The organism is Kitasatospora arboriphila, assembly GCF_039528095.1.
GTDB lineage: Bacteria > Actinomycetota > Actinomycetes > Streptomycetales > Streptomycetaceae > Kitasatospora > Kitasatospora arboriphila.
The window spans coordinates 1-56,951 of record NZ_BAAALD010000011.1 but is presented as its reverse complement, the minus strand read 5'-3'; the positions used below and the strand labels follow the sequence as shown (position 1 = coordinate 56,951).

Genomic DNA, 56,951 nt, shown 5'->3' with positions numbered 1-56,951 from the left:
CGCGGCCTGAGGAAGTCCGCCCTGGTGACCCGGCCCGACGAGTCACTGCCGTTGGAGGAGCAGATCGCCCGGCTGACGGGGCGCCTGGACGATTTCCTCACGAAGGTGCTCGCGAGCTGACCGGGGCCCGTCCGGACCTCCGTGGCCGCCGGGCGTCACCAGCCGCCCTCGAACAGCGCGAGCAGTGCCGGGGCGGCGTCCGAGGCGGTGGCCGTGTTGGCCACGGCCACCACGGAGACGAGCAGTGCCGAGCAGCAGGCCAGCAACCCGAAGGCCGCCGGCAGACGCCGCCCGCGCCGGTCGTCCGCGCGGGTGGCGGCGAACCGGCGCCACGCCACCGCGGCGAGGACGGCCAGCAGCACCGCCACGCAGCCGGCGATCACGGCCATCGCCAGGTGGTACCGGGAGAAGTCGTCCACCATCACCCCGAGCGCGGGCACACATCCGGCAGCCGGGGGATCCGCCAGCTGCTCGCGGACCTGGCCGAGCGCACCGGCCAGCTCCGGGTCACGGGAGCCGTTCAGCAGCGGGAGCAGGGAGGCGAACGGCGCCACCGCGCCCTGGATGTTGGCCATCACCAGCAGCGCGGAGGCCGCCGCCAGCACCGTGGCCGCCACGGCACCCGCACCCGAGGTGATGCGTCCCGCGCGCCCGTTCCCGGGGGCCGTGCCGCGCGCACAGGCCCGCCACAGCCTGACCGCGAGCACGGCCAGGACCGCCAGCAGCGCCGCCGCGACCACGGCCTTGACCACGTGGTAGCGGAACCAGTACTCCACCACCTGCTCCAGGCGCGGCGGCAGCTCCGGCGCGCCGGAGCGCCAGTACCCGGTGAAGGCCTCGCCGAACGCCACGGCCAGTGCGCCCCGGTCGGCGTACCCCGTTCCCGTCGAGGTCCCCGCCAGGAGCCGCGGCGCGACGACGAACGCCACGGCCAGTGTCACCACAGCACCGCCGAACAGTGCGACCGTCCGCCCGGACACCGGCACCGCCCTCGGCGCGACCACAGGACTGCTCATGGAACTCCCTTCCCCGGTCATCACCAGCAGGGACGCCGCACCCCGCCCAGGGGTTCGCCCGGCCGGGCGCCGGCCCTGCTGCGCCGCGTCGGGCACCGCTAAGGCCGGGTGGAGGCGTGCCTCATGCCCCGGGGATCAGCGGTATTCGCAGAGGTAGGCGGTCTCGCCGTCGACCTTGAGGTCGAAGGCGCTGTTGCCCGGGACGTCGAACCGGGTGCCGGCGGCGAAGGTCTCCCAGCCGTCGGCGCCGGGCAGCTTCACGGTCAGGGCGCCGCTGATCACGTGCATGGTCTCCGGGGCGGCGGTGTCGAACCTGTACTCGCCCGGGGCCATGACACCGATGGTCGCCGGCCCGTGCTCCTGCTTGAAGGCGATCGACTTGACGGTGCCGTCGAAGTACTCGTTGACCGTGAACATGGGCATCCCCCTCGGGGAACGGGCGGGAACGAGCGGGCCGCTCGCCGCGTGCTGGGTGTCGGCACGGGAAAGCTACAGGTGGCGCCGTCGGGGCCGTCGATCCGTCTCGCCCCGCGGAACAGGTGCGCGCAGGTGTGATCCGCTCGCGACCACGGCTCAGGTGTAGGCCGCCGTGTCCCGCACCTCACCGAACCGGGGAAAGATCCTCTCCACCGTGAAGTCGTGCTCGTCGGCGGCGAAGCCGGACATCGCGTCGGCGACGAACTCCAGCTCGTAGCCGTGGTCGCTCGCGGCCCGGGCCGTGGACTCGACCCCCATCGTGGTGACCAGCCCGGCGAGCACCAGCGTGTCCACGCCCCGCTCGCGCAACCGCTCGTGCAGGTCGGTGCCGTGGAACGCACCGACGGTGCGTTTGACGACCTCGATGTCGCCGGGCCGGACCAGACCGTCGGCGAAGCCGCTGCCCGGCGGCTGCTCGGGGGTGTTCGGCCGCTCGACCCGGACCAGTACCACCGGGCGGCCGCCCGCCCTGAACGCCTCGGCCAAGCGGCGGCAGCGCGTCAGCACCTCGTCGCCGGAGTGCGGGGCGAGGGGCAGGGCGATGATGCGTGGCATCAGGTCGACGAGGATCAGCGCAGAGGTCACGGAGTCGATCGTAGGCCAGGACCCGAGGCCGCCCTCCGTCGGCGGTACCAACGGGCGGGCGTTCCGGGCTCGTTCGTCCGGCCGTTCGTCCGACTGCCCGTCAGGTGTCCGTCAGGTGCCGTCCGCTGCTCCGGCTGCCGCTCCGGCCGCCGAACAACTCGGCTGCGGTCGGCGGTACGCCGCGACTAGCCTGGCGGCCTCTACGGACCACAGGAGGTCACGGTGCTGGTCATGCCCGGGCGGCGGACGTCGACGATGGAGCTGCTGGCCGTCGAGGCGGCCGGTCGTGGGATGGAGGTCCGGGCGGCTGAGGACCTCGGCCCGGTGCCCGGTCCGGCGCATTGGTACGGCGGGCCGCTCGCGGGTGCGCGGCTGGCGGGCCGGCTCGGGTTCGCACTGCTCGAACCGGTGGACGACTGGCTCGCCGAGCTGCCGGAGGAGTTCACCGGCCGGGACGTCCGCTCGGCGACCGTCGCGGACGCGCGGGCGCTGGAACGGCCGACGTTCGTCAAGCCGCCGCGCGACAAGTCCTTCCCGGCGGCCGTCTACGCCGACGGCTCCCGGCTGCCCGCGGACCTGGACCCGGCGACGCCGGTGCTGCTCTCCGAGGTGGTGACCTTCGCGGCCGAGTACCGGCTGTTCCTGCTGGACGGGCGGATCGCCGCGGCGAGCCGGTACGCGGTGTTCGGCCGGCTCGACCCGCACCCGCTGCACACGGACGCGACGGACCGCGCCGACCGGGCCACCGCCGGGGAGATCGCCGAGTTCGTCGACCGGCTGGTGGCCGCGGCCGGGCAGAGCCTGCCGAGCGCCGTCGTCCTGGACGTCGGGCAGCTGCTCGACCCCTACCGCCCGGGCCACCGCTGGGCCGTGGTGGAGGCCAACATGGCCTGGTTCTCCCACGCCTACGCCGCCGATCCGGCCCGGGTGCTGGACGTGGTGCTGCGGGCGGCGGGGCCGCGTGAGCGGGTACGGCCGGACGATCTGGCGTTCGTCCGGCACTGATCCGGTCCGAGTGACGACGGGGTGCCGGCCACCCGGGCGCCGCCCCTCCGCCCCGCCGCCCAGCCGGGACGGTGGGACGGTGGGTCAGACGACGGCGAGCCGGTCCACCAGCAGGTCCACCCTCCGTTCGGCGTCCTCCGGCAGCAGCCGGCCGGCCCGGGTCAGGGTCGCGATGCCGTGCAGCGACGCCCAGAACACCTCGGTGAACAGCCCCGGCTGGACGCCGTCCCCGGCGACCTCGCCCAGGGTCTCCATCAGCGCGGCGAAGGCGTCCTTCAGCGGCGCCGGGGTGTCCTCCTGCGCGTACGCCAGACCGCCGTCGAGCTGGAACAGGGCGTCGTAGACCGCCGGGTTGCGCTCGGCGAAGGCGAGGTAGGCACGGGCGAGGGCGGCGACCCGCTGCCAGGCGGGTGCCGCGGCCTCGGTGCCGAGCTCCAGCAGCACGGTGACCGGTGTGCCGGGCGGGTCCGGGGCCCGTCCGGCCGTGGGGGCGGCCCATGCTGCGGGGGCGGCGAAGGTGACGAGGGCGAGCGCGAGGGCTGCGGGCGTACGCACGGGTGCGGTCTCCCCGGCAGGGGTGGCCTGATCGTGCGGCCGCCCGCACCGCGCGGACGTCGATCCCCCTCCCGACGGCCCAAATTAGGATCATCGCGCCGGGCAGGGCGAGCCGCTTCGCTCGTCGGGGGCCACTGTGCACTCGTCCGGGTGACGGTGCGTCAGTCTTTCGGCCCAGTGCGGCGTCAGCCCAGGTGGTGGCCCGTCACCCCGCCGTTGTCGCGGCGGTCCAGGGCGCGCTGCAGGGCGTCGGCGGCGGAGCGCGGGGTCTGCTCGGCGCGCCGGCGGCGGCGCGGAGCGGGGGCGACGGGGGTGGCGGGGGCGTGGCGGTCTGCGGTGTGGGGCATACCGGCTCCTTGGTGCGTGCGCCAGCTGCAGGGCGCGAAGAACGGGGAGGGTGGGTACGCCGGGCAGGGATCGCCTGCCGGTACGCGTACGGGCCGCACGGGCCGTCACCCTGGGCTTGCAGGGGTGGCTCACCGTATGGCCCTTCCACGGTACGACGGCCGGCCGTGGATGTCTGCACGAATAGTTGGATTTCCTAGTATCTGAGACGCGGGCGCCTGCCGACGGCCCGTCCGGGGCCCGGAAAACGCCCGGGCCCGGACCGCCGTGGCGGTCCGGGCCCAGGTCAGCGGCCTGAGGGAGGCTCAGCCGAGGTTCACCGCACGGGCGAACTTGGCGCCGATCTCGGCGGCGATGGCGTTCAGCACGTCCTGCGAGATCTCGCTGTCGACGGTGATCGAGGCGAGCGCGCCGGAGCCGTCCCGGGCGACCTGCATGCCGGCGATGTTGATGCCGGCGTCGCCGAGGATGCGGCCGAGGGTGCCGACCACGCCGGGGCGGTCCTCGTAGGTGAAGAAGGCCATGTGGTCGGTGAGCGCCACGTCCACGTCGAAGCCGTCGACGCCGACGATCTTCTGGGTCTGCTTCGGGCCGGAGAGCGTGCCCGAGATCGCCACCTCCTCGCCGTTGGCGAGGGTGCCGCGGACGGTGATGACGTTGCGGTGCTCGGGCGACTCGCTGGAGGTCGTCAGCCGGACCTCGACGCCGCGCTCCTGGGCGAACAGCGGGGCGTTGACGTAGGACACCGTCTCGGCCACCACGTCCTCGAACACGCCCTTCAGCGCGGAGAGTTCGAGCACCTTGACGTCGTGCTGGGTGATCTCGCCGCGGACCTCGACGTCGAGGCGGACGGCGACCTCGCCGGCCAGCGCGGTGAAGATCCGGCCGAGCTTCTCGGCGAGCGGCAGGCCCGGGCGGACGTCCTCGGCGATGACACCGCCCTGGACGTTGACCGCGTCCGGCACCAGCTCGCCGGCGAGCGCGAGGCGCACCGACCGGGCGACGGCGATGCCGGCCTTCTCCTGGGCCTCGTCGGTGGAGGCGCCCAGGTGCGGGGTGGCCACCACGTTGTCGAAGGCGAACAGCGGCGAGTCGGTGCACGGCTCCTTGGCGTACACGTCCAGGCCGGCGCCGGCCACCCGGCCGTCGCGCAGGGCGCTGGCGAGCGCGGCCTCGTCGACGATGCCGCCGCGGGCGGCGTTGACGATGCGCACGGTCGGCTTGACCTTGTGCAGCGCCTCGTCGCCGATCAGGCCGATGGTCTCCGGGGTCTTGGGGAGGTGGACGGTGATGAAGTCCGAGACCTCCAGCAGCTCCTCCAGGGAGACCAGCTTGACGCCCATCTGGGCCGCGCGGGCGGCCTGGATGTAGGGGTCGTAGGCGACGATCTTCATGCCGAAGGCGGACATCCGCTGGGCGACCAGCACGCCGATCCGGCCGAGGCCGACCACGCCGAGCACCTTCTCGGAGAGCTCGACGCCGGTGTACTTGTTGCGCTTCCACTCGCCCTGCTTGAGCGCGGCGTTGGCCGGCGCGATGTTGCGGGCGACGGAGATCAGCAGGCCGCAGGCGAGCTCGGCGGCGGTGACGATGTTGGAGGTCGGCGCGTTGACGACCATCACGCCGGCCTTGGTGGCGGCGGAGACGTCCACGTTGTCCAGGCCGACGCCGGCGCGGGCGACGACCTTGAGCTTCTTGGCGGCGGCCAGCGCCTCGGCGTCCACCTTGGTGGCGGAGCGGATGAGGATCGCGTCCACGTCGGCGATCGCGGTCAGCAGCTCGGTGCGGTCCGCGCCGTTGCACTGGCGGATCTCGAAGTCCGGGCCCAGGGCGTCGACGGTGGCGGGAGACAGCTCTTCGGCGATGAGTACTACGGATTTGCTCACGACAGTGTGTCCTTAACTGTCCGGTTCGCCCCGGCACGAAGGTGGCGTGACCAGCGGGGGAAGGTGGCATGCCGCGTAGCTAGACGCACGACGCTGTGGGCCTGACGCGCACTCGGAAGTGTATCGGCGGGCTTCGGGACGGGCTGCTCCCGTCCGGAGAAATCACCCGGACGGGAACAGCCGACTTGTACAAGGGGGATGACCCCCCGGAGGTGCTTACGCCTCCTCGTCGACCCAGCTCATCAGCTTGCGCAGCTTCTTGCCGGTGGTCTCCAGCAGGTGGTCGGCGTCGGCGTTCTTGTACTCGTTGTACTTCGGCAGACCGGCCTTGTACTCGGCGATCCAGGTGTTGGCGAAGGTGCCGTCCTGGATCTCCTCCAGGACCTTCTTCATCTCGGCCTTGGTGTCGGCGGTGATGATGCGGGGGCCGGTGACGTAGTCGCCCCACTCGGCGGTCTCGGAGACCGACCAGCGCATCTTCTCCAGGCCGCCCTCGTACATCAGGTCGACGATGAGCTTCAGCTCGTGCAGGCACTCGAAGTAGGCGATCTCCGGCTGGTAGCCGGCCTCGACCAGGGTCTCGAAACCGGCCTTGACCAGGGCGGCGGTGCCACCGCAGAGGACGGCCTGCTCACCGAACAGGTCGGTCTCGGTCTCCTCGGTGAAGGTGGTCTTGATGACGCCGGCCTTGGTGCCGCCGATGCCCTTGGCGTACGACAGGGCCAGCGCGAAGCCGTTGCCGGTGGCGTCCTGCTCGACGGCCACGATGCACGGGACGCCGCGGCCCTCCTCGTACTGGCGGCGGACCAGGTGGCCCGGGCCCTTCGGGGCGACCATGCAGACGTCGACGTCCGCCGGGGGCTTGATGAAGCCGAAGCGGATGTTCAGGCCGTGGCCGAAGAACAGGGCGTCGCCCGCCTTCAGGTTCGGCGCGATGGACTCCTCGTAGACGTCGGCCTGGATCGGGTCCGGCACCAGGATCATGATGACGTCCGCCTCGGCGGCGGCCTCGGCCGGGGTCACCACGCGCAGGCCGGCCTCCTCGGCGACGGCCTTGGACTTGGAGCCCTCCTTCAGGCCGACGCGGACGTCCACGCCCGAGTCGCGCAGGGACAGCGCGTGGGCGTGGCCCTGGCTGCCGTAGCCGATGACCGCGACCTTGCGGCCCTGGATGATGGACAGGTCGGCGTCGTCTTCGTAGAACAGCTCGGCCACGGGGGCACATCTCCTTGCAGTGATGGTGATGCCGGGTGGTGCGGTCTCCACCGTAGGTGACCCGGCGGGGGTTCGGGGGCGGTGCTTCAGGGGGTGAGACGGCGCGCCCGCGCGGCGCGCCGGTGCCGCTACGCGCTGCGGTCGAGGGCGCGCAGCGAGCGGTCGGTGATCGATCGGGCGCCCCGCCCGATCGCCACCAGGCCGGACTGCACGAGCTCCTTGATGCCGTACGGCTCCAGCATGCGCAGCATGGCCTCCAGCTTGTCGGAGCTGCCGGTGGCCTCGATGGTCACGGCGTCCGGCGAGACGTCGACGGTCTTGGCGCGGAAGAGCTGGACGATCTCGACGATCTGCGAGCGGGACTCGGCGTCGGCGCGGACCTTGACCAGGACCAGCTCGCGCTGGACGGCCTGGCTCTGGTCGAGCTCGACGATCTTTATCACGTTGACCAGCTTGTTGAGCTGCTTCGTCACCTGCTCCAGCGGCAGGTCCTCGACGTTGACGACGATCGTCATCCGGGAGATGTCCGGGTGCTCGGTCGGGCCGACGGCGAGGGAGTCGATGTTGAAGCCCCGGCGGGAGAACAGCGAGGCGATCCGGGCGAGCACGCCCGGCTTGTTCTCGACCAGGACGGAGAGGGTGTGCTTGGACATGGCGGTCATGGGCTCTCTATCGGTTGGTCGGGGCCGTCAGTCGAGGTCGTCGCCGAAGTCGGGCCGGACGCCCTTGGCGAACTGGATCTCGTCGTTGCTGGTGCCGGCGGCCACCATCGGCCACACCATGGCGTCCTGGTGGACGATGAAGTCGATGACGACCGGGCGGTCGTTGATCTCCATCGCCTGCTCGATGACGGCGTCCAGGTCCTCCGGGCGCTCGCAGCGCAGGCCGACGCAGCCCATCGCCTCGGAGAGCAGCACGAAGTCGGGGATCCGGGTGCCGTTGGCCGGCGGCTCCTTGCCGTCGTGCTCCGGGCCGGAGTGCAGCACGGTGTTGGAGTAGCGCTGGTTGTAGAAGAGCGTCTGCCACTGGCGGACCATGCCGAGCGAGCCGTTGTTGATGACCGCGACCTTGATCGGGATGTTGTTCAGGGCGCAGGTGACGAGCTCCTGATTGGTCATCTGGAAGCAGCCGTCGCCGTCGATCGCCCAGACGGCGGTGTCGGGCTTGCCGGCCTTGGCGCCCATGGCGGCCGGGACGGCGTAGCCCATGGTGCCCGCGCCGCCGGAGTTGAGCCAGGTGGCCGGCTTCTCGAAGCGGATGAACTGGCTGGCCCACATCTGGTGCTGGCCGACGCCCGCGGCGTAGATGGCGTCCGGTCCGACCAGCTGGCCGATCCGCTCGATGACCTGCTGGGGCGACAGCTCGCCGGCGGGGGCGGGCTCGTAGCCCAGCGGGTAGGTGCGCTTCCACTCGTCGAGCTTGGCCCACCAGTCGGCGTAGTCGCCCTTGTGGCCGGCGTCGTACTCGGCCTGGACGGCGACGATGAGGTCGGCGATGACCTCGCGGGCGTCCCCGACGATCGGGACGTCGGCGGGCCGGTTCTTGCCGATCTCGGCCGGGTCGATGTCGGCGTGGACGACCTTGGCGTAGGGGGCGAAGCTGTCCAGCTTGCCGGTGACGCGGTCGTCGAAGCGGGCGCCGAGGGTGAAGAGCAGGTCGGCCTTCTGCAGGGCGGTGACGGCCGGGACGGAGCCGTGCATGCCGGGCATGCCGAGGTGCTGCGGGTGGCTGTCGGGGAAGACGCCGATCGCCATCAGGGTGGTGACGACCGGGGCGCCGGTCAGCTCGGCGAGGATCCGCAGCTCGGCGCTGGCCTGCGCCTTGAGCACGCCGCCGCCGACGTAGAGCACCGGGCGCTTGGCGTTCACCAGCATCTTCGCGGCCTCGCGGATCTGCTTGGCGTGCGGCTTGGTGACCGGGCGGTAGCCGGGCAGCGAGGTCTCGACCGGCCAGCGGAAGACCGTGGTGGCCTGCAGGGCGTCCTTGGCGACGTCGACCAGGACGGGGCCGGGGCGGCCGGTGGCGGCGATGTGGAAGGCCTCGGCGATCACGCGGGGGATCTCGGCCGGGTCGGTCACCAGGAAGTTGTGCTTGGTGATCGGCATGGTGATGCCGCAGATGTCCGCCTCCTGGAAGGCGTCCGTGCCGATCGCCTTGGAGGCGACCTGGCCGGTGATCGCGACGACGGGGACGGAGTCCATGTAGGCGTCGGCGAGCGGGGTGACCAGGTTGGTGGCGCCCGGGCCGGAGGTGGCCATGCAGACGCCGACGCGGCCGGTGGCCTGCGCGTAGCCGGTGGCGGCGTGGCCGGCGCCCTGCTCGTGGCGGACCAGGATGTGGCGCACCTTGGTGGAGTCCATCAGCGGGTCGTACGCGGGGAGGATCGCGCCGCCGGGGATGCCGAAGACCGTGTCGGCCCCTACGGCCTCGAGGGAGCGGATGAGCGACTGCGCTCCGGTCATCGTCTCGACGGTGGTCTGCTGACCCGGAGCGTGGGCTGCCGGGGTGTCCCCGCGGCGGGGGGATGCGGCGTGCTCAGTCATCTGCCTGTCTCTTCTCGGGTTCTGCCGGCCCGGGCAGTTGAGGGTCCTGCCGTGCGTCGGACCGGTAAGCCGGCTCTGCCCCAATCGTCCCGATTTGCGGCGCTTGGGGCCAGTGGTCTTGCAGGGATGGAACGGTTCGCGTGCAACAAAAAACCCCTCGTGCCCAGGGCATGCGAGGGGTGGCGCGTCGGTCTCTCTGATGTGGAGCACACGGGCCCACTCAGCCGACGCGCCCGCCAAGTACGAGAATTCGGGTGCGCATGGCACCGACCTTCCTCCCCCTCGACGGGGGGTGTCAAGCTGGTGGGACGGAGGTCTCACCATGCGGACCCCCGGACGGACCCCCCACGGTGTGGCGTTCCGGCAGGTCGGAGGGGGTGTGATGGTGCCCCGGCCGACCCGGCGCGGCCTCGGCCCGGCCACCCGCCCGGGTGTCCGCGGCGAGGTGCGGACGGCGCCCGGACGCCGACCCGGCCGGCCGCGGCACCGGGTACGAGCGGCGGGCCAGCGCCCGGCGCAGCCGCGGCTCGTCCAGCGGCGGCGCGAAGACCGGGCCCTGCGCCTGGCGGCAGCCGAGCTCCTGCAGCACCACGGCCTGCCGCGGGTGGTCCACCCCGTCGGCGGCGGTCACCAGGCCGAGGTCCCGGCCGAGCCGCAGCGCGTGCCCGACCAGCGCCCGGGCGAGGGCGGAGTCGGCGACCTCCTGGACGAGGCTGCGGTCGAGCCCGAGGGTGTCCAGCGGCAGCCGGGCCAGCGCCCCGAGCGAGCCGCCGCCCGCACCGAAGCCGCCGACCGCGGTGGACACCCCGAGGCGGCGCAGCGCGGAGAGCCTGCGGGCCACCTCGTCGGCGGTGCGGTCCGGGCCCGTCCTGGCCAGTTCGACCACCAGCAGCTCGGGGGGCAGGCCGCTCTCGCGCAGCGCGGCGGCGACCGTCTCGTACAGGCCGGGGGCGCAGATCCGCTCGGCGGTGAGCCGGACCCGGACGGGTACCGAGCCGGCCCGGTCGCGGCGGCGGGCGGCGGCCGCGGTGACCGCCTCCTGGAGCAGCCAGCGGGCGAACCGGGCGGCCGCGTCGCCGGGCTCGGCGGTGCGCAGGAACTCGGTGGGGGTGAGCAGCAGGCCCTGTGCGGAGCGCCAGCGGGGCTGGGCGTCGAGGCCGACGACCACGCCGGTGGCGAGGTCCACCACGGGCTGGTGGAGCAGGGTGAAGCCGCCCTCGCGGACGGCGGTGCGCAACCGCGCCTCCAGTTCGCTGCGGCGCTCGACCTCGGCCCGCATGCCGGGCCGGTAGAGCACCACCCGGCCCTTGCCCCGGGACTTGGCGCGGTACATCGCGAGGTCGGCGTTGCGCATGAGCTCGTCGGTGGCGGCCTTGGGGTCGGGGCCGTGGCCGGGCGAGGCGAAGGCGATGCCGATGCTGGCGGCGACGCCGAGCTCCGCGCCGCCGATCCAGTACGGCTCGGAGAGCGCGGCGCGGACCCGCTCGGCGAGGTCGCGGACGCGCTCCGGGCCGAGCCGGCCGCAGACCAGCACGGCGAACTCGTCGCCGCCGAAGCGGGCCACGGTGTCGCCGGAGCGCACCGCGCGGCGCAGCCGGCCGGCGGCCTGGACGAGCAGTTCGTCGCCGGCCTGGTGGCCGACGGTGTCGTTGACGGCCTTGAAGCCGTCGAGGTCGAGGAAGAGGACGGCGACGCCGTCCCGGTCGCCCGCCCGGCCGTCCGAACCGCCCGCGCCCGAACCGCCCGAGCCCGGGCCTCCGGGGCCGGGGGCGCCGTCGGGGCCGCCGGCCCCCAGGGCCGCGCCGAGCCGCTGGACGAACAGCGCCCGGTTGGGCAGGTCGGTGAGCGGGTCGTGGAAGGCGTTGTGCTGCAGCTGGGCCTGGAGGGCGACCCGCTCGGTGACGTCGCGGCTGTTGAGGATCAGTCCGTCGCGGTGCCGGTTGAGGGTGGACTCCACGTGCAGCCACTCGCCGGTGCCGGAGCGGATGCGGCACTCGACCCGGGCGGAGGGCTCGGTGCTCTCGGCGAGGCCGGGCAGGTGGCTGCGGGCGAGGAAGCGGCGGACCTCGCGGAGCACCCGTTCGACGTCCTCGGGGTGGACCAGGTCGAGCAGGTTGCCGCCGACCAGGTCCTCCGGGTCGCGGGAGTACACGCCGAGGGCGGCGGGGCTGACGTAGGACAGCTCGCCGTCGGCGGCGGCGATCATGATGACGTCGCTGGAGCCCTGCACCAGGGAGCGGAAGTGTGCCTCCTTGTGGGCGAGCTCCTGGGCGAGCGAGAGGTTGTCGAGCAGCATCACGCCCTGCCGCACGATCAGCGCGAGGCCGACGGTGCAGGCGGCGGCCAGTACCACCCGGTCGACGGGGTGGCCGTCGCCGAGGGCGTTGTAGAGGATGCCGGCGGTGCAGACGGCGGCCGCGGCGTACGGGGTGAGCGCGCTGAAGGTGGAGGCGACCCGGCGCCGGGGCAGGCCGCCGGCCGAGGGGTGCTCGCGGGAGGAGCGGCGGGCGTCCGGGGACCACGGGGCCCAGGCGAGCAGCAGGCTGCCGGCGAACCAGCCGGCGTCGAGCAGTTCGCCGGAGTGGTAGCTGTTGCGCAGTTCGGGGGCGGTGAACAGGGCGTCGCAGACCACGGTGACGGCGAGCGCGAGCATCGCGGTGTGGACGGCCGCCCGGTTGCCGTCCCGGCGCCGGAAGCGCAGCCCGACGACCAGGCTGACCAGCAGGATGTCCATCACCGGGTAGGCGAGGGCGAGCGCGACCTCCATCGGGTCGCCGGACTGGCCCTGGGCGGTGCGGCCGAGCGCGAGGCTCCAGCTGAGGGTGAACAGCGAGCCGGCGACCAGCCAGCCGTCCAGCAGCAGGCAGAACCAGCCGGCCAAGGTGCGCGGGCGCTGGGCGAGCACCAGCAGGCCGGTGATGGCGAGCGGGGCGAACAGCAGGAAGGCGTAGTCGGCGGGCGAGTCCTGCGGCAGCGGGGTGCGCAGCACGACCTCGTACCAGCCCCAGGCGCCGTTGCCGAAGGCGACCACGGCGGAGGCCAGGCCGAAGAGCAGCCAGGCGGACCGGGCCGGGCCGCCGACCCGGAAGCCGTGCACCAGACAGGAGAGGGCGGCCGCGGCGGCGGCCGCGGCGAGGCCGAAGTCACCCATGACCAGGGAGACTTCGCGGGAGCCCCAGCCGAGGGCGGCGCCGGTGGTGTAGCCGGCGCCGAGCAGGACGAGCAGGACGGCCGGGGCCCCGATGCGGCGCGCGGGCCGACCGGGCCGGCCGGGTCTCGCGGAGCGGCGGCCTCGGACGGTGCGGCAGAGGCGTGCGCGGGAGCGCGGAGCGGGCGCGGAGCTCGATCCGGCAGCCGCCCCGGAGGCCGGTGCGGGGGCCGGGACCTCGGCGGGCAGCACCGCATCGGTGGAGTTCACTCGACATCTCCCCCTCCGGCCCGGGGCTCGTCCGTGCCCGGACCACGGCTGTGCGGCGGCGCGGCCGCGCGATCTGACGCCACGTCAACATCATGTCGCGGGGGGCCCGTTCCGCTCTGCCGTACCGGTGTTCCCGCTCGGGACACTACACCACTGCCGTCACTCAACGGCACGTGCATTCAACTTAGAGTAATGAGCGGACGCCCGGCGGCAGCGCTGGTCCAGTCCTTCCGGTGGGTGTCGGCGGCGCACGGTCGAGGGGCGCGCGCTCACACGCGCCCCTCGCGCCCCCCGTTCGGCCGATCCTCCGTCAGCCGCGCCGACGGGCCCCGGGCCTCTCCTCCGGGACCTACACGGCCGTCTCCGCCTCGAAGAGCCGCAGCCGGTGGGCGACCGCCGCCGCCTCGCCGCGGCCGCTCACGCCGAGCTTGGCGAGGATGTTGGAGACGTGCACGCTGGCGGTCTTCGGCGAGATGTACAGCTCCTCGGCGATCTGCCGGTTGGTGCGGCCGAGGGTGAGCAGCCGCAGCACGTCCCGCTCGCGCGGGGTGAGGCCGAGTTCCGGCCCGTCGTCGGCGGCGGTCCGTGAGCCGTCTCGGGCCTCGGCCCGCTCGGCGGTCAGCCGGGCGCGCCCGGCCAGGTGCGCGACCTCCGACTCCAGGTACCGGTCGCCGCTCGCCCGGGCGGTGTCGGCGGCCTCCTCCAGCAGGGCGCGCGCCTCGTCCCGGCGGCCCGCCGCGGCCGCGCTCTCGGCGGCCCGCAGCAGGGCCAGCGCCAGCGGGCCGGGCAGGCCCACCGGGCGCAGCAGCCCGATCGCCTCGGCCCAGTGCCGGCGGGCGTCGCGGCCCTCGGCGCGGGCGAGCTCGCCGTCCAGCAGGCGCACCCAGGCCCGGTGCAGCGGGACCTGCGGTTCGAGCCGGCCGGCGGCCTCGGCGATCCGCCGCAGCACCACCGGGCGGCCGAGGTCGGCGGCGGGCAGGCCGTGCGAGTCGGCCTCCGCGCCGGCGCCGTGCACGAGCAGCGGCAGCATCAGCGCCTCGTGGCCGGTGGTGAGCTCGATGTCGAGCGTGGCGAGCAGTTCCGACCGGGCGGCGAGCGGCCTGCCCTGCCGGGCGTGGATCCGCACCGCGAGCATCGCGGAGGGCAGGACGTTCTGCGGCTGGCGGGCGAGGTCCGCCGCGCGGGCCCGCCGGTTGAGCTCCGCGGCGGAGTCCAGGTCGCCCGCCAGGAAGCTGAGCTCGCCGCGGAGCCGGTCGAGGAACTCGTGGTACGGGTCGAGCGGCGGCCCGTACTCCCAGGCGTCGAGGGTCGCGGCGGCCTCGGCGCAGCGGCCGAGGGCGGTGAGCGCCTCCACCAGGTTGCCGGTGAGGCAGCCGCCGGCGGTGCCGAGCAGGCCGGTGCGGCCGGCGACCTGGAGGCCCTCGCGGGCGCGGTCCAGGGCCTCCGCGGAGCGGCCGAGGCTCTGCATCAGGCAGGACAGGTTGTTGAGGCCGCGGCAGAGCACGTCGGCGGCGCCGAGTTCGCGGGCCCGGCCGATGGCGTCGGTGAGCAGGGCGATGGCGCGTTCCGGCTCGCCGAACTCGCTGTAGAGGCCCGCCAGGGTGATCCGGGCGTGCTGTTCGACGGCGTCGGCGCCGACCTCGCGGGCGATCCCGGCGGCCTGTTCGGCGACGGCCATGTGGGAGCGGTCGGGGTGGCCCAGCATGCCCTGGGCGGCCTCCATCGCCAGCACCTCGGCCTGGACGGCGGACGGGCCGAGTCCGGACACCAGCCGGTAGGCGTACTGGATCTCGCCGCCGTCGGGGCGTTCCAGGTGCCCGCAGGTCTTGGCGAGCTGCACCCGGAACCACCCCGCGCGGGCGGGTTCGGTGTCCTCGTCGAGCAGGTCCAGGGCGCGCCGCACGAGCGTGACCGCGCGGTCCCAGTCGCCGCTGCGGCGGGCCGCGACGACGGCCTCCGCCAGCACGTCGACCAGTTGCAGCCCGGCGCAGCCGGGCTCGTGCGCCTCGCCGGTGCAGCCGCAGGAGGGGTAGGTCTCGGTCCGGTCGTAGGGGCGGACGGGGGTGCTGCGGACGCCGTCCGGCACCTCGTCCCACAGTTCCAGGACGCGTTCCAGCATGCGCAGCTGCTCGGCGAAGGCGTTGCGGCGGCGGGCCTGCAGGGCGGCCTCCAGGGCGGTGGGCAGCGCCCGGTCCGCCTCGTGCGCGTGGTACCAGTAGTTGGCCAGCCGGGCCGCGCAGGCCTCGCCGCGGACGAGCCCGGGGTCGGCCTCCAGGACGGCGGCGAAGCGGCGGTTGATGCGGTGCCGTTCGCCGGGCAGCAGGTCGTCGGAGACGGCCTCGCGGACGAGGGCGTGCCGGAAGCAGTAGCCGTCGCCGTCGGTGTCGGGGCGCAGCACGCCGGCGCCGACGGCGGTGCGCAGCGCCTCGATCAGCGCCTCCTCGGGGTCGTCGAGGACGGCGGCCAGCAGGTCGTGCTCGACCCGGGTGCCGCCCTCGGCGGCGATCCGCAGGATCTGCTGGGTGTGGTCGGGCAGGGTCTCCACCCGGACGAGCAGGATGTCGCGGAGGCTGTCCGGGATGCCGGCGGTGCAGCCCTCGCGGGCGGCGGAGGCGAGCTGCTCGACGAAGAACGGGTTGCCCTCGGCACGGCGGTGGATGCGGTCCACCAGGACCCGGTCGGGCGAGGCGACGCCGAGGATGCCGGCCAGCTGGGCGGCGGTCTCGGCCGGCCCGAAGCGTTCCAGTTCCAGCCGCTGGGCGGTGCGCAGCCGTTCCAGTTCGGCCAGGTACGGGCGGAGCGGGTGGCGGCGGTGCAGGTCGTCGCTGCGGTAGGTGGCGAGGACGAGCACCCGGGCGCGGTGCAGGGTGCGGATCAGGTAGGCGAGCAGGTCGCGGGTGGAGCGGTCGGACCAGTGCAGGTCCTCGACGACCAGGACGAGCGTGCGGTCCTCGGCGAGCCGCTCGATCAGCCGGGTGGTGTGGTCGAAGAGCCGGGCGCGGCCGAACTCGTCGTTGGAGCCGGCGTCCGCCTCGCCGAACTCCGGCAGCAGCCGGGCGAGGTGGCCCTCCATGCCGGCCGCGGCCTGTTCGAAGGCGGGGCCGAGTTCGCTGTGCAGCCGGCGCAGCGCGGTGGCCAGCGGGCCGTAGGGCAAGCCCTCGGCACCGACCTCCAGGCAGCCGCCGACCGCGGCGACGGCGGACGGTGCGCCGACGCCGTACAGGAACTCCTCCACCAGGCGGGTCTTGCCGATGCCGGCCTCGCCGCCGACGAGGACGGCCTGGGGCTCGCCCGCTGCGGCCCGGGCCAGCGCGGTGGCGAGGAGCTCGGTCTCACGGCCGCGGCCGACGAAGACAGGGCTGACCGCAATCTGCTCCATGCTGGCGAGCATGGCACAGGATTCGGACACGAACTGAGATGCGGTCCCAGGGAGTGGACGGCCGACGGGGAGGGCGCCGCGGGCGTCCTCCCCCGCGCGGTCCCCGGGGCCGCCCGACATCAGCATCCGGCCGGTCCGGCGGTGCGCAGCGGCGCGGCCACGGGGGCGGCGTGCCGCAGGCTCCGGGCGAACCGGCGCAGTCTGCCGGCCCGCGGTCCGCCGGCCCGTGCGGCCTCGTGTGCCAGCCGCTCGATCCCGGCCCGGTGCTCGAGTTCCCGCTGGCGCTGCAGGAAGAGCTCGTACTCCATCACGGCGGTTCACCTCGTTCTGTCCCGGTTCTGTCGTCCTGGTACCGAGACTCCTCTCCGAGGGGGGCCGGGCACATCGGGAGGCTGCCGGATCTTCCGGGGCCGCCGGGCTCAGACGCCGGGCCCCGGGAACGCAGCAGGCCCGTGCCGGCCCCTTAGTCGGGGCGGGCACGGGCCTGGGGCCGCTCCGAGGTACCTAGGGGTACCTCAGAGCGGGCCGGGCAGGTCCTCAGGCGCCGAGGCGCTCCAGGATGAGGTCCTTGACGCGGGCGGCGTCGGCCTGGCCGCGGGTGGCCTTCATGACGGCGCCGACCAGGGCGCCGACGGCCTGCACCTTGCCGTCGCGGATCTTCGCGGCGACGTCCGGGTTGTCGGCGATCGCCTGGTCGACGGCGGCGCCGAGCGCGGAGTCGTCCGAGACCACGGCGAGGCCGCGCTTGCCGACGACCTCGTCCGGCTCGCCCTCGCCGGCCAGCACGCCCTCGATGACCTGGCGGGCCAGCTTGTCGTTGAGCTTGCCCTCGGCGACGAGCGCGCAGACCCGGGCCACCTGGGCCGGGGTGATCGGCTGGTCGGCGAGCTCGGTGCCGGTCTCGTTGGCGCGCCGGGCGAGCTCGCCCAGCCACCACTTGCGGGCCTGGTCGGCGGGGGCGCCGGCGGCCACGGTCTCCAGGATCGGCTCGACGGCGCCGGCGTTCAGCACCGCCTGCATGTCCTTGTCGGACAGGCCCCACTCGGCCTGCAGCCGGGCCCGGCGGACCCGCGGCAGCTCGGGCAGTGCGGCCCGCAGCTCCTCGACCCACTCCCGGGAGGGCGCGATCGGCACCAGGTCGGGCTCGGGGAAGTAGCGGTAGTCCTCCGCCTCCTCCTTGATCCGGCCCGAGGTGGTGCTGCCGTTCTCCTCGTGGAAGTGGCGGGTCTCCTGGACGATGGTGCCGCCGTCCTGCAGGACGGTGGCGTGCCGCTGGATCTCGAACCGGGCGGCCCGCTCGACGCTGCGCAGCGAGTTGACGTTCTTGGTCTCGCTGCGGGTGCCGAACTTCTCCCGGCCGATCGGGCGCAGCGACAGGTTGACGTCGCAGCGCATCTGACCCTTGTCCATCCGGGCCTCGGAGACGCCGAGGGTGCGGATGAGCTCGCGCAGCTCGGTGACGTACGCCTTGGCGACCTCGGGGGCGCGCTCGCCGGCGCCGACGATCGGCTTGGTGACGATCTCGATCAGCGGGATGCCGGCCCGGTTGTAGTCGAGCAGCGAGTACTCGGCGCCGTGGATGCGGCCGGTGGCACCGCCGACGTGGGTCGACTTGCCGGTGTCCTCCTCCATGTGGGCGCGCTCGATCTCCACGCGGAAGACCTCGCCGTCCTCCAGCTGCACGTCGAGGTAGCCGTTGAAGGCGATCGGCTCGTCGTACTGGGAGGTCTGGAAGTTCTTCGGCATGTCCGGGTAGAAGTAGTTCTTCCGGGCGAACCGGCACCACTCGGCGATCTCGCAGTTGAGGGCGAGGCCGATGCGGATCGCCGACTCCACGCCGATCCGGTTGACGACCGGCAGCGAGCCGGGCAGGCCGAGGCAGGTGGGGCAGGTCTGGGTGTTCGGCTCGGCACCGAGCTCGGTCGAGCACCCGCAGAACATCTTGGTCCTGGTACCCAGCTCGACGTGGACCTCAAGGCCCATCACCGGGTCGTACGAGGCCAGCGCGTCCTCGTACGAGACCAGACTGATGACGCTCACAGCGTTTCCTTCACTTCTTCTTCGAGGTCCGTCAGCCGAGCAGCACGTCGTCGTCGCCGAGCTGGCGGAGCTCGCGGACGAGGAGCGCGGTGCCGGTGATCAGGGCGGCGGCGCCGACCAGGGCGTTGATCAGCTTGAGCGTGTCGTTCTCGGTCCGGGCCTTCTTGACGTCCTTGGCGATGGTGACCGCCCCGAACGCGCTGGTGCCGATGGACAGCCACAGGCCGGGCCTGCTGTGCTTGAAGCCCTTGGCCTTCTCGATCCTGCTCACAGTGCCGGTGCCTCCTCCAGCAGGGGGTGTCCCCACTTCTCGTTGAGTGCGGCCTCGACGGCGCCGCCCACGCGGTACAGGCGGTCGTCCGCCATCGCGGGGGCGATGATCTGCAGGCCGACCGGGAGATTGTCCTCCGGGGCCAGGCCGCAGGGCAGCGACATGGCCGCGTTGCCCGCCAGGTTCGACGGGATGGTGCACAGGTCCGCCAGGTACATCGCCATCGGGTCGTCGGCGCGCTCGCCGATCGGGAAGGCGGTGGTCGGGGTGGTCGGGGAGACCAGCACGTCGACCCCGGCGAAGGCGGCGTCGAAGTCCCGCGAGATCAGCGTGCGGACCTTCTGCGCCGAGCCGTAGTAGGCGTCGTAGTAGCCCGAGGAGAGGGCGTAGGTGCCGAGCATGATGCGGCGCTTGACCTCGGGGCCGAAGCCGGCCTCGCGGGTGAGGGCGGTGACCTCCTCGGCGCTGCGGCTGCCGTCGTCGCCGACCCGCAGGCCGTAGCGCATGGCGTCGAAGCGGGCCAGGTTGGAGGAGGCCTCGCTCGGCGCGATCAGGTAGTACGCGGGCAGCGCCAGGGTGAACGACGGGCAGGACACCTCGACGACCTCGGCACCGAGCTCGCGGAGCAGCTCGACCGACTCCTCGAAGCGCTGCATCACGCCGGCCTGGTAGCCCTCGCCGGCGAACTCCTTGACGACGCCGATCCGCATGCCGCGGACGTCGCGCATCCGCGCCGCCTCGACCACGGCCGGAACGGGCGCGTCGACGGAGGTGGAGTCCAGCGGGTCGTGGCCGGCGATGGCCTCGTGCAGCAGCGCCGCGTCCAGCACGGTGCGGGCGCACGGGCCGCCCTGGTCGAGCGAGGAGGAGAAGGCGACCAGGCCGAAGCGGGACACCGAGCCGTAGGTCGGCTTGACGCCGACGGTGCCGGTGACGGCGCCGGGCTGGCGGATCGAACCGCCGGTGTCGGTGCCGATGGCCAGCGGCGCCTCGTAGGCGGCCAGCGCGGCCGCGGAACCGCCGCCGGAGCCGCCGGGGATCCGGGAGAGGTCCCACGGGTTGCCGGTCGGGCCGTAGGCCGAGTTCTCGGTGGAGGAGCCCATCGCGAACTCGTCCATGTTGGTCTTGCCGAGGATGACGACGCCGGCGTCCTTCAGACGGGCCGTCAGCGTGGCGTCGTACGGCGGGATCCAGCCTTCGAGGATCTTCGAGCCGCAGGTGGTCGGAACGCCCTTGGTGGTGAAGACGTCCTTGAGCGCGAGCGGGACGCCGGCCAGCGGGCCGAGCTCCTCGCCGCGGGCGCGCTTGTCGTCGACGGCGCGGGCGGCCTTCAGCGCGCCCTCGGTGTCGACGTGCAGGAAGGCGTTGACCTTCTTGTCGACGGCCTCGATCCGGTCCAGGTGGGCCTGCGCGACCTCGACGGCCGAGACCTCGCCGGCGGAGACGGCGGCGGCGGTCTGCGCGGCCGTGTACTTGATCAGCTCGGTCATCGGTCAGTCCTCCCCGAGGATCTGGGGCACACGGAAACGCTGCTCCTCGCTCGCCGGGGCGCCGGACAGCGCCTGCTCGGGGGTGAGCGACGGCCGCACCTCGTCCGCGCGCATGACGTTGGTCAGCGGCAGCGGGTGGGAGGTCGGCGGGACGTCCTGTCCGGCGACCTCGGAAACGCGGGCGACCGCGCCGATGATCACGTCGAGCTGCTCGGCGAAGTGGTCCAGCTCTTCGGCCTGCAATTCGAGACGCGACAGCCGAGCGAGGTGGGCGACCTCCTCGCGCGTGATGCCAGGCATGCAGCGATCCTCAGGTTCGGGTTCGGGTGAGACCGGGTGCTTGCCCGTCCTCTTGGTCTAAGGACACATCCTATGGCGCGCGCCGCCTCCCCCGGCGCCGCACGGGCCCGGGCGCACCACCGGGAGGGGTCCCCGACCGCCCGCCGGTGGCGAAAGCAACGAGGGAGGGAGCGACGGAGGAGCGACGGAACGTGGGGCACCTCCCGGCCGTCAGGCCGGGGGAGAGCGTCGGCGCCGGGTCAGGAGGGCCCGGAGGCGAGCGGGCGAGTACTCAGAGCGACATCGTGGAGGGGTCTGTGGGTGCGTCGCTGTCGCCGTTCAGCCGGTCGAGGTCGATGGTGTCGGAGGGGGCGGGCGTCTCGGTCGGCACCGGCGTGCCGAACTCCTTGAGCTCGACCCGGCCGGTCTCCTCGCCGCCGGTGCGCTCCATCCTCAGCGGGTACGGGCGGCCGCGGGTGGCCACCGTGAGGGTGCTGGTCGCCCCGCCGGCGGTGCCGGTGACGGGGACGGCCGGGGTGCCGTCGACGGTGACGGGCTTTCCGACGGCGAGTCCCCCGGGGGTCTGCTCGACCAGGGCGCTGCCGAGGGCGTCGAGGTCGCAGACGGTGCCGATCTCGGAGAAGTCGGTGTTGTCGGTGGTGGTCTTCAGGTACTTGTCGCCGACCAGGTCCTCGGTGGCGGCGCCGCCGTGGGTGCGCCAGAACACCTCGTCGGGCTTGACCCACAGCTGCGTGCCGAGCTTGACCAGGCGGAAGGTGCCCTGGCCGCTGAGGCCCATGGTGCCCGCGCAGTTGCCGGCGGTGTCGGCGGACAGGTCGAAGGTGACGGTCTGCCCCTGGCTGCTGCCGCGGCCGGTGATCCGGACGGAGCCGGCCTCCTTGAGCGCGGCCACCGAGCGCTGCACGATCTCGGCCCCCGCGAGGGCGGCGACGCCGTTCTCCGGCTGGGCGGAGGCGGGCGAGGCCGCAGCCGAGGAGCGCGCCGCGGTGCCGCTGCCCGAGCTGCCCGGGGCCGCGCCCGGCGCCCCGCCCGCACCGGTGCCGGCGCAACCGGCGGCACCGGCCAGCAGGACGAGGCCGGCCAGGACGGCGGGCGTCCGCGCCGTCCGCTGCTCGCTCACGGCTGTCTCCTTCGACGGTCCGGTGTGTGCTCAGAGGGTCACACTCAACCGGAACCACCGCATCCGCAACAAGGGCAGCGTGCGAAGGGACCGCAGCACGGCGCCGCTGCGCCCGGCGACCGTTCCGGGCCGGGCACGCGTCTGCCCCCGGACGTCCTGCGCACACCCCCGGGTCGCCCGCGGGGCGCGGGCGGCCGCTACTGCTGGGTCGTCGGGGCGGGCAGCGGGGCGCTCGGCGCCGGCAGCTCCGCCTGCGCCTGGACGGTCGGCAGCGAGCGCGGCTGCGGGACGGGCGGGGCCAGCGGCTGCTGCGGGGCGAGCCGCTCGACCCGGGCGGTACCGGTCTGCCGCACCATCAGCCAGGCGGTCGCCTGGTCGGCGGGCAGCGCGGCGGAGACCAGCCAGCCCTGCACGGCGTCGACGCCCATGCCGTGCAGCCGCTCCCAGGTCTCGTCGTCCTCGACGCCCTCGGCGACCACGGTCAGCCCGAGCGAGTGGGCGAGCTCGACCGAGCAGCGCACCACCGCGGCGTCGTGGTCGTCGGCGACCATCCGGGAGACGAAGGAGCGGTCGATCTTCAGCTCGCCGACCGGCAGGCTGCGCAGCCGGGCCATCGAGGAGTGCCCGGTGCCGAAGTCGTCCAGGGACATGCCGACGCCGTAGCGGCGCAGTTCGGCCAGGGTGTCGGCGGCGCGCCGGGAGTCGTCGAGCAGCAGGCGCTCGGTGATCTCCAGCTGGAGGGCGTGGGCGGGCACCCGGTGCCGGGTGAGGTGGCCGGCGACCCGGGTGGCGAAGCCGGGGTTGAGGACGTCCCGCGGTGAGACGTTGACCGCGACGGGCACCTGCAGCCCCTGGTCGCGCCAGGCGGCGAGCTGGCCGACCGCCGCCTCCAGCACGTAGTCGGTGAGCCGCGGCATCAGACCGCTGGACTCGGCGAGGCCGATGAACTCGTCCGGGGGGACGCGGCCCTGGCCGGGCCGCTCCCAGCGCAGCAGCGCCTCCAGGCCGACCACCCGGCCGTCGAAGGCGACCTTCGGCTGGTAGTGCAGCTGCACCTCGCCGGTCTCCAGGGCGCGCCGCAGGTCGCCGAGCAGGCCGATCCGGTACGGGGTGTCGGTGTCCTGGGCCTCGTGGTAGACCTCGACGCCGCTGCGGCCGCGCTGGGCGTGGCCCATGGCGACGTCGGCCCGGCGCAGAAGCGATTCGGCGTCCCGGGCGTGCGCCGGGTAGACGCAGACGCCTGCACTGGCCTCCAGGACGAGCAGCAGGCCGTCCAGCCGGATCGGGGCGGCCAGTTCGGCGATCAGCGCCTTGGCGATCCGCTCCAGGGTCTCCGGGCGGCCGACGCCCGGCAGCAGGACGGCGAACTCGTCGCCGCCCATCCGGGCCACCACCGGCCGGCCGCCGCGGTGCAGCGGGGAGGGCAGGGCCGCGGCCACCTCGTCGGGCGTGGTGCGGGCGGGGTCGGCGGACGGCCGGGAATGGCCGGTCCGCAGCGCCCGGTGCAGCCTGCGGGCGATGTGCACCAGCAGCCGGTCGCCGGCGGTGTGGCCGAGGGCGTCGTTGAGCGACCGGAACCTGTCCAGGTCGAGCAGCACGATGCCGACGCTGTAGTCCTCCTCGCCGTCGTGCCGGGCGATGGCGTCCTGGGCGGCGAGGAGCAGGGCCTGACGGTTCGGCAGGTCGGTCAGCGGGTCGGTGAGCTGGTCCCGGGCGCGGTCGCGGGCGATCCGCCAGGCGGCGACCAGCACCGCCAGCGGGACGGCGAACAGCGGCAGCAGCTCCGGTTCGTACCGGTAGACCAGCACGGCCAGCGGGATGAGCGGCGCGGCCCCGGCCAACAGCACGCCGAGCAGCAGGACCGCCCCTGCCATCCCCTGCGGCGGGCGTGTGGGCGCGCCGCCGGTCGTACGATCCATATGCCCTGTCCTCCGTCGGGCCCGCCCCGTCAGGCCGCCTTACGGTGAGGCACCGTGCGGTGCCGGTGGACGTCAGGTACAGGGGTGCCCCACGAGCGGCGGCCGGAGCCGCCGCCATTCACCCCTGCTGACACTCTGTTGCGCCAAGGGTAAGCCGGAGTCCGCCGACAGGGCGGACTTTCGGACAACCCCGGGCGCGCCACCGGCAGACCGATGCCGGACAGTGACACAATGCCCGGTTTCCGGCCGGTACACCCCGTGACGCGGTGTCAGGACGATAACAGGATCGGGCCGGTCAGCCCTCGGCGGACCGCTCCGCGGATTCCTCGGCCGGGCCCTCGGCGGCCTTCTCCGTAGGCTGCTCCCCGGTGTCCAGGCCCAGGTGCGCCCGGGCCGCGTCGGCGCCCTGCTCCAGCAGCACCGCGAACCCGGCGTCGTCCAGGACGGGCACGCCCAGCTGCACGGCCTTGTCGTACTTGGAGCCGGGGTTGTCGCCGACCACCACGAAGTGCGTCTTCTTGGAGACCGAGCCGGTCACCTTGGCCCCGCGCGAGGTCAGCGCCTCCTTGGCGCCGTCCCGGGTGTGGCCGGCCAGGGTGCCGGTGACGACCACGGTCAGACCCTCCAGCGGCCGCTCGCCCTCGTCCTCGGCACCGGCCTCGGTGAACCGCACGCCGGCGGCCCGCCACTTCTCCACGATCTCCCGGTGCCACTCCTCGGCGTACCACTCCTTGACCGCCCGGGCGATGATCGGGCCGACGCCCTCGGCGGCGGCCAGCTCCTCCTCGGTGGCGGCGAAGATCCGGTCCAGGTCGCGGAACTCGCGGGCCAGCGCCTGCGCGGCGACCGGGCCGACGTGCCGGATCGACAGGCCGTTCAGGTACCGCCACAGCGGGCGGTCCTTGGCCGCGGCGAGGTTCTCGATCAGCACGGACAGCGACTTCTTCGGCTCGCCCTTGGTGGTGGCGAAGAAGGTCACCACCTTCTCCTCGCCGGTGCGGTCGTCCGGCTTGGGCATGCCGGTCTTGGGGTCGCGCACCAGCACCTTGATCGGCAGCAGCTGCTCCTCGGTGAGGCCGAAGATGTCCCCCTCGTTCTTGACAGGCGGCTCCGCGGGCTCCAGCGGCTGGGTCAGCGCGGTGGCAGCGACGTAGCCGAGGCCCTCGACGTCCAGCGACTCGCGGCCGCCGAGGTACGCCAGGCGCTCGCGCACCTGGGCCGGGCAGTACCGGGCGTTGGGGCAGCGCAGGTCGATGTCGCCCTCGGACATCGGGCGCAGCTCGGTGCCGCACTCGTGGCAGTGCGTCGGCATCACGAACTCCTGCTCGGTGCCGTCCCGCAGGTCCTCGACCGGGCCGAGGATCTCCGGGATCACGTCGCCGGCCTTGCGCAGCACCACGGTGTCGCCCAGCAGGACGCCCTTGGCCTTGACGACCTGCTGGTTGTGCAGGGTCGCGTACTGGACCATCGAGCCGGCCACCTTCACCGGCTCGGCCATGACCGCGTACGGGGTGGCCCGGCCGGTGCGGCCGATGCCGATCTTGATGCTGGCGAGCTTGGCGGTGACCTCCTCCGGCGGGTACTTCCAGGCGATCGCCCACCGCGGGGACGAGGAGGTGGCGCCGAGCCGGCCCTGCAGCGGGATCTCGTCGACCTTGACCACCACGCCGTCGATCTCGTGCTCGACGGAGTGCCGCTGCTCGCCGTACTGCTTGATGAAGGCGCGGACCTCGTCGAGGGTGCCGACCACCCGGTTGTGCCGGGCGGTCGGCAGTCCCCATCCGCGCAGCAGGTCGTAGGCGTGCGACTGGCAGTCGATGTCGAAGCCGACCCGGGCGCCGATGCCGTGCACCACCATGTGCAGCGGGCGGGAGGCGGTGACCAGCGGGTCCTTCATGCGCAGCGAGCCGGCGGCGGCGTTGCGCGGGTTCATGAACAGCCGGACCATCGCGCGCGGTCGTCTGCCCTCCTTGGCCCGCTCCTCGTTCTCCAGGCGGCGGCGCTCGTTCTCGGCGGCGAAGGAGGCGTTCAGCGCCTCGAAGGCCTCCGTCGGGAAGTACACCTCGCCGCGGATCTCCACCAGCTCGGGGACGTTGTCGCCCTGCAGCCGGTGCGGGATCTCCTTGATGGTGCGCACGTTGGCGGTGATGTCCTCGCCGACCCGGCCGTCGCCGCGGGTCGCGGCCAGCACCAGCTCGCCGCGCTCGTAGGTGAGGTTGACGGCCAGTCCGTCCACCTTGAGCTCGCACAGGTAGTGGTAGTCGAGGCCGGAAAGCTCGCGGGCGACGCGCTCGGCCCAGGCGGCGAGCTCCTCGTCGTCCATCGCGTTGTCGAGGCTGAGCAGGCGCTCCCGGTGCTCCACCGAGGCGAAGCCCTCGGCGACGGCGCCGCCCACCTTCTGGGTGGGCGACTCGGGCGTGCGGAGCACGGGGTGGTCGGCCTCGATCGCCTGCAGTTCGCGCATCAGGGCGTCGAACTCGGCGTCGCTGACGACCGGCGCGTCCTGCTCGTAGTAGCGGGCGCGGTGGTCCTCCACCTCGGCCGCCAGCTCGGCGTGCCGCCTGCGGACCTCCGCGGGAACGTCCTCCCAGCCCTCGACCGCCGCCACCGTGCGCCTCCTACCGTCTCACTCCGGGTTGTCCGCCAGGCTCTGCGCGGCCCTGGCGCTGTACGTCAGCGCCCGGCGCGCGTACGCGGGGGACGCCCCCGCCAGCCCGCAGGTCGGTGTCACCACCACGCGGCGGGCCAGCAGCTCGGGGCCGAACCCGAGCCTCTTCCACAGCGTCCTGACACCCTGGACACTACCGGCCGGGTCCGACACAGCCGTGTCGGTGGAGGGCACGACACCGGCGAGGATCACCGTGCCCGCCTCGACGGCCTCGCCGAGGTCGTCGTCCTCACGCCCCGTCAGCAACGAGAAGTCCAGCGACACTCCGGCCACCCCGGCCCGGCGCAGCAGCGGGATCGGCACGCCGGGGGCGCAGCTGTGCACCACCACGGGGACGTCCAGGGCACGGATCACCGAGCGCAGCGCCTCCTCGGCGACCTGCCGGTCGACGGCGCGCAGCCGCTGGAAGCCGCTGGCGGTCTTCACGGCGCCGGCCAGCACGGCGGGCAGCGAGGGCTCGTCCAGCTGCAGGACGGGCTGCGCGCCCGGCACCCGGCGGCGGACGTCGGCGAGGTGGCGGCGCAAACCCTCGGTGAGGGACTCGGCGATGTCCCGGCAGGCGCCGGGGTCGGCGAGGGCCTTCTCGCCGTGCTTGAGCTCCACCGAGGCGGCGAGCGTCCACGGGCCGACGGCCTGCAGTTTGAGCGGGCCCTCGTGGCCCTGGGTGAACTCCTCCAGGGCGTCGAGGTCCTCGCCGAGCCAGGAGTGGGCGCGCCGGGTGTCGCGCCCGGGCCGGTCGGCGAACCGCCAGCCGCTCGGCTCCACCTGGGCGAACAGTTCGACCAGCAGACCGGCCCCGCGGCCGATCATGTCGGCGCCGGGGCCGCGGGCCGGCAGCTCCGGCAGGTGGGGCAGGTGCTCCAGCGCGCCGACCGCCGTCCGGGCCGCCTCCCGGGCGTCCGTACCGGGCAGCGACCCGACGCCGGTGGCGGCGCCGTACAGCTCGGGGAAGGGGAATTCAGTGCTCACACCGCCCGAGCCTAGCCAGAACGGGCGGCCGCACGCCGCCGAGGCCGCCGACGGCTACGGAGTCGGAGCCGTCACCCGGTGGGACTCGAGGGCGAGAGCGGGGCCGCCGAAGGCACTGCCGTAGGCCGCCGCATGGCCGGCGCCGTCCAGCAGCGCGATCCCGGTGACCGTGCAGTGGTCGTTGAGGCCGGGCGCCCATACGGGCACGGTGACGGTGCCGTCCGACGCCACCGCGGGCGCGTCGACCGTGGTGGCGGAGCAGGCGTAGGGGTCTGCGGTCTCCACGGTGACCGACGCGATGCCGCCCTGCACGCCTTCGGGCTTCAGCGTGAGCGGCACGCTCACGCCGCCCGCCGAGGTGTCGAAGGTCGCGGGGATGCTGAAGCCGGCGGCGCTCAGCACGCTGTTCCGGGTGAGGTGCACTGCCGCTGCGGCCGGGAGGTCCTTGGCGACGGCGGTGTTGCCCGCGTTGTCCGCCAGCCGGAGCCGGCTGGGCGTCCAGGTGCCTTCGGGGGTGTCCGCCGGGAAGGTGACCGGCAGGTTGCAGTAGACCGCGCCGGGGCTCGTCTCGAAGCCGTCCGGGCCGCACTCGATCAAACCCCAGCTCAGCGTGTTGGTCTCGACGTCACCGGTGACGGTGGCACCGCCGGGACCTCCGACCGTCAGCCTCGCCCGGTGGAACCCGGATTCCTCGTCCAGAGCGGTGAAGGAGTACTGGTAGGCGACCGGGTTCCCGTCCAGGTACCGGAAGCGGGACTGCGACTTCAGGTAGAAGGACTCGTAGCCGGGTCCGGTGCCGTCCACCAGCTCCGTGGCCGTGACCGAGGTGTGCGGGCCGTTGAGCCGGGAGCGGCCCACCGTGAGCGCAGTGCCCTGGTCGTCCTTGGCGGTGACCTTGACGACGGCCCAGGTCGCGGTCGGCGTGGCGGCGTAGCGGGGCACCGGGAAGTCGTACCGGTAGACGGCGGACTGCGGCGTGCCGGACACCGCATTGGCCTTGAACCAGCTGTCGGGCTGGTGTCGGAAGGTCACGTGGTGCTCCGGGCCGATGCCCCGGCCGTCCGCCCCGACCTGCTGGACGACGACGTCACCCGTGACGTCGGTCGCCGCGACGTTGCCGTCGGTGAGCGTCCATTCGAGCATCGCGGTCGCCTCGCCCGAGGTCGCGTCGACGGTGCTCTGCGCGAAAGCCACGGACGTCAGTGCCAGCCTCGGTGCAGGAGCTGCGTGCGCCTGCCCTGCGACCGTTGCCGCGGCCAACACGCCGGCCGCCACGACCGAACCTCCGCGCACCCCGCGCGATCCGACTGCCCGTCCCGGCATTCCGCCTTCTCCCCTGCCCGTTCGCCCGAAGATCACCGCGGGAGGTTAGCGACCGAACGGGCAGGGAGGCAAAGGGATTTCCGGGAGGTCCGCTACCGGCCCGGGCGGACGGTGATCTCGGTGAGTTCGGCGTCGCGCGGGAGGTCGAGCGCGGTGAGGATCGCGGTGGCCACGGACTCGGGGGCGATCCACTGCGCCGGGTCGTACGCGCGGCCCTCCTGGCGGTGGACCTTCTCCTGCATCGGGGTGGCCGTGCGGCCCGGGTACACGGTGGTGACCCGGACGCCGTTGCCGTGCTCCTCGGCCCGCAGCGCGTCGGCGAGCGCCCGGACGGCGAACTTGCTGGCCGCGTAGGCGGACCAGTCGGCGTCGGCGCGCAGCCCCGCACCGGAGTTGACGAAGACCACGTGGCCGCGGGCCAGCCGCAGCGAGGGCAGCAGCAGCCGGGTGATCTCCGCGGGGGCGACCGCGTTGACGTTCAGCTGCTCCTGCCAGGCCTTCACCGGGAGGTCGCCGACCCGGCCGAGTTCGACCACGCCGGCGATGTGCAGCAGCGAGTCCAGCTCGACCGGCAGGCTCTGGTGGCCGAACGCCCAGGACAGCTTCGCCGGGTCGCCGAGGTCGCCGACCAGGGTGGCGGCACCGGTGAAGCGCTCGCGCAGCTCGGCGGCGCGCCGGGCGTCCCGGGCCAGCAGCAGGACGTCCTCACCGCGGGCGAGCAGTCTCTCGGCGACGACCGCGCCGATGCCGGAGCCGGCGCCGGTGATCAGGTGGGTTCCCATGGGGTGGTCCTGTCGTCAGAGGCGGTCGAGGGCCGCGAAGGCCTCGGCCGGGGTGGTGGCGAACACGACGAGCTCGGCCAGCGGACGCGGCAGGAAACCTTCGGTCTCCATCCGCTCCAGCTGGGTGCGCAGGCCCGCGTAGAAGCCCTCGGTGTCCAGGAACACCACCGGCTTGTCGTGCAGGGCGTGCTTCTTGAGCTCCAGCACCTCGGTGACCTCGTCCAGGGTGCCGAGGCCGCCGACCAGGACGACCACGGCGTCCGCGCGCTCCAGCAGCCGGGCCTTGCGGTCGGCCAGGTCGGGCGCGGTGACCAGCTCGTCGGCGCCCTCGTAGGCCTTGTGCGCGAGCAGTTCCACGGAGATGCCGACGAGCCTGCCGCCGGCCTCCTTCACGCCGTCGGCCAGCAGGCCCATCAGGCCGGCGTGCGAACCGCCCCAAACCAGGGTGTGGCCGCGCTCGCCGAGCAGCCGGGCGAACTCGGCGGCCGGTGCGGTGTAGCGCTCGTCGAGCGAGTACGCGGAGCAGAAGACGGTGATGTTCACAGGACCCCAGATCTACCACGGGCGGCATCCCGCCCGGCGAACAGTTTCGGTACGCGGCCGGTCAGCGCCGTACGGCGACGCCGCTCGGGCGGCGACGGTGCTCAGACGGCGACGGTGCGGCGCTCGGTGGTGGCGATCGTCGCCGAGCCCACCACCCGGGTGCCGTCGTACAGCACCACCGCTTGGCCGGGGGCGATGCCCCGGGCCGGGGTGTCCAGCCGGACGCGCAGCACCTCGCCGTCCAGCTCGGCGGTGACGGGCACCTCCTCGCCGTGCGCGCGCAGCTGCGCCGTGTACCGGCCCTCCCCCGCGGCGGGCTCGCCGCACCAGCGCGGCTTGACCGCGGTCAGCCCCAGCACGTCCAGCCCCTCGGCCGGGCCGACGGTGACGGTGTTGGTCACCGGCGAGATGTCCAGCACGTAGCGGGGCTTGCCGTCCGCGGCCGGACGCCCGATCCGCAGGCCCTTGCGCTGGCCGATGGTGAAGCCGTACGCGCCCTCGTGCTCGCCCAGCTTGGTGCCGTCGGTGTCCACGATGTCGCCGGTGGCGGTGCCGAGGTGCTGGGCCAGGAAGCCCTGGGTGTCGCCGTCCGCGATGAAGCAGATGTCGTGGCTGTCCGGCTTCTTCGCCACGGCCAGCCCACGGCGCTCGGCCTCCAGCCGGATCTCGTCCTTGGTGGTGTCGCCGAGCGGGAACAGCGAGTGCGCCAGCTGGTCGGCGTCCAGCACGCCGAGGACGTACGACTGGTCCTTCGCGCCGTCCACCGCGCGGTGCAGCTCGCGGCCGCCACCGGGGAGGTCGACGATCCGGGCGTAGTGGCCGGTGCACACCGCGTCGAAGCCGAGGGCGATCGCCTTGTCGAGCAGCGCCGCGAACTTGATCTTCTCGTTGCAGCGCAGGCAGGGGTTGGGGGTGCGGCCCGCGGCGTACTCGGCGACGAAGTCGTCGATGACGTCCTCGCGGAAGCGCTCGGCGAGGTCCCAGACGTAGAACGGGATGCCGATCACGTCGGCGGCCCGGCGGGCGTCGCGGGAGTCCTCGATGGTGCAGCAGCCGCGGGCGCCCGTCCGGAACGACTGCGGGTTCGACGACAGCGCCAGATGCACGCCGGTCACGTCGTGGCCGGCCTCGGCGGCACGGGCCGCGGCGACGGCGGAGTCCACACCGCCGGACATCGCGGCGAGCACACGGAGGCGGGGGGCGGTCGGGGCACCGGCGAAGTCACTCATGATGCCCCCAAGCCTACGTGCTCGGGCCGAACGAAATCCGGTCGGCACATCAGGGGCGCGGGGAACTGCGCGATGTGGGACTGATGCACTCACGAACCGGCGGCGGCCCCTGATCCCCGCGGCTCACCACCCCCGGACCGCGCAGTTCTCCCCCAGCCTTCGGCCGGGAGGTGCCCCCACGCGCTCCTGACGTGCTGCCCCTGTGTTGCTTTCCCGGGCGGAGCGCGTCAGCGGCGGGCGGTGGCGAGGCCCGCGTTGCGGGCGCGTTCGACGGCCGGGGTGATGGCGTCGGTCAGGGCGTCGACGTCCCCGGGGGTGGAGGTGTGGCCGAGGGAGAAGCGGAGGCTGGCGCGGGCGAGCAGCGGGTCCGCCCCCATGGCGAGCAGCACGTGGCTGGGCTGCGGCACGCCGGCCGAGCAGGCGGAGCCGGTCGAGCATTCGACGCCCTGGGCGTCGAGCAGCATGAGCAGGGCGTCGCCCTCGCAGCCGGGGAAGGAGAAGTGGGCGTTGGCGGGGAGCCGTCCGGCCGGGTCGGGGTCGCCGTTGAGGACGGCGTCGGGGACGGCGGCGGTGACGGCGGCGACGAGTCCGTCGCGGAGGGCGCCGACCGTGGTGGCGAAGTCGCTGCGCCGTTCGACGGCGAGTGCGGCCGCGGCGGCGAAGCCTGCGGAGGCGGGCACGTCGAGGGTGCCGGAGCGGACGTCGCGTTCCTGGCCGCCGCCGTGCAGCAGCGGGACGGGGGTGGCGTTGCGGGCGAGCAGCAGGGCGCCGATGCCGTACGGGCCGCCGATCTTGTGGCCGGTGACGGTGAGTGCGGTGAGTCCGGAGTCGGCGAAGGAGACCGGGACCTGGCCGAGCGCCTGCACCGCGTCCGCGTGCATGGGGATGTCGAACTCGCGGGCGACGGCGGCGAGTTCGACGACGGGCTGGAGGGTGCCGACCTCGTTGTTGGCCCACATGACGGTGATCAGGGCGACGTCGGCGGGGTTGCGGAGGACGGCCTCGCGCAGCGCGTCGGGGTGGACCCGCCCGTACGCGTCGACGGGCAGGTAGTCGACCTGGGCGCCCTCGTGCTCGGAGAGCCAGTGGACGGCGTCGAGGACGGCGTGGTGCTCGACGGGGCTGCACAGGATGCGGCGGCGGGCCGAGTCGGCGTCGCGGCGGGCCCAGTAGAGGCCCTTGACGGCGAGGTTGTCCGACTCGGTGCCGCCGGCGGTGAGGACGATCTCGCTGGGTCGGGCGCCGAGGGACTCGGCGAGCGACTCCCGGGACTCCTCGACGACCCGGCGGGCGCGGCGGCCGGCCGCGTGCAGCGAGGAGGCGTTGCCGACGACGCCGAGGTGGGCGGTCATGGCGGCGACCGCCTCGGGGAGCATCGGCGTGGTGGCCGCATGATCGAGGTATGGCATGGCGGCTCCCAGTGTAGGGGCCGTCACCGGGTGCGCCGGGCGGGAGGTCCGCCGGGGTCACGATTTGGCCATTGCAGCCCGTGCAACGCGCCGTTAGCCTCCTGCCTCACTGCCGTGCGTTGAGGGGTGGACGGATGTCGCAGACGGTGGACCGGGCCCTGACGATCCTCGCCTCGCTCGGAGAGGGTCCCGCCTCGCTCGAGCAGGCGGCCGCCCGGATCGGCGTGCACAAGTCGACGGCGCTGCGGCTGCTGCGGACCCTGCAGGAGCACGGCTTCGTGCACCGCCAGCCGGACCACCGCTACCGGCTGGGCGGGCGGCTGTTCGGGCTGGCGCAGCAGGCCCTGGAGTGCATCGACATCCGGCAGGTCGCCGCGCCGTACCTGGCCTCGCTGTGCGAACGGTACGGGCACACGGTGCAGCTGGCGGTGCTGGAGGACGGCTCGGTGCTGTACCTGGACCGGGTCGAGGGCCGGTACCCGGCGGAGCCGAGCGGTGCCCCGGAGGCGGCCGGCCGGATCGGCACCCGTGTCCCGGCGGCGGCGAGCGCGGCCGGCAAGGTGCTGCTGGCCGATCTGCCGGAGGAGCAGCTGACGGCCCTTCTGGACGGCCCGGACGGCGGGCCCGCGACGGCCGCGCCCCCGGCCGACGGACTGCGGGCCGACGGGCTGCGGGCGGAACTGGCGGCGGTGCGCCGGCAGGGCTGGGCGGCGGGCCAGGGCGGCTACCGGGACTCGGTGGACTGCCTGGCGGCGCCGATCGTGGGCGCCGAGGGCCGGTCCATCGCGGTGTGCACCATCTCCGCCCCGCCCCGCCTCGCACCGGGCGCCGAACTGAGCCGGCTGCTGCCGGAGCTGCTCTGCACGGCGGAGGCGATCTCGCTGGCGTACGGCGGTTCGCCTACTCCTCGCTGGTGCGAGAATCGTTGCGGTGCCAAGCACGCGGTGCGCGCCAGCCGTACCTGAGCGCGAGCATCCGGATGGCGAAGGCGCTGAGCGCGGCCGCACCGGCGTTCAGCGGGGTGAGCCGGTTGCCGGCGATGAGCGCCGCGACGACGGTGGAGCCGACCAGGGCGGGCACGGCGTAGATCTCGCGGTCCCAGCGCAGCAGGGCGGGCGGTTCGAGGGCGAGCAGGTCGCGGACGACGCCGCCGCCGGCCGCGGTGAGCATGCCCAGGGCGACGGACGGGACGAAGCCGAGGCCGTAGTCGTGGGCCTTGATGGTGCCGGCGACGCAGAACAGGCCGAGTCCGGCGGCGTCCAGGGTCTGCACGGCGGTGTTGATCCGTTCGACCTGCGGGTGCAGGAAGAAGACGACGAGCCCGGCGGCGAGCGGGGTGGAGAAGTAGCCGAGGTCGGAGAAGGCCGCCACCGGCGTGGCCCCGATGACCAGGTCGCGCATGACGCCCCCGCCGAGGGCGGTCGCCTCGGCGAGGACGCAGATGCCGAAGATGTCCATGTTCTTGCGGACGGCCAGCAGGCCGCCGGACAGGGCGAAGACGAAGATGCCGACCAGGTCCAGGGCCTGCTGCAGCCCCGGGGAGAAGATTTGCGAGCTCACCGCCCCATCCTCCCCGGTCGGATTGTCCGATCTTGCACCACCCTGCCGCGAGGTACGCCCGGTCGGGGGATCGCCCCGGGCGGCACCGTTCCGGCAGACTCCGCTGCAGGGCCGAAGGCCGGGGGCGCGGGTGCCGTACGGCGCTGTCGACCGGTGCCACTGCGGAGCCTCCCGGCCGGACGGGCGGCAGCTGGTCTGCCGCGGCTGCCTGACGCCGTACGCACTGCTGCGGCCGGGGCCGGTGCTGCGACTGGAGTTCCCGACCGGCACCGTCGAACCGGCCGCCGGCGAGCAGGCGGTGCTCGGCCGGGACCCGGTGCAGTCGCCGTACGCGTACCTCTTCCGGGACCTGCCCGTCATGTCGGCACGGCACCTGAGGGCCGGACTCCCGCCCGGCGGCCCGGCCTGGGTGGAGGACCTGGGCTCCACCAACCGCACCACCCTGAACGGCCGCCGCCTCCGGCCCGGCGAACGCCCCCCACCGACGGAGACCGCCTCCGCATCGCCCGCGACATCCCCGTCCGCATCCACCTCCCCCCTCCGGTCCTGCCGTAGGGGGCGCGGAGAACCCTGATACGTCCGAGCCGGAACAGGGGCGCGTCCCCGCTAGCAGGCACAGCCCCCGGCCTGCGCAGTTCTCCCCCCAGCCTTCGCCCGGGAGGTGACCCCACGCACCCCTGCGGTCTCGCCCCTCAGTGCGGCGGCAGGGTGTGGACCGCTCGGGAGAGGGGGTGGTGGGCCTCGCCGAGGTCGGCGAGCGGCTGCTGGTGGGTGGGGCAGTGCGGGGTGCGGTGGCCGCGGCAGTCGGGCAGCGGTCCTGCGGCGGGTGCGGCGGGGCCGAAGGTCGGGCAGCCGGGGGCCGGGCAGCGCCAGCGGCGGGAGAGCAGGTCGCGGCGGGGTCCGTCGCCGCGGCGGCGGTAGGGCCCGGCGGCGAGCAGCGCGCTCTCCTCCTCCTTGCGGGAGATCACCCAGTCGGGGGCAGTTCCATCAGGCGGGGGACGACGGCGATGCCGGGTGGGGCGCCGATCGGAACGGGTTTCAGGAAGCGCCGCCGGAAGCGGCCGAGGTCGGCGGCCCGGCTGCCGAGGAGTCCGGTCTCGCGGACCACGTCGGAGAGGTCGACGACCACGTCGGCGGCGAGCGCGTCGACGGCGGGGTGCGGCCCCGGCTGTATGGCACGGAAGGCAGCACCCCGCCGTCGGGCGGTTCGGTCCTTCGCCCGATCGGGTCAGGCGAAGGACTCCTGCGGGGCCGGGCCGCCGAGGGCGTTGCGCCGCTCGGGCATCGCCAGGGTGGTCATCCGCCGCCAGCCGAGGGCGCGTTCGTAGAGGTAGACGCCGTGGATGCCGGCCGCGAGCGCCGCCGACTTGGCGCGCGGCCAGCGGAGGATCGTCCCCATGTGCGCCATGACGGCGAGGCTGACGTCGCGGTAGGTGCGGATCTCGGCGTGCGCGGTCCGCTGAAGGGTGGTCAGGATCGCCCGGCCGTGGCCCTCGGCGGCGAGGCGCAGCAGTTCCTCGTGGCAGAAGGCGAGGTGGTTGTCCTCGTCGTTGGAGATCATGCGTACCGCGCGGCCGACCACCGGGTGGTCGCCGAAGACCTTCTTCAGCAGCTGCATCTGCTCGGCGGCGCGCTGCTCGGTGACCCGGCTGTGCGCGAGGTAGGTGATGACGTCCTGCCGGGTGAGCGGTTCGTCGCGCTTGAGCCTGGTGTGGGCGAGGCCGATGCCCTGGCGTTCCAGCATCATCGTGTAGTCGGTGTCGTCGGGGACGTCGACCGGTGCGAGGCCGCGCTTGTGGAGCAGGGCGTTGAAGATCCGGCCGTGCTTGTCCTCGTCGGCGCCGTGGCGGGCGATCTTGGGGGCGAGGACCTGGTCGGAGACCAGCTTGGAGATCCGCCCGTTCTCCCAGCCGCCCTGGTCCTCGCCCTTGGCGGCGATGCTGCAGAACAGCCGGAACGAGTCGTCGTTGTCGTGGATCTCCTGGAACAGGCTGCGTGCGGAGAGCATCTGGCCCACCTCCCCCGGTCGCCGGGCAGGCGCCGTCGTCGATCGGATCCGAACACCGTCAGTGAACGCAGCCTCCCGGGCGCCCGCAACAGCAGGCCGGGCGGCACTGGTCCGGACGAAGGACCCGCGCCGCCCGGGGCCGCTCAGCCGCGGGTTCCGGTGGCGACCAGTGCGGCGACCGGCAGGCCCCGGGCCGCGTACGGGGCGGCCAGCCGGAGGTACTCGGTGCGGATCGCGTCGATCTCCTCGGGCGGGCGGCCCTCGACCAGGGCGGCGGTGATCACTGTGCCGCCGAGGACGTGCCGCCACCAGTCGGCCGGGTCGACCCGGTGCGTCCAGCGGACCCGGTCGACCGACACCTCGGTGAAGCCGGCGCCGGCGAGCAGGGCGGCGAGGCCGTCGGGCGAGGCGTACCGGGTGAAGGGGGCGACGCCGGGGAGTCCGGCGGGCGGCGGGCCGCCGGCCGCGCGGACGGCGTCGAAGACCAGGCCCTGCGCCCGGTTGGCGGCGAGGGTGTCCCAGCAGGAGAGGGCGAGCCGGCCGCCGGGGGCGAGCACCCGGTGGAGGTCGGCCGCGGCGGCGGGCGGGTCGGGCACGTGGTTGATCACGAAGGCGCCGACCGTCGCGTCGAACCGGCCGTCCGGGTACGGGAGCCCGGGCAGGGCCGCCCGTTCGACCCGGGCGCCGGACAGCGCGGCCGCGGCGGCCTCGACCATCTCGGGGACGGCGTCGGTGGCGGTCACGTCGGCGCCGCGCCGCAGGGCGAGCGCGGCGAGCCGGCCGGTGCCGCAGCCGACCTCCAGCAGCCGGGTGCCGGGGCCCGCGCCGACGGCGTCGAGCAGAGCCGGGTGGGCCCCGGCGGTCATCGCGCCGAAGCCCTCGCCGTAGGTGGTGCTGCGGGCGGCCCAGCCGCGCCGTTCGAACGCGGCGAAGTCCGCCGCCCCTGCGCCGCTCACTGGACGCAGAACTCGTTGCCCTCGGGGTCGGCGAGGGTGACGTGCCTGGTGCCGGGCTCGTCGATCCGGGCGAGCACGGTGGCCCCCAGGGCGACCAGCCGGTCCACCTCGGCCTCACGGCGCTCGGGCCCGGCGTGCAGGTCGAGGTGGAGCCGGTTCTTGACGGTCTTGGCCTCGGGGACGGCCTGGAAGAGCAGGCGCCGGCCGTGGCCGATGCCGGTGGCCGGGTCGAAGGGGTCCTCGGGGTGCCGGACGGCGGCCATCGCCTTGAAGGCCTTGCGCCCGTCGACGACCGTCCAGGCCTCGGCGGGCAGCATGCCGCCGGTGATCAGCCGCTCCACGACGGGGCTGTTGTCCTCGACGAGGTAGCCGAGGGCCTCGCCCCAGAACGCGGCCTGGCGGTGCGGGTCCGCGCAGTCCACGACGATCTTGTAGTCGAGAGTCATGCTACCGGTTATAGTGGTTACATGGACGACGCCGCAACCGGACTCGTGCTGCACCACCCCGACGGCACCTCCCACCGCTTCGACCCCGGCGCGCTCTGCCTGGAGCTGCTGCCCACCGGCGGGGCCGGCGCCCACGCCCGCTACGAGGTGCTGCACCGGCCCGCCGACCTCGCCGAGTGGATCGCCGCCTGCCGGCTGGACACCGGCGAGGTCGCCGTCGACGAGGCCGGGGTGGCCGCCGCCCGGGAGCTGCGCGACGCGCTCTGGCGGCTCACCGAGGCCAGGGCCGAGGGCCTCCCCGGCGCCCCCGCGGACTACGCGGCGGTCAACCGGGCCGCCGCCGCTCCCCCGCCCGTCCCCCGGATCGGCCCCGACGGACGGCGCGCCGAACCCGCGCCCACCACCGCGGGCGCGGTGCTCTCCGCGGTCGCCCGGGATGCCGTCGAGCTGTTCACCGGCCCGTACGCCGACCGGATCCGCGTCTGCGGCGCCCACGACTGCCAACTGCACTTCGTCGACACCTCGCGGCCCGGCCGGCGGCGCTGGTGCTCGATGGAGCGCTGCGGCAACCGGCAGAAGGTCCGGGCGCTGCGCGCCCGGCAGTCGGGAGGAGAGGGCTGACGCCCACCGGGCTCACCGGGGACGCAGGCCGGCGGATCGGCGTCCCGCGCACCCTGCCGCACCGCCCGGGGCGCTCTGGCTGCTCGTCACCTCGGCCGGGGGCACCGCGCTCCGGCCGGGCGCGGGCGTCCACCCGCCGGGCGGCCCCGGCAGCCGGTACGAGTCGTCGGACGGCACCACCGGCGAGGTGCGCAGCCACCACCCGGGCTCGCGGCTGCGGCTGACCCGGCGTCCGCCCGGCCGCGCCGCCGACACCGTGCTGCAGGTGACCGTCTCGCCCGCACCGCACGGCGTGGCGCTCCGCTTCCACCGGGAGCGGCCGGCCGACGCGGCGGAGCGGGAGCGGCGGCGGGTGCACCGGGCCGCGGTGATCGACGCGCTGGAACGCCTCGGCCCGGGTGCCTGATTCAGGCACCCGGGCCGGGGTGGGTACTGCTTCGAACAGACTCTGCGGGTCAGCGGCCGCGCTGGGCGTGGATGCCCGGCTTGCGCGTGCCGACCGACAGGTCGTCGTTCTCCGGGAAGTGGCAGGCCACCTGGTGGCCCGGCCGCGCGGCGACGAGCGGCGGCTCCTGGGTGGCGCAGACGTCCTGCGCCTTCCAGCAGCGGGTGCGGAAGCGGCAGCCGCTCGGCGGGTTGAGCGGCGACGGCACGTCACCGGTGAGCAGGATGCGCTCGCGGCGCTCCTTGCGGCGCGGGTCCGGCGTCGGCACCGCCGACATCAGCGCGTTGGTGTACGGGTGCATCGGCACGCTGTAGAGCGAGTCGCGGTCGGCGATCTCGACGATCTTGCCGAGGTACATCACCGCGACGCGGTCCGACACGTGCCGGACGACCGAGAGGTCGTGGGCGATGATCAGGTAGGTCAGGCCCAGCTCGTTCTGCAGGTCGTCGAGGAGGTTGACCACCTGCGCCTGGATCGACACGTCGAGCGCGGAGACCGGCTCGTCCGCCACGATCATCTTCGGCTTGAGGGCCAGCGCGCGGGCGATGCCGATGCGCTGGCGCTGGCCGCCGGAGAACTCGTGCGGGTAGCGGTTGTAGTGCTCCGGGCTCAGGCCGCAGAGCTCCAGCAGCTCCTGCACGGCCTTCTTGACGCCGCCCTCGGTGGCCACCTTCTGCAGCCGGAACGGCGCGCCGACGATGGTGCCGACGGTGTGCCGCGGGTTCAGCGACGAGTACGGGTCCTGGAAGATCATCTGGATGTCCCGGCGGAGCGGGCGCATCGCCGAGACGCCGAGGTGCGTGATGTCCGTGCCCTCGAACTCGATCTTCCCGCCGGTGGGCTCGTCCAGACGGGTCACCAGGCGGCCCATGGTGGACTTGCCGCAGCCGGACTCGCCGACCACGCCGAGGGTCTCGCCGGGCCGGACCTCGAAGTCGAGGCCGTCCACGGCGCGCACGGCGCCGGCCTGGCGGCGCAGCAGCCCCTTGGTGATCGGGAAGTGCTTGGTCAGCCCGGTCACCTTGAGCAGGGGCTGACGGTCGGAGGCGGGCGCGGGTGCGGGGATCGCCGCCGTCTTCGAATCCGTCATCGGTTGTCTCCTGAGTGTGTTGCTGGCGGCCGGGTCACAGCCGGGGCGCGATCTCGTCGGCGAAGATCCGGTGCCGTTCGGCGATCGGCAGGTGGCAGGCCGCGAGGTGCCGGGGGGCGGCCTCGGCCAGCACGGGCACCTCGGAGGTGGACCGGCCGCCGGTCAGCTCGGCGTACGGGCAGCGCGGGTGGAAGGCGCAGCCGGACGGCACGTTGATCAGGCTCGGCGGGGTGCCCTTGACCGGGATCAGCCGGTCCTGGAGCTCCCGGTCGAGCCGGGGCATCGAGCCGAGCAGGCCCCAGGTGTAGGGGTGCTCGGGCGCCTCGAAGAGGGACGCGGCCGGGCCGCGCTCCACGGACTTGCCGCCGTACATCACCAGGATGTCGTCGGCCAGTTCGGCCACCACGCCGAGGTCGTGCGTGATGATGATGACGGCCGAGCCGAACTCCTTCTGCAGGTCCCGGATGAGGTCCAGGATCTGCGCCTGGACGGTGACGTCCAGGGCGGTGGTGGGCTCGTCCGCGATCAGCAGCGACGGGTCGTTGACCAGGGCCATCGCGATCATGGCGCGCTGGCGCATGCCGCCGGAGAACTCGTGCGGGTAGGCGTCCACCCGCTTGTCCGGCTGCGGGATGCCGACCCGGTCGAGCATCTCGATCGCGCGGGTGCGCGCCTGCTTCTTGGTGGCGCCCGGGTGGTGGGCCCGGTAGCCCTCGACGATCTGCGCGCCGACCGTGTAGTACGGGTGCATCGCGGTCAGCGGGTCCTGGAAGATCATCGCCATCTTCTGGCCGCGGAGCTTGCGGACCCGCTCGGGGTCGGCGGCGACGAGCTCCTCGCCGTCCAGCCAGACCTCGCCGGTGATCCGCGGGGCGCCGCGCTTGGTGCCGGTGCGGTGCAGGCCCATGATCGACAGCGAGGTGACGGACTTCCCGGAGCCGGACTCGCCGACGATGCCGAGCGTCTTGCCCTTCTCCAGGTCGAAGGTGAGGCCGTCGACCGACTTGACCAGTCCGTCCTCGGTGGGGAAGTGCACCCGCAGGTCGCGCACCGAGAGGAAGGCGGAGGGCTTGGTGGTGTTCAGGGTCTTGCTCATGCCAGCCTCACCCGAGGATCGACAACGGCGTACAGCACGTCAACCAGCAGGTTGGCGATGATGATGAAGAAGCCGGCGAAGAGCGTGACACCCATGATCACCGGGAGGTCGCTGGAGCTGACCGCGGAGACCGCCTCGTAACCCAGACCACGGAAGTTGAAGGTCGACTCGGTGAGCACCGCGCCGCCGATCAGGGCGCCCAGGTCCATGCCGAAGACGGTGAGGATCGGGGTGAGGGTGGAGCGCATGGCGTGCTTGCCGATGACCGTCCGCTCGCCGAGGCCCTTGGCCCGGGCGGTGCGGATGTAGTCCTCGCCGAGCACCTCGAGCAGGGTGGCGCGGGTGAGGCGGGCGTAGGTCGCGGCGTAGAGGAACGCCAGGGTGACCCACGGCAGCACCAGGTTCTGGAACCACGCGACCGGGTCGTCGCCCAGGTTCACGTAGTCGTGCGGGAACCAGCCGAGCTGGTAGACGAAGATCGCGCTGGCGAGCATGCCGGTGAAGTAGATCGGCAGCGAGACGCCGGCCAGGGCGGTCGTCATGGTGAAGCGGTCCAGCAGGGTGCGGCGGCGCAGCGCGGAGACGACGCCGGTCGCGGTGCCGAACACGAGCCACAGGGTGGCCGCGCCGGCGGCGAGCGAGGCGGTGACGCCCAGTCGGTCCAGCAGGACGGGCCACACCTCCTGCTCGGTCTTGAAGGAGTAACCGAAGCACGGCGCGGAGCAGTGGGTGATGTCCACGCCGGTGCTGTAGTCGCGCCCGACGAACAGGCCCTTCAGGAACAGGAAGTACTGCTCGACGATGGACTTGTCGAGGCCCATCTTGTGTCGGATACCCTCGACGGCCACCTTGTCGGCGATCTTGCCGACGTAGAGCAGCGCGGGGTCGGTCCCGGTCAGTTTCGGCACCATGAAGAAGATGCCGAAGGTGACCGCGGAGACCACCAGCAGCATGGCGACGACATTGACGAGCCGTCGGATGAGATATACGAGCACTGCGGTCGGCCCCGCCCCGGGCCGGCCGCGTCCCTGTGGGGACGCCGGCCGACCCGGGCGGAGCCTTCACCTGCCCTTCGGACTAGCTGTGCGAACTACGATTGCGGGCGGGGCAGGTCACTTGCCGTCGGAGACGCCCAGGGCCTGGAAGTCGACCTCGCCGAACGCGTCGGTGATGAAGACGTTGGTCAGGCGCGGGTTGCGGTAGTTGAGCGCCTTGTCGGCCACGATGGGCAGCCACACCGCGGTGTCGACGACCTTGTGGTTGATCTGCTTGTAGAGGTCGGCAGCCTTGGCCGGGTCCGTCTGGGCGGCGGCGTCGTCGAAGAGCTTGTCGATCGCCGGGTCAGAGGTCTCGGGGTAGTTGCTGTTGCCGTTCTTGGTGATGAAGCGGCTGTCCATCAGGGGCTGCATGTAGCCGGCGCCGTTCGGGTAGTCGGCACCCCAGCCGGCGACGATCAGGCCGTAGCCCTTCTGGTGGACGACGTCCGGCGCACCGGCGACGGAGGCGAGCAGCTTGCCGTCGTACTGGTCGACGTTCACCGTCACGTTGATGGCCTTGAGGGCGGTCTGCAGCGCGACGGCCGAGTTGACCTCCTTGGCCTTGTTGCCGCGGACGGCGATCGTGGTGGTGAAGCCGTCGGCCTTGCCGCACTCCTTGAGCTCGGCCTTGGCCTTCTCCAGGTCCGCCTTGCCGTCGGTCAGGCCGAACGGGTCGTACTCGTCCGAGCCGAGGATGTTCGGGGGCAGCATGTTGCCGTAGGTGGAACCGGCGACCGAACCGCCGCGGGCGGTCTGCAGCGCGGTGGGGTCGGCCGCGTACAGCACGGCCTTGCGGCAGTGGATGTTGTCGAAGGGGGCGACCTTCTGGTTCAGCGCGATGAAGCGGATGAAGCCGTTGTACGGGTCGTCCGTGTTGGCCTTCAGCTTCTCGTCCTGCAGGACCTTGACCTGGGCGGCCTGGGAGAGACCGGTCTGGCCGAAGTCGATGTCGACGGAGCCGGCCAGCAGGCGGGCGTCCATGTCGTCGGCGTTCGAGGTGACGGTCAGCTTGACGGTGTCCGGCAGCGCCTTGCGGAACGGGTCGGAGGCCGGGTCCCAGTTCTCGTTGCGGACCAGCTCGTAGCCCTTGCCCGGCTCGACCTTGGCGAACTTGTAGGGGCCGGAGGAGACCGGCTTGTCGCCGTACTTCGCGCCGGTGTCCAGCTTCTGCGGGACGGGGGCGGCGGAGCCCATCGCGAGCAGGTACGGGAAGGAGGAGTCCGCCTTCGCCAGCTTGAAGACGATGGTGGTGTCGGTCGGGGTCTCGACCGACTTCAGACCCAGCTTGTTGGGGTCGGTGTCGGTGTAGGGGCCCTTGTAGTTCTGGCCCTGGTCCAGGGACTGGATCAGGTAGGTCGGGCCGCCGGAGACGACGTCCTGCGCGAAGATGCGCTCGATGCCGTACTTGATGTCCTTCGAGGTGATCGGCGAGCCGTCCTCGAACTTCAGACCCTGCTTCAGGTGGAAGGTGTAGGTCTTGCCGTCGGAGGACACGGCCGGCTGGTTCGCCGCCAGGTCCGGGACGAGCTTGAGGCCTTCCTTGCCCGGCTTGGCGTCGTAGGCCAGGAGGGTGCGGGCGTAGTAGCGCTCGAAGTTCCACACCGAGGCGTAGTAGGCACGGCCCGGGTCGAGCGAGTCGACGTCGGTGCTCGTCCAGAGGTTGAGCGTGCCGCCCTTCTTGTCGGAGGGGTTCAGCACCTTGTCAACCGCGGCGTTGAAGCCGGCCGAGCCCTTGCTCGCGCTGTCGCTCGTGCCACCGCCCTTGGTGCCGCCGCAGGCCGCGGTGGTCAGGGCGAGCGCAGCCACGAGGGAAGCTGCGGCAAGTGTCCTGTTGCGCTTCATGGGTACGGAGTCCTCCTGGTGATGTGCGGGCACGAACGGTCCGCCGGGGGTGGGCAGGCTGAGAGGGACCTGCCTGGTATGTGGGGGGAGAGGGAGGGCTAGTTGCCCTTGGGGTCGAGCGCGTCCCGGAGGCCGTCGCCGAAGAGGTTGAACGCGAGCACCGTGACGAAGATCGCGAGACCGGGGACGACCATGTAGGTCGGGTCGGCCTGGTAGATCCGGGTCGCCTCGGAGAGCATCTGTCCCCAGGAGGGCGTCGGCGGCTTGACGCCGGCACCCAGGAAGCTGAGCGCCGCCTCGCTGAGGATGTTGGTGGGGATGATCAGCGTCGTGTAGACGAGGATCGGGGCGACCAGGTTCGGCAGCAGCTCGCGGAAGAGGATGTGGATGCTGCCGGCGCCGAGGCTGCGGGCGGCGTCCACGAACTCCCGCTCGCGCAGCGACAGTGCCTGGCCGCGGACGATGCGGCCGATGTACGGCCAGCCGAAGAAGCCGATGACCAGGACCAGGATGCCCATGCGCAGGGCGGTGCCGCCGAGGCCGAGCAGCGAGTTCGGCATGACCGAGACGAGCGCGATGGAGAACAGCAGCTGCGGGAAGGCCAGCAGCACGTCCATCACCCGGCTGATCGCCGCGTCGACCCAGCCGCCGAAGTAGCCGGCCGCGGCGCCGAGCACGACGCCGATCAGGACGGAGACGCCGGCCGCGAGGAAGGCCACGGTGAGCGAGATCTGGGCGCCGTAGAGGATCCGGCTGAAGACGTCGCGGCCGAACGTCGGGTCGACGCCGAGCAGGAAGTCGCCGCTCATGCCGCCGAACGCGCCCCTGGGGAGGCCGAGGTCCGGGTTGATCTGGTCCGGGTGGGGCTCGTCGACCGGGTGGCCGAACAGCGCCGTCAGCACCGGCGCGAAGATCGCGGCGAGGATCAGCAGGAGCACCACGGTGCCGCCCGCGAGGGCGACCTTGTCACGCTTCAGCCGGTCCCAGGCGATCCGGCCCGGAGAGCGGCCCTGGATGCGCTTGGCCGGGGCGGCAGTTGCGGCCTCGGGCCGGGCAGAGCCGGTGGTCTCGGTGGGTGTGGTCATGAGTCAGTTCGTTCCCCTCGCCGACGGTGGCCGGCCCACGGCCCGGTCCGGCGGGGCGACCCGGGCCCGATCAGGGCCCGGACCCCGGTGCGGTCCGGAGTTCGCGACAGGTGCGGTGCAGAGCGGTGCGGTGGTTCCGTACGCCGGTGCGGCGGTGCAGAGTTCGTTTTCGGGGTGCCGGAGCCTGCCGTCCGGGCACGGGGCCGGGGCGGCGGATCACGGCGTTTGCGGGGGTACTGCGGGTCCTGCGTGGTGCCGGAGTGCGCGGCATGCACATCGCGCGGTTCGGCGTCGCCAGGGCGCGATCACCTTTGTGGGGATCGGCTCGCGCACTGGCCGTGGGCAGCACTCTCTGTCATCGGGGAGAGGTTCCGCCAGAGGGGGCAACCGAAGGATGCCTAACTGTGATCTGTCGGCATGCAGCCCGTTGTGACCGCGAATACACCTCTTCACACGGCTGAAACAAGCCTGTCAAGACGGGTACTGACGGAAGCCCGCCAACGGCGGGAAACCGCCACCACCTGGGCATGACCCGCCACTGGCGGACGGTCGCCACAAGGGCGGGTAAAGGGGAGGGAAAGGCGAAGGATCAGCGGCCGGGGTAGCCCGGCCACGGCTGCTGGGGCCACGGCTGCGGACCCGGCGCCGATTGCGGAGAGTAACCGTAGGGCGGGTAGGGGGCCGCGCCCTGCGGGTGCCCGAACTGGGTGTCGCGGTCGAAGAACGGGCGGGCGTTCGCCCGCATCCACATCGCGACCGGGTCGAACTCGTCCGCCATCGCGACCGTCGACACCGCCAGCCCCTCCGGGGCGAGCTGCGCGGCCCGCTGCACCAGGGCGCGGGCGGCCTCCACCGACGGCGGAGAGTTGTCGTACAGGTCCAGGCCGACGGCCAGGTACGCCTCGCCCAGCGCGGGCTGCACCCACGCCTGGCGCAGCGAGCGCAGCGGACGGGTCTGCACGGCCTGCTGCTCCAGCAGCCCGTAGAACTGCGGCGCGTTCAGCCGCGGCTCGGAGATCCGCAGCGGACCGGCCGGCAGCCGGTCCAGGCCGACCGCGACGCGTCTCAGGTCGGCCCAGGGGACGCCGACGCCGCCGCCCGGGGCGTGCGGGTTCAGCCACAGGCCCCAGCGGGTGCGGAAGAGCGCGGCGGCGATCTCCTGGCCGGAGATCACCTCGTGGGCGCGGGCCCAGCCGCTGGCGGCGAGCTGCTCGGCCGAGGTGACGGCGGGGGCGTAGCCGTGCCCGCCGATGTCCATGTTCCCGTACTGGGCGTCCGGGCTGCCGGGCGTGCCGTGCCAGAGCAGCATCCAGACCTGCCCCTGGGCGAGCGCCCGCAGCAGGTTCTCGTACGCGTCGTAGCGTTCCGGGACGACCGCGCCGAGGGCGCGCTCGATGGCGCCCGGGTCACCGCCGGGCGGTGCCACGGGTGCCTGGCCCCACGGGCCCGGCCCGCCGCCTGCCGCTGCCGCGCTCATGCGCCCGCCTCGCTCCGCTCGCTCACGTCGCCGTGCCCCGTCTTGTTCCGTCTTCCGCCGCTCGTGCCCACTGCCGGGCAGCACCCTATTGCGCGCGGCCGACAGGCGTCATGCCGCATACCCCCTCGTGATACCCCCGGGCGGCGCCGGTGTCCCGCCGGCAGGCGCCCGGGCCGGCCGGACCGGCGGTCACGCCCGGACGTAGAAGGGCGCCACGCAGGTCAGCAGCCACTCGACGACGGGGTCGTCGGCCATGTCCAGCAGCACCAGGTGGACGCCCCACGGCGGCGGCGCGGTTCCGAGCGCGCGGCCGAGCGCCTCGTTGACCTGCACCGGATCGGCCGGACCGGCCGGGTCGAGCTGGATCCCGACGTACAGCTGCGGGGCGTCCGCCTCCACCCGGGCGAGCGCCCGACGGGCCGTCAGCACGCCGGGCAGCCGGGACAGTTCGGAGGTGGCCGCGGCGAGGAAGGCGTACGGCTCCTGGTGCGGCTCGGGCTCGCGCAGCGCCACCGAGGCGCCCTCGACGGCCTCGCCGGCGGTGCGGCCGCCCTGCGGTCCGCGGCGCAGCTCGCCGACGCCCTCCGGCGGCACCGGGATGCCCACCGGCGCCTCCGGGTTGACGGCGATGCCGATGCCGAGCGGCAGCCCGCGGGCGAACTCCCACACCGGTGCGATCGCGAACGCCATGCCCGGGGCGTGCTGCAGGAACTGCTCCTGCGAGGAGAACACCGGCACGTAGGGGGTACCGGCGAGTTCGATGGTCGGCAGGTCCAGCGAGGTGCCCTGCGGGTCGGCGCCGGCCGGCAGCGGGATCCACACCTGGCTGCGGGCGAGCACCTCGATCACCCGGGGCGTGGCGCCGGGGTCGCCGAGCGCGGCGGTGAGCACCTGCTCCAGTTCGTTGGACGGCCAGGTGCCGCCCTCCGGCGCCGTGCCGGGTGCGGCCCACGCCTGTGCCTCGCCCGCCGGATACCCCATGTACGGCCCCTTCGCTCGTCCCCTGCACAGAGCCTAGCGGGCCGCCCCCTCTCCCATCAGGCCCGGCGGCATGCCATGATGAGCGCGCTCGACCCTCCAAGTTCATACTGGCCGCTCGAACCCGCGCGGGAGAGTCCGGAACGCCCCCAGGGGCGAGGCCGGCGCCGAAGGAGCAAGTCCTCCCCGGAATCTCTCAGGCACCCATACCGCACGGGCGAGGCACATCTGGAAAGTGGACACGGCCGCGCCGTGCGCCCACCCACGGTGCAAGCCGCCATCCTTGAGGTGGCGGTGAAGCTCTCAGGTTGTTGACGACAGACGGGGAGACTCCATCCGCCGTCCTGCCCGTTTCCGGGCGGGAGGGTCGCCCGTGTGCCCGCAGAGCAGCCAAGGAGTCCTGCCGTCATGTCCCTCCGCCTCACCGCGCTCGACGCGCTGCACCGTTCGCTCGGTGCCACCATGACCGACTTCGCCGGCTGGGACATGCCGCTGCGCTACGGCAGCGAGCGCGAGGAGCACCTCGCCGTCCGCACGAAGGCCGGTCTGTTCGACCTCTCGCACATGGGCGAGATCACCGTCTCCGGCCCGCAGGCCGGCGAGATGCTGGACCACGCGCTGGTCGGCTTCATCTCGGCGCTGGGCGTGCTGCGCGCCCGCTACACCATGATCTGCCGCGAGGACGGCGGCATCCTCGACGACCTGATCGTCTACCGCACCGCGGAGGACGAGTACATGGTGGTCGCGAACGCCTCCAACGCCCAGGTGGTGCTGGACGCGCTGACCGAGCGCGCCGAGGGCTTCGACGCCGTCGTCCGCGACGACCGCGACGCCTACGCGCTGATCGCCGTCCAGGGCCCGGAGGCGAACGGCATCCTCGCCTCGCTGACCGACGCCGACCTGCCCGGCCTGAAGTACTACGCGCTGCTGCCCGCGACCGTCGCCGGCAAGCAGGTCTGGCTCGCCCGTACGGGCTACACCGGCGAGGACGGTTTCGAGGTCTTCTGCGCCCCGGCCGACGCCGAGCACCTGTGGTCGACGCTGACCGCGGCCGGTGCCGACAAGGGCCTGGTGCCGTGCGGCCTGTCCTGCCGCGACACGCTGCGCCTGGAGGCGGGCATGCCGCTGTACGGCCACGAGCTGTCCACCGACCTGACCCCGTTCGACGCCGGCCTCGGCCGCGTGGTGCGCTTCGACAAGACCACCAACGAGGGCGCCTTCGTCGGGCGCAAGGCCCTGGAGCAGGCGGCCGTCGAGGCCGAGTCCGCGCCGCCGCGCAAGCTGGTCGGCCTGGTCTCCGAGGGCAAGCGGGTGCCGCGCGCCGAGTACGCGGTGGTCGACGCCGACGGCAACCCGATCGGCCGGATCACCTCGGGCGCGCCCTCCCCCACCCTCGGCAAGCCGATCGCCATCGCCTACGTGGACGCGGCGCACGCCGCGCCCGGCACCGCCGTCGCGGTCGACGTGCGCGGCAAGGCCGAGCCGGTCGAGGTCGTGGCGCTGCCGTTCTACAAGCGCGCCCGCTGAGCGCCCCCGCCGCTCCCAGCACCGCCCTGAACCGTCCTGAACCGTCCTGCCCGGGGCGGTCCGCTCAGCGGACGGCCACGCCCCTCCCTCTTGCGATCCTGGAGAATGACGCCATGAGCAACCCCACGCACCTGCAGTACACCAAGGAGCACGAGTGGCTGACCGCCGCCGTGGACGGGGTGTCGACGATCGGCATCACCGCGCACGCGGCCGACGCCCTCGGCGACATCGTCTACGTCCAGCTCCCGGAGGTCGGTGACAGCGTCACCGCCGGTGAGACCTGTGGCGAGCTCGAGTCCACCAAGTCGGTCAGCGACCTGTTCTCGCCCGTCACCGGCGAGGTCGTGGAGGTCAACCAGGCCGTCCTCGACGACAACGCCCTGGTGAACAGCTCCCCGTTCGAGGATGGCTGGCTGTTCAAGGTCCGCGTCGAGGCGACCGACGAGCTGCTCGACGCCGAGGCGTACACCGCGTTCATCGGCGGCTGACCGCCCGCCCAACGGGGCGGCCGCAGTGCGGCGGCCGCCCCGCTCCAGCCCTTCGCTCCACGGGGAGACCCCACCTCATGACGGTTCTGAACCAGTCCCTGCACGCGCTCGACCCGGAGATCGCGGCCGCGGTCGACGCCGAGCTGCACCGCCAGCAGACCACCCTCGAAATGATCGCCTCCGAGAACTTCGCCCCGGTGGCGGTCATGGAGGCCCAGGGTTCGGTCCTGACCAACAAGTACGCCGAGGGCTACCCCGGCAAGCGCTACTACGGCGGCTGCGAGCACGTCGACGTCGCCGAGCAGATCGCCATCGACCGGGTGAAGGCGCTGTTCGGGGCGGAGCACGCCAACGTCCAGCCGCACTCCGGTGCGCAGGCGAACGCCGCCGCGATGTTCGCGCTGATCCAGCCGGGCGACACCATCCTGGGCCTGAGCCTGGCGCACGGCGGCCACCTCACCCACGGCATGAAGATCAACTTCTCCGGCAAGCTCTACAACGTGGCCGCGTACCACGTCGACGAGAAGACCGGCCAGGTGGACATGGCCGAGGTCGAGCGCCTCGCCAAGGAGCACCAGCCCAAGCTGATCATCGCCGGCTGGTCCGCCTACCCGCGCCAGCTGGACTTCGCCGAGTTCCGCCGCATCGCGGACGAGGTCGGCGCGCTGCTCATGGTCGACATGGCGCACTTCGCCGGCCTGGTCGCCGCGGGCCTGCACCCCTCGCCCGTGCCGTACGCGGACGTGGTCACCACCACCACCCACAAGACGCTGGGCGGCCCGCGCGGCGGCGTCATCCTCTGCAAGGAGCAGTGGGCCAAGAAGATCAACTCCGCGGTCTTCCCCGGCCAGCAGGGCGGCCCGCTGGAGCACGTGATCGCCGCCAAGGCCGTGGCCTTCAAGGTCGCCGCCTCGGAGGAGTTCAAGGACCGCCAGCGCCGCACCCTGGAGGGCGCGAAGATCCTGGCCGAGCGCCTGCTGCGCCAGGACACCGTGGACGCCGGCGTCTCGGTGCTCTCCGGCGGCACCGACGTGCACCTCGTCCTGGTCGACCTGCGCAACAGCGAGCTCAACGGCCAGGACGCCGAGGACCGCCTGCACGAGGTCGGCATCACCGTGAACCGCAACGCGGTGCCGAACGACCCCCGCCCGCCGATGGTCACCTCCGGCCTGCGCATCGGCACCCCGGCGCTGGCCACCCGCGGCTTCGGCGCGGAGGACTTCCGCGAGGTCGCCGACGTCATCGCCGAGACCCTGCTGCCCGGCTTCGACGAGGCCAAGGCCACCGCGCTCAAGGCCCGGGTGACCGCGCTCGCCGCGAAGTACCCGCTCTACCCCGAGCTGTGATCCGCACCCCGCGGTAGGACCGACCGGCGATCGGAGCGCGACGCCCCCCGATCGCCGGCCGGTCTCGGCGGTTCGTCCCCCGGTGACCGGCCTCACCCCGGCCGGACACCAGGAATTCCGGGGCACCGCGCACACTGGACAGTGCGCGCGGTGCCCCCTTCCGTGTCACCCAGCAAGTCCTTCCACGAGACCAGACAAGGACGTCCCCCCCCGTGGCCATCAGCGTCTTCGACCTCTTCTCCGTCGGCATCGGGCCGTCCAGTTCCCACACCGTGGGCCCGATGCGGGCGGCCCGGATGTTCGCCCGCCGCCTGCACTCGGAGGGGCTGCTGGAGAGCACCGCCTCCGTCCGGGCCGAGCTCTTCGGCTCGCTCGGCGCCACCGGCCACGGCCACGGCACCCCCAAGGCCGTCCTGCTGGGCCTGGAGGGCAACTCCCCGCGCACCGTCGACGTCGACCAGGCCGACCTCGACGTCGAGCGCATCCAGCGCGACAAGCGGCTGCGGCTGCTCGCCCAGGACAAGGACGTCCAGCACGAGATCGCCTTCGACCCGGCGACCCAGCTGGTGCTGCACCGCCGCCGCTCGCTGCCGTACCACGCCAACGGCATGACCCTGGCCGCGTACGACGAGGCCGGCGCGCCCGTCCTGGAGAAGACCTACTACTCGGTCGGCGGCGGCTTCGTCGTCGACGAGGACGCGATAGGCGCCGACCGGGTCAAGCCGGACGACACCGCGCTGCGCTACCCCTTCCGCACCGGCGAGGAGCTGCTGCGGCTCACCCGCGAGACCGGCCTGTCGATCTCCGGCCTGATGCTGGAGAACGAGAAGGCCTGGCGCAGCGAGGCCGAGATCCGGGCCGGGCTGCTGGAGATCTGGCACGTCATGCAGGAGTGCGTCGCGGCCGGGCTCGGCCGCGAGGGCATCCTGCCGGGCGGGCTGAAGGTCCGCCGCCGGGCCGCCTCGGCCGCCCGGGCGCTGCGCGCCGAGGGCATCGGCCCGGCCAACGCGATGGAGTGGGTGACCCTCTACGCGATGGCGGTGAACGAGGAGAACGCCTCCGGCCGCCGGGTGGTCACCGCGCCGACCAACGGTGCCGCGGGCATCGTCCCGGCCGTGCTGCACTACTACCTGAACTTCGTGCCCGGCGCCGACGACGAGGGCATCGTGCGCTTCCTGCTGGCGGCCGGCGCGATCGGCATGCTCTTCAAGGAGAACGCCTCGATCTCCGGCGCCGAGGTCGGCTGCCAGGGCGAGGTCGGCTCGGCCTGCTCGATGGCGGCCGGCGGCCTCGCCGAGGTGCTCGGCGGCAGCCCCGAGCAGGTCGAGAACGCCGCGGAGATCGGCATCGAGCACAACCTCGGCCTGACCTGCGACCCGGTCGGCGGCCTGGTGCAGATCCCCTGCATCGAGCGGAACGGCATGGCCTCGGTGAAGGCCGTCACGGCGGCGCGGATGGCGCTGCGCGGCGACGGCCGGCACCACGTCTCCCTCGACAAGGCGATCAAGACCATGAAGGAGACCGGCGCCGACATGAAGATCAAGTACAAGGAGACCTCGCGCGGCGGCCTCGCCGTGAACGTCATCGAGTGCTGACCGGGCCGGGCGGAAGCCCGGCCTGACGGCAGGCATTCATAGGCCGCTCATTAGGGTTTGGTAAGTCTTCGAAGGTTGCGAGGGGTATGCACCTTTGGATCGATTTGTCCAGACCAGTCCTGGCATGCGACAGTGGAGGCATTCCACGGCCTCCACCGACCCGGTTCGGCCGTTCCCACCGCGCGGCGCGCACCCCCTTGGCCGCGCGGTGACGCGCACGGGCCCCCGACACCGCACACCGAGCGGAACGGGGGCCCTGCTCATGTCCGGGCACCCGGGCCCGCCGCGTCAGGCGGCGCGCTCGCGCACCCTCAGCTCGCACCAGACGGACTTGCCGCGCGGCAGCAGGTCCGCGCCCCAGCGGTCCGACACCGCGTCGACCAGCACCAGCCCGTGGCCGTTCTCCGCCCCGCCGCGTTCGGCCGCCACGATCAGGCAGGGCAGCGCCCGCGAGGAGTCCCGGACCTCGATCCGCACCCAGCCCGGCCGGCGTGCCATCTTCAGGCCGACGGTACGCCCCCCGGCGTGCCGCACGGCATTGGCGACCAGCTCGCCGACCAGTAACTCGCCGACGTCCAGCTGCTGCACCAGCTCCCAGGCGCCGAGCACGGCGACGACCAGGCGGCGGGCGATCCCGGCCGACTCGGGGCGGGAGGGCAGCCGCACCTCCTCCTCGGCCGCCGGGTCGCGCAGCAGCTCGAAGGCGGCCTGCTCCAGCTCGTCCGCGGTCAGCCGCTCCAGGGCCGCCAGCGCGAGGCCGCGGCCGGCCGACGCGTCGTCACCGGCCGTGCCGAGCACCCGATTCGACGCCTGGTCCGCCTCACGCCATCCCGCCATGGCGCCCATCATTGCGGAACGCATGCGGGTGCGTACGGACAATGAGCAAACGATCACGGCGGGGGACATATGACAGCGGCACGCCGGACGGGCCTACCAGGCAGTCCAGGGCACGTTCCACCCGCTCAGGCCGTTCTCGCCGGACACCCGCGGGCCGTCGGAATTCACCACGGTGACGACGTCGCCGATCATTGACGCGTTGTAGAAGCGGCCGGCGTCGGTGCCGTCGCTGCCGTAGCGGGTGTCGGCGATGCCGATGCAGCCGTGGCTGGCGTTGGAGCGGCCCATCGAGCCGATCGCCCAGGAGTTGCCGTGCACGTAGGTGCCGGTGTCGGTGAGCCGCATGGCGTGCGGCACGTCGTCGAGGTCGTACTCGTCGCCGGCCCGGATGCCGCTGACGCCGTTGGAGGACATCCGCGTCTTGCGGGCCATCTCCTCGATGACCATGGTGCCGTTGAAGCTGTCGAACCCGGCCTTGCCGGCGGTGAACTTCACGGTGTCCACCGTCTGCCCGTTCTCCACCACGGTCATCCGGTGGGTGGCGACGTCCGCCGTGCTCACCCGGGAGCGGCCGACGGTGAAGTGCTCCTCGCCGTCCTTGTCCCCGTAGACGCCGGGGGCGAGCTCGGCGCTCTTCAGCCGGTACTTCACCGTCACCTTGGTGCCGGGCTTCCAGTACTCCGCCGGGCGGAAGTCCACCCGGTCGTCGCCGAACCAGTGCGGCTTCACCGCGGTGCCGTCGGAGGTCTCGAAGACCACCGCGCGCTCCACCTCGGCGCGGTTCTGCACCGCCTTGCGGAAGCGCAGCGACACGATCATGCCGACGCCGTACGTCTGCCCGTCGTCCAGGTTGCTGTAGGAGCCGGTCCGCCGGGCCGGGGTCAGCGTGCTGAAGGCGCTCTCGGCGGTGGTCACCAGCCCGTTCGGGTCGGTGGCCCGCGCCGTCACCCGGTACTGCGCGGAGACGGCGAGTGCGGCGGCGGGCGTCCAGCCGAGGCCGTCCGCGGCGAGCGTGCCGGGCACCTCCCGGCCGTCCTCGCCGGTCACCTTGACGGAGGTCAGCTTCCCGCCGGTCGCGGTGACCTTCAGCGCCCCGGACGGCTTGACGTCGGTGGCGCCGTTCTTCGGCTCGACGGTCACCACCGCCGCCGGGACGGTGGGCCGCGGCCGGGCGGCCGTCGTCCCCGCGGCGGAGGCCGCGCCCCCCGGCGACCCGGACGGCCCGCAGGCCGCCGCCGCCAGCACCAGTGCTCCCCCGAGCAGACCCGCCGTCAGACCTCTGCGCACGGACCCCATGCCGGTCCCCCTCCGTCCCCGCCGCGCACTCCCCGTCGCGGCACCCACCGAATACACGCTCCGGGCGGGGCCGGAGTTGCAGCCCGCAGCGCGACGATCCGGTCACGAACCCGCAACGGCCCGGCCGCTCGCGGGGAGCGGCCGGGCCGTCGGCAGGGTCACCGGGTGTCCGGAGGCGTGCGGCCTACCAGTTGCTCCAGGGGAGCGTCCAGCCGCTGAGGCCGTTGTCCGGGGAGACCGTGCGGCCCTTGGAGTTGACGATCTTCACCACGTCGCCGACCAGCGAGCTGTTGAAGAAGGTGCCGGCCGAGGAGGACTCGCTGCCGCCCTTGACGTCCTTCAGGCCGATGCAGCCGTGGCTGGCGTTGGACTTGCCGAAGGCGTTGCCCCAGTAGTTGCCGTGCACGTAGGTGCCCGTGGTGGTGAGGCGCATCGCGTGCGGCACGTCCGGGACGTCGTACTCGTCGCCCTTGACGTTGGCCACGGTGGCCGAGTTCATCCGGGTCACCTTCTCCTTGCCGGAGATGACCATCGTGCCGTTCCAGGACGGGTTCTGGTCGTTGCCCGCGGTGATCGGGATGCTCTTGGTGGCGCCGCCGCCGCTCGCCACCGTCATCACGTGCTTGGCGGCGTCGACGGTGCTGACCTGGTAGCGGCCGATGGTGAACGGCTCGTCGCGGTCCACGTCGCCGTAGACGCCCGGGGAGACCTCGACGCTCTTCAGCCGGTACTTGACCGTCACCTTGGTGCCGGGCTTCCAGTACTCCGCCGGGCGGATGTCCAGGCGCTGCGAGCCGAACCAGTGGCCCTTCACGACGGTGCCGTCGCTGGCCTCGACGGTGATGCCCTTGAGGACGGCGTCCTTGTTCTTGACCGGCTTGCTGAACGCCACCGAGACGATCATGCCGACGCCGTAGGTGCCGTTGTCGGCGATGTTGTCGTTGGTCGCGACCTTCTTCGCCGGGGACAGCGTGGTGAAGCCGGAGGAGATCGCGGCGGGCAGGCCGGCGTCGTCCTTGGCCTGCGCGTTGACGGTGTAGGCCATGCCGACCGCGAGCGGCGCGCTCGGCTTCCAGCTGAGGCCGTCGGCGGCGATGGTGCCGGCGACCGCCTTGTCGTTCTTGTCCTTCAGCTCGACGGAGGTGAGCTTGCCGCTCGCGACCGTCACGGTGAAGCCGCCCGGCTGGACGTCGGTGGCGCCGTCCTTGGCGCTGACGGTGAGCACCGCGGCGGACGCCTTGGGGGCGGCCTGCGTGGTGGAGCCGCCGGACGAGCCGGCCGCGCCGCTCGCACCGCCGGAGGCGCCCGCGGCAGCCGAACCGCCGGATCCGCCCGAACCGCCGTCGTTGCAGGCGGCGGTGAACAGCAGCACGCCGCCCATCGCCAGCGCGACGGCCGCGGTGCGTGCGGTACGACCGGTGCGGCCCGCCCCGGCCGCACCTCTGACTATCGCGGCCTCGGCCGCCTGAACCGGCTTCACTCGGTTGCTCCCCTCCCGGTACCCACGCTGGATACACGCATCCGCGCCCGGGTCGGTTTCACCGGGGGTCGGACTTCTTCCGCGCGCCGCCGACGGGGAAGAGCCCCCGGCCCGCGTGGCACGCCAGGATAACTGCCCCGGATGAGTGAATCTTCCGCAGGTGGGGGGTGCCGGTTCGGTGAATCGCCGGGTGCAGGTCAGCGCGGTGCGGAACCCAGCGCGCTGCCCTGCAGCCAGGCCGCCCAGGACAGGTTCCAGCCGTTCAGGCCGTTGGACGGCTGGACGACCGCGCCGGTGTCGCCGCGCACCTCCAGCACGTCGCCGACCAGGGTGTGCTCGAAGAACCAGCCGGCCGGCGAGTCGGCGTCACCGCCCTGCCGATCGGCGATCCCGATGCAGCCGTGGCTGGTGTTGGCGGCGCCGAACACCTCCTCCTCGGCCCAGTAGTTGCCGTGCACGAAGGTGCCGGAGTCGGTCAGCCGCATCGCGTGCGGGACGTCCTTGATGTCGTACTCGTCGCCGAGGCCGACCGTCCGGGCGTTCATCCGGGTCTCCTCGAACTTCTCCGAGACCACCATGACGCCCCGGTAGGTGGGGTGCTGCGGGCCGCCGGCGGTGATCTTCAGGGTGCGCACCGGCACCCCGTCCTCGCGCACCGTCAGCGTGCTGCCCGCCAGATCGACGGTGGACACCCGGGCACGGCCGACGGTGAACGCCACCTCCTTGGCCTGGGTGCCGAACTCACCGGGCGCCAGCTCCACGTCCTTCAGCCGCAGGGTGACGGTCACCCGGGTGCCCGGCGCCCAGTAGGACTGCGGCCGGACGTCCAGGCGGCGGTTGCCGAACCAGTGCGCGGCCAGCGGCACCGGCGGGTCGGCGGCCACCTCGACGGCCCGCTCCGCCGCCGGCCGGTCCGCGACCGGACGGGTGAACCGCAGCGAGACGGGCATCCCCACCCCGACCAGCGCCCCGTCCTCCGGAGTGACGAGGGCGGCCACGGTGTGCGCCGGACCGGCCGTCACGAAGGCGGAGTGGTGGGCGGCGCGCAGCCCGTCCGCGTCCTGGGCGAGGGCGTCGACGGTGTACGGGGTGGCCGGGGCGAGCGGCTCCTCCGGGGTCCAGCGGGAGCCGTCCGGGGCGGTGCGGCCGGGCACCGCCACCCCGCGGTCGTCGGCCAGCCGCACCGACAGCAGCCGGCCCTCGGCGACGGTGACGGACACCTCGGCGTCGGAGTGCACCTCCTGGGCGCCGTCC

51 protein-coding genes, 1 pseudogene and 1 riboswitch (1 of these 53 running past the window's edge) are annotated in these 56,951 nt (G+C 73.3%); of the genes and pseudogenes, 10 read left to right on the top strand and 42 right to left on the bottom strand.

Features of this window, described 5'->3' with window-relative positions; genetic code table 11:
* A protein-coding gene (locus ABD353_RS08810) for an FBP domain-containing protein (RefSeq protein WP_344622925.1) crosses the window boundary here: on the top strand, positions 1-120 show its 3' portion. 381 nt of this gene lie to the left of the window's left edge; 120 of the gene's 501 nt are visible here — the last part of the coding sequence; the start codon falls outside the window, past its left edge; its stop codon occupies positions 118-120.
* 35 nt (positions 121-155) lie between these two features.
* On the opposite strand, the gene ABD353_RS08805 is transcribed toward ABD353_RS08810, so the two are convergent.
* The 3 genes from ABD353_RS08805 to ABD353_RS08795 all read right to left on the bottom strand — a co-directional run bounded on the left by ABD353_RS08805 (position 156) and on the right by ABD353_RS08795 (position 2,078).
* Positions 156-1,016, bottom strand: coding sequence for a hypothetical protein (locus tag ABD353_RS08805; protein ID WP_344622924.1), 861 nt, complete (start codon positions 1,014-1,016; stop codon positions 156-158).
* Between the two features lie 135 nt (positions 1,017-1,151).
* The gene (gene ppnP, locus ABD353_RS08800; protein ID WP_344622923.1) at positions 1,152-1,433 is read right to left on the bottom strand and encodes a pyrimidine/purine nucleoside phosphorylase; all 282 of its coding nucleotides are present in this window, start codon (positions 1,431-1,433) and stop codon (positions 1,152-1,154) included.
* 156 nt (positions 1,434-1,589) lie between these two features.
* Positions 1,590-2,078, bottom strand: coding sequence for an isochorismatase family protein (locus tag ABD353_RS08795; protein ID WP_344622922.1), 489 nt, complete (start codon positions 2,076-2,078; stop codon positions 1,590-1,592).
* A gap of 255 nt (positions 2,079-2,333) precedes the next feature.
* On the opposite strand from ABD353_RS08795, the gene ABD353_RS08790 reads away from it, so the two are divergent.
* Entirely contained in the window at positions 2,334-3,083 is a 750-nt protein-coding gene (locus ABD353_RS08790; RefSeq protein WP_344622988.1) for an ATP-grasp domain-containing protein, read from the top strand.
* An 84-nt stretch (positions 3,084-3,167) separates the two neighbouring features.
* Here the strand turns inward: ABD353_RS08790 and ABD353_RS08785 are convergent, their stop codons facing one another.
* The 22 genes and pseudogenes from ABD353_RS08785 to ABD353_RS08680 all read right to left on the bottom strand — a co-directional run bounded on the left by ABD353_RS08785 (position 3,168) and on the right by ABD353_RS08680 (position 32,487).
* Positions 3,168-3,638, bottom strand: coding sequence for a TetR-like C-terminal domain-containing protein (locus ABD353_RS08785; protein ID WP_344622921.1), 471 nt, complete (start codon positions 3,636-3,638; stop codon positions 3,168-3,170).
* 185 nt (positions 3,639-3,823) lie between these two features.
* Positions 3,824-3,985, bottom strand: coding sequence for a hypothetical protein (locus ABD353_RS08780; protein ID WP_344622920.1), 162 nt, complete (start codon positions 3,983-3,985; stop codon positions 3,824-3,826).
* Between the two features lie 303 nt (positions 3,986-4,288).
* On the bottom strand, positions 4,289-5,869 hold the full coding sequence (gene serA / locus ABD353_RS08775) for a phosphoglycerate dehydrogenase (RefSeq protein ID WP_344622919.1): 1,581 nt from the start codon (positions 5,867-5,869) through the stop codon (positions 4,289-4,291).
* 216 nt (positions 5,870-6,085) lie between these two features.
* Positions 6,086-7,084, bottom strand: coding sequence for a ketol-acid reductoisomerase (gene ilvC / locus ABD353_RS08770; RefSeq protein ID WP_030272412.1), 999 nt, complete (start codon positions 7,082-7,084; stop codon positions 6,086-6,088).
* Between the two features lie 128 nt (positions 7,085-7,212).
* Complete coding sequence (gene ilvN / locus ABD353_RS08765) at positions 7,213-7,737, bottom strand: acetolactate synthase small subunit (protein WP_263107951.1); 525 nt, start codon at positions 7,735-7,737, stop codon at positions 7,213-7,215.
* Positions 7,738-7,773: 36 nt separating this feature from the next.
* Positions 7,774-9,627 (bottom strand): acetolactate synthase large subunit, encoded by a 1,854-nt coding sequence (locus ABD353_RS08760; protein ID WP_344622918.1) that lies wholly within the window; start codon positions 9,625-9,627, stop codon positions 7,774-7,776.
* Positions 9,628-9,922: 295 nt separating this feature from the next.
* Positions 9,923-12,871 carry a putative bifunctional diguanylate cyclase/phosphodiesterase gene (locus ABD353_RS08755; protein WP_344622987.1) on the bottom strand — a complete coding sequence of 983 codons (2,949 nt, stop codon included), beginning with the start codon at positions 12,869-12,871 and terminating at the stop codon, positions 9,923-9,925.
* Positions 12,872-13,394: 523 nt separating this feature from the next.
* Positions 13,395-16,424: a helix-turn-helix transcriptional regulator gene (locus tag ABD353_RS08750; protein WP_344622917.1), complete on the bottom strand. Its 3,030-nt coding sequence runs from the start codon at positions 16,422-16,424 to the stop codon at positions 13,395-13,397.
* A 119-nt stretch (positions 16,425-16,543) separates the two neighbouring features.
* Positions 16,544-16,735 (bottom strand): hypothetical protein, encoded by a 192-nt coding sequence (locus ABD353_RS08745; RefSeq protein ID WP_344622916.1) that lies wholly within the window; start codon positions 16,733-16,735, stop codon positions 16,544-16,546.
* Between the two features lie 226 nt (positions 16,736-16,961).
* Positions 16,962-18,464: an Asp-tRNA(Asn)/Glu-tRNA(Gln) amidotransferase subunit GatB gene (gene gatB, locus ABD353_RS08740; protein WP_344622915.1), complete on the bottom strand. Its 1,503-nt coding sequence runs from the start codon at positions 18,462-18,464 to the stop codon at positions 16,962-16,964.
* Positions 18,465-18,495: 31 nt separating this feature from the next.
* Positions 18,496-18,735 (bottom strand): hypothetical protein, encoded by a 240-nt coding sequence (locus ABD353_RS08735; protein WP_344622914.1) that lies wholly within the window; start codon positions 18,733-18,735, stop codon positions 18,496-18,498.
* The gene (gene gatA, locus ABD353_RS08730) at positions 18,732-20,225 is read right to left on the bottom strand and encodes an Asp-tRNA(Asn)/Glu-tRNA(Gln) amidotransferase subunit GatA (protein ID WP_344622913.1); all 1,494 of its coding nucleotides are present in this window, start codon (positions 20,223-20,225) and stop codon (positions 18,732-18,734) included. Before gatA ends, ABD353_RS08735 begins: the two co-directional genes overlap by 4 nt.
* A 3-nt stretch (positions 20,226-20,228) precedes the next feature.
* Positions 20,229-20,525 (bottom strand): Asp-tRNA(Asn)/Glu-tRNA(Gln) amidotransferase subunit GatC, encoded by a 297-nt coding sequence (gatC, locus tag ABD353_RS08725; RefSeq protein WP_033820075.1) that lies wholly within the window; start codon positions 20,523-20,525, stop codon positions 20,229-20,231.
* A 271-nt stretch (positions 20,526-20,796) separates the two neighbouring features.
* Entirely contained in the window at positions 20,797-21,645 is an 849-nt protein-coding gene (locus tag ABD353_RS08720; protein WP_344622912.1) for a hypothetical protein, read from the bottom strand.
* A gap of 44 nt (positions 21,646-21,689) precedes the next feature.
* Positions 21,690-23,501 (bottom strand): annotated as a pseudogene (locus tag ABD353_RS08715) (putative bifunctional diguanylate cyclase/phosphodiesterase); the annotation flags it as partial.
* Positions 23,502-23,859: 358 nt separating this feature from the next.
* The gene (gene ligA / locus ABD353_RS08710) at positions 23,860-26,172 is read right to left on the bottom strand and encodes an NAD-dependent DNA ligase LigA (protein WP_344622911.1); all 2,313 of its coding nucleotides are present in this window, start codon (positions 26,170-26,172) and stop codon (positions 23,860-23,862) included.
* Positions 26,173-26,190: 18 nt separating this feature from the next.
* The gene (locus ABD353_RS08705; protein WP_344622910.1) at positions 26,191-27,201 is read right to left on the bottom strand and encodes a methionine synthase; all 1,011 of its coding nucleotides are present in this window, start codon (positions 27,199-27,201) and stop codon (positions 26,191-26,193) included.
* 54 nt (positions 27,202-27,255) lie between these two features.
* The gene (locus ABD353_RS08700; RefSeq protein WP_344622909.1) at positions 27,256-28,395 is read right to left on the bottom strand and encodes a hypothetical protein; all 1,140 of its coding nucleotides are present in this window, start codon (positions 28,393-28,395) and stop codon (positions 27,256-27,258) included.
* A 221-nt stretch (positions 28,396-28,616) separates the two neighbouring features.
* A complete protein-coding gene (locus ABD353_RS08695; RefSeq protein WP_344622908.1) occupies positions 28,617-29,306 on the bottom strand; it encodes an SDR family oxidoreductase in 690 nt (229 codons plus the stop codon).
* A gap of 15 nt (positions 29,307-29,321) precedes the next feature.
* Positions 29,322-29,849 carry an LOG family protein gene (locus tag ABD353_RS08690; RefSeq protein WP_344622907.1) on the bottom strand — a complete coding sequence of 176 codons (528 nt, stop codon included), beginning with the start codon at positions 29,847-29,849 and terminating at the stop codon, positions 29,322-29,324.
* 101 nt (positions 29,850-29,950) lie between these two features.
* The gene (mnmA, locus tag ABD353_RS08685; RefSeq protein ID WP_344622906.1) at positions 29,951-31,078 is read right to left on the bottom strand and encodes a tRNA 2-thiouridine(34) synthase MnmA; all 1,128 of its coding nucleotides are present in this window, start codon (positions 31,076-31,078) and stop codon (positions 29,951-29,953) included.
* A gap of 227 nt (positions 31,079-31,305) precedes the next feature.
* Entirely contained in the window at positions 31,306-32,487 is a 1,182-nt protein-coding gene (locus ABD353_RS08680; protein ID WP_344622905.1) for a cysteine desulfurase family protein, read from the bottom strand.
* 134 nt (positions 32,488-32,621) lie between these two features.
* On the opposite strand from ABD353_RS08680, the gene ABD353_RS08675 reads away from it, so the two are divergent.
* Complete coding sequence (locus tag ABD353_RS08675; RefSeq protein ID WP_344622904.1) at positions 32,622-33,452, top strand: IclR family transcriptional regulator; 831 nt, start codon at positions 32,622-32,624, stop codon at positions 33,450-33,452.
* Here ABD353_RS08675 and ABD353_RS08670 read toward each other — a convergent pair.
* Positions 33,388-34,047 carry a trimeric intracellular cation channel family protein gene (locus ABD353_RS08670; protein WP_344622903.1) on the bottom strand — a complete coding sequence of 220 codons (660 nt, stop codon included), beginning with the start codon at positions 34,045-34,047 and terminating at the stop codon, positions 33,388-33,390. The two genes, ABD353_RS08675 and ABD353_RS08670, sit on opposite strands and share 65 nt — an antisense overlap.
* A gap of 130 nt (positions 34,048-34,177) precedes the next feature.
* Here ABD353_RS08670 and ABD353_RS08665 point away from each other — a divergent pair, with 130 nt between their 5' ends.
* Positions 34,178-34,621, top strand: a complete 444-nt coding sequence (locus tag ABD353_RS08665) for an FHA domain-containing protein (RefSeq protein WP_344622902.1) — start codon at positions 34,178-34,180, stop codon at positions 34,619-34,621.
* A gap of 118 nt (positions 34,622-34,739) precedes the next feature.
* Here ABD353_RS08665 and ABD353_RS08660 read toward each other — a convergent pair whose 3' ends face one another.
* The 5 genes from ABD353_RS08660 to ABD353_RS08640 form a co-directional block, all read right to left on the bottom strand.
* Complete coding sequence (locus ABD353_RS08660; protein WP_344622901.1) at positions 34,740-35,015, bottom strand: hypothetical protein; 276 nt, start codon at positions 35,013-35,015, stop codon at positions 34,740-34,742.
* Positions 35,012-35,176, bottom strand: coding sequence for a hypothetical protein (locus tag ABD353_RS08655; RefSeq protein WP_344622900.1), 165 nt, complete (start codon positions 35,174-35,176; stop codon positions 35,012-35,014). The genes ABD353_RS08660 and ABD353_RS08655 overlap by 4 nt, the downstream gene beginning before the upstream one ends.
* 99 nt (positions 35,177-35,275) lie before the next feature.
* Positions 35,276-36,055: a ferritin-like domain-containing protein gene (locus tag ABD353_RS08650; protein WP_344622899.1), complete on the bottom strand. Its 780-nt coding sequence runs from the start codon at positions 36,053-36,055 to the stop codon at positions 35,276-35,278.
* Between the two features lie 143 nt (positions 36,056-36,198).
* Complete coding sequence (locus ABD353_RS08645; RefSeq protein ID WP_344622898.1) at positions 36,199-37,011, bottom strand: class I SAM-dependent methyltransferase; 813 nt, start codon at positions 37,009-37,011, stop codon at positions 36,199-36,201.
* On the bottom strand, positions 37,008-37,457 hold the full coding sequence (locus ABD353_RS08640; protein WP_344622897.1) for a VOC family protein: 450 nt from the start codon (positions 37,455-37,457) through the stop codon (positions 37,008-37,010). The genes ABD353_RS08645 and ABD353_RS08640 overlap by 4 nt, the downstream gene beginning before the upstream one ends.
* 21 nt (positions 37,458-37,478) lie before the next feature.
* Between ABD353_RS08640 and ABD353_RS08635 the strand changes: the two genes are divergently transcribed.
* Both ABD353_RS08635 and ABD353_RS08630 read left to right on the top strand, forming a co-directional pair.
* Positions 37,479-38,078, top strand: coding sequence for a CGNR zinc finger domain-containing protein (locus ABD353_RS08635; protein WP_344622896.1), 600 nt, complete (start codon positions 37,479-37,481; stop codon positions 38,076-38,078).
* Between the two features lie 187 nt (positions 38,079-38,265).
* The gene (locus ABD353_RS08630) at positions 38,266-38,484 is read left to right on the top strand and encodes a hypothetical protein (protein ID WP_344622895.1); all 219 of its coding nucleotides are present in this window, start codon (positions 38,266-38,268) and stop codon (positions 38,482-38,484) included.
* Between the two features lie 49 nt (positions 38,485-38,533).
* On the opposite strand, the gene ABD353_RS08625 is transcribed toward ABD353_RS08630, so the two are convergent.
* From ABD353_RS08625 to ABD353_RS08595, 7 genes are all read right to left on the bottom strand, one after another.
* Positions 38,534-39,613, bottom strand: a complete 1,080-nt coding sequence (locus ABD353_RS08625) for an ABC transporter ATP-binding protein (protein ID WP_344622894.1) — start codon at positions 39,611-39,613, stop codon at positions 38,534-38,536.
* A gap of 34 nt (positions 39,614-39,647) precedes the next feature.
* Positions 39,648-40,709, bottom strand: coding sequence for an ABC transporter ATP-binding protein (locus ABD353_RS08620; RefSeq protein WP_344622893.1), 1,062 nt, complete (start codon positions 40,707-40,709; stop codon positions 39,648-39,650).
* On the bottom strand, positions 40,706-41,704 hold the full coding sequence (locus ABD353_RS08615; RefSeq protein WP_263103577.1) for an ABC transporter permease: 999 nt from the start codon (positions 41,702-41,704) through the stop codon (positions 40,706-40,708). Before ABD353_RS08615 ends, ABD353_RS08620 begins: the two co-directional genes overlap by 4 nt.
* A 117-nt stretch (positions 41,705-41,821) precedes the next feature.
* Positions 41,822-43,588: an ABC transporter substrate-binding protein gene (locus ABD353_RS08610; protein ID WP_359978835.1), complete on the bottom strand. Its 1,767-nt coding sequence runs from the start codon at positions 43,586-43,588 to the stop codon at positions 41,822-41,824.
* 98 nt (positions 43,589-43,686) lie between these two features.
* Complete coding sequence (locus ABD353_RS08605; protein ID WP_344622891.1) at positions 43,687-44,673, bottom strand: ABC transporter permease; 987 nt, start codon at positions 44,671-44,673, stop codon at positions 43,687-43,689.
* A 589-nt stretch (positions 44,674-45,262) separates the two neighbouring features.
* Positions 45,263-46,150, bottom strand: coding sequence for an enhanced serine sensitivity protein SseB C-terminal domain-containing protein (locus ABD353_RS08600; RefSeq protein WP_344622890.1), 888 nt, complete (start codon positions 46,148-46,150; stop codon positions 45,263-45,265).
* Positions 46,151-46,339: 189 nt separating this feature from the next.
* Positions 46,340-47,131: an enhanced serine sensitivity protein SseB gene (locus tag ABD353_RS08595; RefSeq protein WP_344622889.1), complete on the bottom strand. Its 792-nt coding sequence runs from the start codon at positions 47,129-47,131 to the stop codon at positions 46,340-46,342.
* Between the two features lie 116 nt (positions 47,132-47,247).
* Positions 47,248-47,350: riboswitch (glycine riboswitch) on the top strand.
* Positions 47,351-47,536: 186 nt separating this feature from the next.
* Here ABD353_RS08595 and gcvT point away from each other — a divergent pair.
* The 4 genes from gcvT (at position 47,537) to ABD353_RS08575 (ending at position 52,084) form a co-directional block, all read left to right on the top strand.
* Positions 47,537-48,655 carry a glycine cleavage system aminomethyltransferase GcvT gene (gcvT, locus tag ABD353_RS08590; RefSeq protein ID WP_344622888.1) on the top strand — a complete coding sequence of 373 codons (1,119 nt, stop codon included), beginning with the start codon at positions 47,537-47,539 and terminating at the stop codon, positions 48,653-48,655.
* A gap of 113 nt (positions 48,656-48,768) precedes the next feature.
* On the top strand, positions 48,769-49,143 hold the full coding sequence (gene gcvH / locus ABD353_RS08585) for a glycine cleavage system protein GcvH (protein WP_344622887.1): 375 nt from the start codon (positions 48,769-48,771) through the stop codon (positions 49,141-49,143).
* 77 nt (positions 49,144-49,220) lie between these two features.
* Positions 49,221-50,489 (top strand): serine hydroxymethyltransferase, encoded by a 1,269-nt coding sequence (gene glyA / locus ABD353_RS08580; RefSeq protein WP_344622886.1) that lies wholly within the window; start codon positions 49,221-49,223, stop codon positions 50,487-50,489.
* Positions 50,490-50,701: 212 nt separating this feature from the next.
* Positions 50,702-52,084 carry an L-serine ammonia-lyase gene (locus ABD353_RS08575; RefSeq protein ID WP_344622885.1) on the top strand — a complete coding sequence of 461 codons (1,383 nt, stop codon included), beginning with the start codon at positions 50,702-50,704 and terminating at the stop codon, positions 52,082-52,084.
* Between the two features lie 288 nt (positions 52,085-52,372).
* On the opposite strand, the gene ABD353_RS08570 is transcribed toward ABD353_RS08575, so the two are convergent.
* The 4 genes from ABD353_RS08570 to ABD353_RS08555 all read right to left on the bottom strand — a co-directional run.
* Entirely contained in the window at positions 52,373-52,933 is a 561-nt protein-coding gene (locus tag ABD353_RS08570) for an ATP-binding protein (RefSeq protein WP_425555106.1), read from the bottom strand.
* A gap of 81 nt (positions 52,934-53,014) precedes the next feature.
* Positions 53,015-54,217 (bottom strand): L,D-transpeptidase, encoded by a 1,203-nt coding sequence (locus ABD353_RS08565; RefSeq protein WP_344622883.1) that lies wholly within the window; start codon positions 54,215-54,217, stop codon positions 53,015-53,017.
* A 184-nt stretch (positions 54,218-54,401) separates the two neighbouring features.
* Positions 54,402-55,697 carry a L,D-transpeptidase gene (locus tag ABD353_RS08560; RefSeq protein WP_344622882.1) on the bottom strand — a complete coding sequence of 432 codons (1,296 nt, stop codon included), beginning with the start codon at positions 55,695-55,697 and terminating at the stop codon, positions 54,402-54,404.
* 197 nt (positions 55,698-55,894) lie between these two features.
* A partial coding sequence (locus ABD353_RS08555) for a L,D-transpeptidase (protein ID WP_344622881.1) occupies positions 55,895-56,951 on the bottom strand: 1,057 nt, incomplete at its 5' end.

Bases quoted from the DNA above. Each gene is read 5' to 3' on its own strand.
- ABD353_RS08805 (WP_344622924.1), bottom strand. From the start codon at position 1,016: ATGAGCAGTCCTGTGGTCGCGCCGAGGGCGGTGCCGGTGTCCGGGCGG.
- ppnP (WP_344622923.1), bottom strand. From the start codon at position 1,433: ATGTTCACGGTCAACGAGTACTTCGACGGCACCGTCAAGTCGATCGCC.
- ABD353_RS08790 (WP_344622988.1), top strand. From the start codon at position 2,334: ATGGAGCTGCTGGCCGTCGAGGCGGCCGGTCGTGGGATGGAGGTCCGG.
- ABD353_RS08780 (WP_344622920.1), bottom strand. From the start codon at position 3,985: ATGCCCCACACCGCAGACCGCCACGCCCCCGCCACCCCCGTCGCCCCC.
- ilvN (WP_263107951.1), bottom strand. From the start codon at position 7,737: ATGTCCAAGCACACCCTCTCCGTCCTGGTCGAGAACAAGCCGGGCGTG.
- ABD353_RS08760 (WP_344622918.1), bottom strand. From the start codon at position 9,627: ATGACTGAGCACGCCGCATCCCCCCGCCGCGGGGACACCCCGGCAGCC.
- ABD353_RS08750 (WP_344622917.1), bottom strand. From the start codon at position 16,424: ATGGAGCAGATTGCGGTCAGCCCTGTCTTCGTCGGCCGCGGCCGTGAG.
- gatA (WP_344622913.1), bottom strand. From the start codon at position 20,225: ATGACCGAGCTGATCAAGTACACGGCCGCGCAGACCGCCGCCGCCGTC.
- gatC (WP_033820075.1), bottom strand. From the start codon at position 20,525: ATGCCTGGCATCACGCGCGAGGAGGTCGCCCACCTCGCTCGGCTGTCG.
- ABD353_RS08695 (WP_344622908.1), bottom strand. From the start codon at position 29,306: ATGGGAACCCACCTGATCACCGGCGCCGGCTCCGGCATCGGCGCGGTC.
- mnmA (WP_344622906.1), bottom strand. From the start codon at position 31,078: ATGAGTGACTTCGCCGGTGCCCCGACCGCCCCCCGCCTCCGTGTGCTC.
- ABD353_RS08680 (WP_344622905.1), bottom strand. From the start codon at position 32,487: ATGCCATACCTCGATCATGCGGCCACCACGCCGATGCTCCCCGAGGCG.
- ABD353_RS08675 (WP_344622904.1), top strand. From the start codon at position 32,622: ATGTCGCAGACGGTGGACCGGGCCCTGACGATCCTCGCCTCGCTCGGA.
- ABD353_RS08650 (WP_344622899.1), bottom strand. From the start codon at position 36,055: ATGCTCTCCGCACGCAGCCTGTTCCAGGAGATCCACGACAACGACGAC.
- ABD353_RS08640 (WP_344622897.1), bottom strand. From the start codon at position 37,457: ATGACTCTCGACTACAAGATCGTCGTGGACTGCGCGGACCCGCACCGC.
- ABD353_RS08635 (WP_344622896.1), top strand. From the start codon at position 37,479: ATGGACGACGCCGCAACCGGACTCGTGCTGCACCACCCCGACGGCACC.
- ABD353_RS08625 (WP_344622894.1), bottom strand. From the start codon at position 39,613: ATGACGGATTCGAAGACGGCGGCGATCCCCGCACCCGCGCCCGCCTCC.
- ABD353_RS08620 (WP_344622893.1), bottom strand. From the start codon at position 40,709: ATGAGCAAGACCCTGAACACCACCAAGCCCTCCGCCTTCCTCTCGGTG.
- ABD353_RS08610 (WP_359978835.1), bottom strand. From the start codon at position 43,588: ATGAAGCGCAACAGGACACTTGCCGCAGCTTCCCTCGTGGCTGCGCTC.
- ABD353_RS08605 (WP_344622891.1), bottom strand. From the start codon at position 44,673: ATGACCACACCCACCGAGACCACCGGCTCTGCCCGGCCCGAGGCCGCA.
- ABD353_RS08600 (WP_344622890.1), bottom strand. From the start codon at position 46,150: ATGAGCGCGGCAGCGGCAGGCGGCGGGCCGGGCCCGTGGGGCCAGGCA.
- ABD353_RS08595 (WP_344622889.1), bottom strand. From the start codon at position 47,131: ATGGGGTATCCGGCGGGCGAGGCACAGGCGTGGGCCGCACCCGGCACG.
- gcvT (WP_344622888.1), top strand. From the start codon at position 47,537: ATGTCCCTCCGCCTCACCGCGCTCGACGCGCTGCACCGTTCGCTCGGT.
- gcvH (WP_344622887.1), top strand. From the start codon at position 48,769: ATGAGCAACCCCACGCACCTGCAGTACACCAAGGAGCACGAGTGGCTG.
- glyA (WP_344622886.1), top strand. From the start codon at position 49,221: ATGACGGTTCTGAACCAGTCCCTGCACGCGCTCGACCCGGAGATCGCG.
- ABD353_RS08570 (WP_425555106.1), bottom strand. From the start codon at position 52,933: ATGATGGGCGCCATGGCGGGATGGCGTGAGGCGGACCAGGCGTCGAAT.
- ABD353_RS08565 (WP_344622883.1), bottom strand. From the start codon at position 54,217: ATGGGGTCCGTGCGCAGAGGTCTGACGGCGGGTCTGCTCGGGGGAGCA.